The sequence below is a fragment of the Pseudomonas sp. TNT2022 ID642 genome, from assembly GCF_028656995.1.
Classification (GTDB): Bacteria; Pseudomonadota; Gammaproteobacteria; order Pseudomonadales; family Pseudomonadaceae; genus Aquipseudomonas.
This window is the reverse complement of the sequence record NZ_JAMDGW010000012.1, coordinates 1-55,775: the sequence shown is the minus strand read 5'-3', so window position 1 is coordinate 55,775 and position 55,775 is coordinate 1. Positions and strand designations below refer to the sequence as shown.

55 protein-coding genes (1 of these 55 running past the window's edge) are annotated in these 55,775 nt (G+C 60.1%); 32 read left to right on the top strand and 23 right to left on the bottom strand.

The annotated features are described in order from the left end of the window. The 6 genes in view from M5G26_RS12655 to fabI are tightly spaced (at most 19 nt apart) and all read left to right on the top strand, a layout consistent with a single transcriptional unit that may run on beyond the window. A protein-coding gene (locus tag M5G26_RS12655) for an extracellular solute-binding protein (protein ID WP_273915545.1) crosses the window boundary here: on the top strand, nt 1-968 show its 3' portion. 865 nt of this gene lie to the left of the window's left edge; only the last 968 of its 1,833 coding nucleotides appear in the window; its start codon lies off the left edge, out of view; it ends in the stop codon at nt 966-968. Further along, complete coding sequence (locus M5G26_RS12650) at nt 965-2,806, top strand: extracellular solute-binding protein (protein WP_273915544.1); 1,842 nt, start codon at nt 965-967, stop codon at nt 2,804-2,806. The genes M5G26_RS12655 and M5G26_RS12650 overlap by 4 nt, the downstream gene beginning before the upstream one ends. 4 nt (nt 2,807-2,810) lie before the next feature. Next, on the top strand, nt 2,811-3,884 hold the full coding sequence (locus tag M5G26_RS12645) for a microcin C ABC transporter permease YejB (protein ID WP_007910584.1): 1,074 nt from the start codon (nt 2,811-2,813) through the stop codon (nt 3,882-3,884). A 1-nt stretch (nt 3,885) separates the two neighbouring features. Next, entirely contained in the window at nt 3,886-4,905 is a 1,020-nt protein-coding gene (locus M5G26_RS12640; protein ID WP_095047909.1) for an ABC transporter permease, read from the top strand. A gap of 1 nt (nt 4,906) precedes the next feature. Then, a complete protein-coding gene (locus M5G26_RS12635) occupies nt 4,907-6,517 on the top strand; it encodes an ABC transporter ATP-binding protein (RefSeq protein ID WP_273915542.1) in 1,611 nt (536 codons plus the stop codon). A gap of 19 nt (nt 6,518-6,536) precedes the next feature. Continuing rightward, entirely contained in the window at nt 6,537-7,331 is a 795-nt protein-coding gene (gene fabI / locus M5G26_RS12630; RefSeq protein ID WP_007910591.1) for an enoyl-ACP reductase FabI, read from the top strand. Nucleotides 7,332-7,500: 169 nt separating this feature from the next. On the opposite strand, the gene M5G26_RS12625 is transcribed toward fabI, so the two are convergent. After that, complete coding sequence (locus tag M5G26_RS12625) at nt 7,501-8,355, bottom strand: LysR family transcriptional regulator (protein ID WP_134178512.1); 855 nt, start codon at nt 8,353-8,355, stop codon at nt 7,501-7,503. A gap of 109 nt (nt 8,356-8,464) precedes the next feature. On the opposite strand from M5G26_RS12625, the gene M5G26_RS12620 reads away from it, so the two are divergent. After that, nucleotides 8,465-8,890, top strand: a complete 426-nt coding sequence (locus tag M5G26_RS12620; protein ID WP_273915541.1) for a VOC family protein — start codon at nt 8,465-8,467, stop codon at nt 8,888-8,890. A gap of 273 nt (nt 8,891-9,163) precedes the next feature. Here M5G26_RS12620 and M5G26_RS12615 read toward each other — a convergent pair whose 3' ends face one another. From M5G26_RS12615 to M5G26_RS12600, 4 genes are all read right to left on the bottom strand, one after another. Beyond that, nucleotides 9,164-10,129, bottom strand: a complete 966-nt coding sequence (locus tag M5G26_RS12615; RefSeq protein WP_102899191.1) for a GGDEF domain-containing protein — start codon at nt 10,127-10,129, stop codon at nt 9,164-9,166. A 64-nt stretch (nt 10,130-10,193) separates the two neighbouring features. Then, a complete protein-coding gene (locus M5G26_RS12610) occupies nt 10,194-10,772 on the bottom strand; it encodes a hypothetical protein (protein WP_150694909.1) in 579 nt (192 codons plus the stop codon). Between the two features lies 1 nt (nt 10,773). Continuing rightward, nucleotides 10,774-12,936, bottom strand: coding sequence for a xanthine dehydrogenase family protein molybdopterin-binding subunit (locus tag M5G26_RS12605; RefSeq protein WP_273915540.1), 2,163 nt, complete (start codon nt 12,934-12,936; stop codon nt 10,774-10,776). Nucleotides 12,937-12,958: 22 nt separating this feature from the next. Further along, complete coding sequence (locus M5G26_RS12600; RefSeq protein ID WP_273915538.1) at nt 12,959-13,414, bottom strand: (2Fe-2S)-binding protein; 456 nt, start codon at nt 13,412-13,414, stop codon at nt 12,959-12,961. Nucleotides 13,415-13,681: 267 nt separating this feature from the next. Here M5G26_RS12600 and M5G26_RS12595 point away from each other — a divergent pair, with 267 nt between their 5' ends. Further along, nucleotides 13,682-14,512, top strand: coding sequence for an alpha/beta fold hydrolase (locus tag M5G26_RS12595; RefSeq protein ID WP_150694907.1), 831 nt, complete (start codon nt 13,682-13,684; stop codon nt 14,510-14,512). A 111-nt stretch (nt 14,513-14,623) separates the two neighbouring features. Here M5G26_RS12595 and M5G26_RS12590 read toward each other — a convergent pair whose 3' ends face one another. From M5G26_RS12590 to M5G26_RS12580, 3 genes are read right to left on the bottom strand one after another with little or no spacing between them, the layout of a single operon-like run. Continuing rightward, a complete protein-coding gene (locus M5G26_RS12590) occupies nt 14,624-15,016 on the bottom strand; it encodes a GFA family protein (RefSeq protein ID WP_273915537.1) in 393 nt (130 codons plus the stop codon). Between the two features lie 27 nt (nt 15,017-15,043). Further along, nucleotides 15,044-15,463: a type II toxin-antitoxin system YafO family toxin gene (locus M5G26_RS12585; RefSeq protein WP_150774711.1), complete on the bottom strand. Its 420-nt coding sequence runs from the start codon at nt 15,461-15,463 to the stop codon at nt 15,044-15,046. Between the two features lie 6 nt (nt 15,464-15,469). After that, nucleotides 15,470-15,616: a hypothetical protein gene (locus M5G26_RS12580; RefSeq protein WP_163004822.1), complete on the bottom strand. Its 147-nt coding sequence runs from the start codon at nt 15,614-15,616 to the stop codon at nt 15,470-15,472. A gap of 553 nt (nt 15,617-16,169) precedes the next feature. On the opposite strand from M5G26_RS12580, the gene M5G26_RS12575 reads away from it, so the two are divergent. The 3 genes from M5G26_RS12575 (at nt 16,170) to M5G26_RS12565 (ending at nt 18,406) form a co-directional block, all read left to right on the top strand. Continuing rightward, entirely contained in the window at nt 16,170-16,535 is a 366-nt protein-coding gene (locus M5G26_RS12575) for a DUF6124 family protein (protein WP_273915536.1), read from the top strand. Between the two features lie 159 nt (nt 16,536-16,694). After that, the gene (locus tag M5G26_RS12570; protein ID WP_273915535.1) at nt 16,695-17,606 is read left to right on the top strand and encodes a carboxymuconolactone decarboxylase family protein; all 912 of its coding nucleotides are present in this window, start codon (nt 16,695-16,697) and stop codon (nt 17,604-17,606) included. A gap of 131 nt (nt 17,607-17,737) precedes the next feature. Beyond that, nucleotides 17,738-18,406, top strand: coding sequence for a class I SAM-dependent methyltransferase (locus tag M5G26_RS12565; protein ID WP_273915534.1), 669 nt, complete (start codon nt 17,738-17,740; stop codon nt 18,404-18,406). 212 nt (nt 18,407-18,618) lie between these two features. Here M5G26_RS12565 and M5G26_RS12560 read toward each other — a convergent pair whose 3' ends face one another. Beyond that, nucleotides 18,619-18,888 (bottom strand): transmembrane sensor/regulator PpyR, encoded by a 270-nt coding sequence (locus tag M5G26_RS12560; RefSeq protein ID WP_273915533.1) that lies wholly within the window; start codon nt 18,886-18,888, stop codon nt 18,619-18,621. A gap of 288 nt (nt 18,889-19,176) precedes the next feature. On the opposite strand from M5G26_RS12560, the gene M5G26_RS12555 reads away from it, so the two are divergent. The 8 genes from M5G26_RS12555 (at nt 19,177) to M5G26_RS12520 (ending at nt 26,525) form a co-directional block, all read left to right on the top strand. Beyond that, nucleotides 19,177-19,701 (top strand): sigma-70 family RNA polymerase sigma factor, encoded by a 525-nt coding sequence (locus tag M5G26_RS12555; RefSeq protein ID WP_273915532.1) that lies wholly within the window; start codon nt 19,177-19,179, stop codon nt 19,699-19,701. 4 nt (nt 19,702-19,705) lie between these two features. Further along, complete coding sequence (locus M5G26_RS12550) at nt 19,706-20,671, top strand: FecR domain-containing protein (RefSeq protein WP_273915530.1); 966 nt, start codon at nt 19,706-19,708, stop codon at nt 20,669-20,671. An 88-nt stretch (nt 20,672-20,759) separates the two neighbouring features. Next, a complete protein-coding gene (locus M5G26_RS12545) occupies nt 20,760-23,189 on the top strand; it encodes a TonB-dependent siderophore receptor (RefSeq protein WP_273915528.1) in 2,430 nt (809 codons plus the stop codon). Between the two features lie 94 nt (nt 23,190-23,283). Then, nucleotides 23,284-23,787 (top strand): VOC family protein, encoded by a 504-nt coding sequence (locus M5G26_RS12540; protein ID WP_038366082.1) that lies wholly within the window; start codon nt 23,284-23,286, stop codon nt 23,785-23,787. Between the two features lie 35 nt (nt 23,788-23,822). Further along, nucleotides 23,823-24,656, top strand: coding sequence for an AraC family transcriptional regulator (locus M5G26_RS12535; RefSeq protein WP_186614845.1), 834 nt, complete (start codon nt 23,823-23,825; stop codon nt 24,654-24,656). 191 nt (nt 24,657-24,847) lie between these two features. Further along, nucleotides 24,848-25,150 carry an ArsR/SmtB family transcription factor gene (locus M5G26_RS12530; RefSeq protein ID WP_007910618.1) on the top strand — a complete coding sequence of 101 codons (303 nt, stop codon included), beginning with the start codon at nt 24,848-24,850 and terminating at the stop codon, nt 25,148-25,150. 61 nt (nt 25,151-25,211) lie between these two features. Beyond that, the gene (locus tag M5G26_RS12525) at nt 25,212-26,195 is read left to right on the top strand and encodes a zinc-dependent alcohol dehydrogenase family protein (RefSeq protein WP_273915527.1); all 984 of its coding nucleotides are present in this window, start codon (nt 25,212-25,214) and stop codon (nt 26,193-26,195) included. A 21-nt stretch (nt 26,196-26,216) separates the two neighbouring features. Continuing rightward, entirely contained in the window at nt 26,217-26,525 is a 309-nt protein-coding gene (locus M5G26_RS12520) for an antibiotic biosynthesis monooxygenase family protein (protein ID WP_273915526.1), read from the top strand. A 133-nt stretch (nt 26,526-26,658) separates the two neighbouring features. On the opposite strand, the gene M5G26_RS12515 is transcribed toward M5G26_RS12520, so the two are convergent. From M5G26_RS12515 to M5G26_RS12505, 3 genes are all read right to left on the bottom strand, one after another. Beyond that, entirely contained in the window at nt 26,659-27,246 is a 588-nt protein-coding gene (locus M5G26_RS12515) for a LysE family translocator (protein ID WP_273915524.1), read from the bottom strand. 247 nt (nt 27,247-27,493) lie between these two features. Then, the gene (locus M5G26_RS12510) at nt 27,494-29,731 is read right to left on the bottom strand and encodes an ATP-binding protein (protein ID WP_273915523.1); all 2,238 of its coding nucleotides are present in this window, start codon (nt 29,729-29,731) and stop codon (nt 27,494-27,496) included. Further along, nucleotides 29,728-30,342, bottom strand: coding sequence for a biliverdin-producing heme oxygenase (locus tag M5G26_RS12505; protein ID WP_273915521.1), 615 nt, complete (start codon nt 30,340-30,342; stop codon nt 29,728-29,730). Before M5G26_RS12505 ends, M5G26_RS12510 begins: the two co-directional genes overlap by 4 nt. A 275-nt stretch (nt 30,343-30,617) precedes the next feature. Here M5G26_RS12505 and M5G26_RS12500 point away from each other — a divergent pair, with 275 nt between their 5' ends. Further along, entirely contained in the window at nt 30,618-31,238 is a 621-nt protein-coding gene (locus M5G26_RS12500; RefSeq protein WP_134178495.1) for a LysE family translocator, read from the top strand. On the opposite strand, the gene M5G26_RS12495 is transcribed toward M5G26_RS12500, so the two are convergent. Further along, the gene (locus tag M5G26_RS12495; protein WP_273915519.1) at nt 31,235-31,648 is read right to left on the bottom strand and encodes a VOC family protein; all 414 of its coding nucleotides are present in this window, start codon (nt 31,646-31,648) and stop codon (nt 31,235-31,237) included. The two genes, M5G26_RS12500 and M5G26_RS12495, sit on opposite strands and share 4 nt — an antisense overlap. Nucleotides 31,649-31,858: 210 nt before the next feature. On the opposite strand from M5G26_RS12495, the gene M5G26_RS12490 reads away from it, so the two are divergent. The 3 genes from M5G26_RS12490 to M5G26_RS12480 are packed head-to-tail and all read left to right on the top strand — an operon-like array spanning nt 31,859 to nt 34,402. Then, the gene (locus tag M5G26_RS12490; RefSeq protein WP_273915518.1) at nt 31,859-32,941 is read left to right on the top strand and encodes a bifunctional transcriptional activator/DNA repair enzyme AdaA; all 1,083 of its coding nucleotides are present in this window, start codon (nt 31,859-31,861) and stop codon (nt 32,939-32,941) included. 32 nt (nt 32,942-32,973) lie between these two features. Next, on the top strand, nt 32,974-33,771 hold the full coding sequence (locus M5G26_RS12485; RefSeq protein WP_273915517.1) for an isocitrate lyase/PEP mutase family protein: 798 nt from the start codon (nt 32,974-32,976) through the stop codon (nt 33,769-33,771). Between the two features lies 1 nt (nt 33,772). After that, nucleotides 33,773-34,402: a DNA-3-methyladenine glycosylase family protein gene (locus tag M5G26_RS12480; RefSeq protein WP_273915516.1), complete on the top strand. Its 630-nt coding sequence runs from the start codon at nt 33,773-33,775 to the stop codon at nt 34,400-34,402. A 194-nt stretch (nt 34,403-34,596) separates the two neighbouring features. On the opposite strand, the gene M5G26_RS12475 is transcribed toward M5G26_RS12480, so the two are convergent. The 3 genes from M5G26_RS12475 to M5G26_RS12465 form a co-directional block, all read right to left on the bottom strand. Continuing rightward, complete coding sequence (locus M5G26_RS12475; RefSeq protein WP_273915515.1) at nt 34,597-35,694, bottom strand: extracellular solute-binding protein; 1,098 nt, start codon at nt 35,692-35,694, stop codon at nt 34,597-34,599. Nucleotides 35,695-35,696: 2 nt separating this feature from the next. After that, entirely contained in the window at nt 35,697-36,806 is a 1,110-nt protein-coding gene (aguA, locus tag M5G26_RS12470; RefSeq protein WP_038366106.1) for an agmatine deiminase, read from the bottom strand. A 104-nt stretch (nt 36,807-36,910) separates the two neighbouring features. After that, a complete protein-coding gene (locus tag M5G26_RS12465) occupies nt 36,911-37,795 on the bottom strand; it encodes a LysR substrate-binding domain-containing protein (protein WP_034155572.1) in 885 nt (294 codons plus the stop codon). Between the two features lie 392 nt (nt 37,796-38,187). Between M5G26_RS12465 and M5G26_RS12460 the strand changes: the two genes are divergently transcribed. After that, nucleotides 38,188-38,703, top strand: a complete 516-nt coding sequence (locus M5G26_RS12460; protein WP_273915513.1) for an HvfX family Cu-binding RiPP maturation protein — start codon at nt 38,188-38,190, stop codon at nt 38,701-38,703. A gap of 3 nt (nt 38,704-38,706) precedes the next feature. On the opposite strand, the gene M5G26_RS12455 is transcribed toward M5G26_RS12460, so the two are convergent. Continuing rightward, entirely contained in the window at nt 38,707-40,323 is a 1,617-nt protein-coding gene (locus tag M5G26_RS12455) for a L,D-transpeptidase family protein (protein WP_150694040.1), read from the bottom strand. 151 nt (nt 40,324-40,474) lie between these two features. Here M5G26_RS12455 and M5G26_RS12450 point away from each other — a divergent pair, with 151 nt between their 5' ends. From M5G26_RS12450 to M5G26_RS12435, 4 genes are all read left to right on the top strand, one after another. Continuing rightward, nucleotides 40,475-41,185: a murein L,D-transpeptidase catalytic domain family protein gene (locus tag M5G26_RS12450; RefSeq protein ID WP_150694039.1), complete on the top strand. Its 711-nt coding sequence runs from the start codon at nt 40,475-40,477 to the stop codon at nt 41,183-41,185. Between the two features lie 231 nt (nt 41,186-41,416). Continuing rightward, nucleotides 41,417-41,674, top strand: coding sequence for a DUF2790 domain-containing protein (locus M5G26_RS12445; RefSeq protein WP_122607625.1), 258 nt, complete (start codon nt 41,417-41,419; stop codon nt 41,672-41,674). Between the two features lie 9 nt (nt 41,675-41,683). Then, the gene (locus M5G26_RS12440) at nt 41,684-42,355 is read left to right on the top strand and encodes a heavy metal response regulator transcription factor (protein ID WP_016985270.1); all 672 of its coding nucleotides are present in this window, start codon (nt 41,684-41,686) and stop codon (nt 42,353-42,355) included. Beyond that, nucleotides 42,352-43,800 (top strand): heavy metal sensor histidine kinase, encoded by a 1,449-nt coding sequence (locus M5G26_RS12435; RefSeq protein ID WP_273915512.1) that lies wholly within the window; start codon nt 42,352-42,354, stop codon nt 43,798-43,800. Before M5G26_RS12440 ends, M5G26_RS12435 begins: the two co-directional genes overlap by 4 nt. A gap of 102 nt (nt 43,801-43,902) precedes the next feature. Here M5G26_RS12435 and M5G26_RS12430 read toward each other — a convergent pair whose 3' ends face one another. After that, a complete protein-coding gene (locus tag M5G26_RS12430; protein WP_273915511.1) occupies nt 43,903-45,300 on the bottom strand; it encodes an MFS transporter in 1,398 nt (465 codons plus the stop codon). 103 nt (nt 45,301-45,403) lie between these two features. Between M5G26_RS12430 and M5G26_RS12425 the strand changes: the two genes are divergently transcribed. Then, a complete protein-coding gene (locus tag M5G26_RS12425; RefSeq protein WP_273915509.1) occupies nt 45,404-46,291 on the top strand; it encodes a LysR family transcriptional regulator in 888 nt (295 codons plus the stop codon). Here the strand turns inward: M5G26_RS12425 and M5G26_RS12420 are convergent. Beyond that, nucleotides 46,288-46,908 carry a cell wall hydrolase gene (locus tag M5G26_RS12420; RefSeq protein ID WP_273915508.1) on the bottom strand — a complete coding sequence of 207 codons (621 nt, stop codon included), beginning with the start codon at nt 46,906-46,908 and terminating at the stop codon, nt 46,288-46,290. The two genes, M5G26_RS12425 and M5G26_RS12420, sit on opposite strands and share 4 nt — an antisense overlap. Before the next feature lie 199 nt (nt 46,909-47,107). Between M5G26_RS12420 and M5G26_RS12415 the strand changes: the two genes are divergently transcribed. Beyond that, on the top strand, nt 47,108-47,959 hold the full coding sequence (locus tag M5G26_RS12415) for a CAP domain-containing protein (protein ID WP_273915507.1): 852 nt from the start codon (nt 47,108-47,110) through the stop codon (nt 47,957-47,959). Nucleotides 47,960-48,318: 359 nt separating this feature from the next. Here the strand turns inward: M5G26_RS12415 and M5G26_RS12410 are convergent, their stop codons facing one another. The 4 genes from M5G26_RS12410 to M5G26_RS12395 form a co-directional block, all read right to left on the bottom strand. Then, a complete protein-coding gene (locus M5G26_RS12410) occupies nt 48,319-48,474 on the bottom strand; it encodes a DUF2474 domain-containing protein (RefSeq protein ID WP_081265204.1) in 156 nt (51 codons plus the stop codon). Continuing rightward, nucleotides 48,461-49,477 (bottom strand): cytochrome d ubiquinol oxidase subunit II, encoded by a 1,017-nt coding sequence (cydB, locus tag M5G26_RS12405; protein WP_273915506.1) that lies wholly within the window; start codon nt 49,475-49,477, stop codon nt 48,461-48,463. The genes M5G26_RS12410 and cydB overlap by 14 nt, the downstream gene beginning before the upstream one ends. A gap of 3 nt (nt 49,478-49,480) precedes the next feature. Next, nucleotides 49,481-50,884, bottom strand: coding sequence for a cytochrome ubiquinol oxidase subunit I (locus tag M5G26_RS12400; protein ID WP_273915505.1), 1,404 nt, complete (start codon nt 50,882-50,884; stop codon nt 49,481-49,483). Nucleotides 50,885-50,990: 106 nt separating this feature from the next. Beyond that, a complete protein-coding gene (locus M5G26_RS12395) occupies nt 50,991-53,315 on the bottom strand; it encodes an FdhF/YdeP family oxidoreductase (RefSeq protein WP_273915504.1) in 2,325 nt (774 codons plus the stop codon). Between the two features lie 354 nt (nt 53,316-53,669). On the opposite strand from M5G26_RS12395, the gene moaA reads away from it, so the two are divergent. Further along, complete coding sequence (gene moaA, locus M5G26_RS12390) at nt 53,670-54,668, top strand: GTP 3',8-cyclase MoaA (RefSeq protein WP_273915503.1); 999 nt, start codon at nt 53,670-53,672, stop codon at nt 54,666-54,668. Between the two features lie 36 nt (nt 54,669-54,704). Next, entirely contained in the window at nt 54,705-55,601 is an 897-nt protein-coding gene (locus M5G26_RS12385; protein ID WP_273915502.1) for a bestrophin family protein, read from the top strand. Nucleotides 55,602-55,775 lie beyond the last annotated feature (174 nt).

Sequence of the window (55,775 nt, the reverse complement as noted above, 5' to 3'; positions counted from 1 at the left end):
TCGAGCATCAGGCGAAGAACTGGGCCAACGGTTACAACTTCCCCGCGATACGCCGTGGCGACGTGATCAAGGCGCAGATCCCGCATCAGATCCCGACTCAGAGTCAGGGCCTGTTCATGAACACCCGCCGCGCCACCTTCGCCGATGTGAAGACCCGCGAAGCGCTGGGCCTGATGTTCGACTTCGAGTGGACCAACCGCGCGCTGTTCAGCGACGCCTACAAACGCACCACCAGTTACTACCCCAACAGTGAATTCACAACCTCCGGCCTGCCGGTCGGGCATGAATGGCTGATGCTCAAGCCGTACAAGGATCAACTGCCGGCCAAGCTGTTCACCGAGCCGTTCACCTTGCCAAAAACCGACGGTCGCGGCATTCCCCGGGAAACCATGCGCAAAGCTTTGGCATTGCTCGCCGAAGCCGGCTGGAAGCTCAACGGTCAGCGCCTGCAAAACGCTAACGGCCAACCGCTGCGATTCGAGCTGCTGCTGGTCAATCCGAATCTGGAGCGCCTCTACCAGCCCTACATCGAGAACCTCAACAGCATCGGCATCGACGCGCGCCTGCGCACCGTCGATCGGGCGCAGTACAAACAGCGCCTCGATCAATTTGATTTCGACATGATCTCGATGACGCTCAACCAGACCCTCAGCCCGGGCCTTGAGCAGTGGCAGTACTTCCACTCCAGCCAGGTCGGGGTCAAGGGCAGCAAGAACTACGCGGGCATCGCCAACCCGGTGGTCGATCACCTGCTCGAACAATTGCTCGCCGCGCGCACCCGCGACGAACAGGTCGCCGCCGGCAAGGCGCTCGACCGCGTGCTGCTCTGGCAGCATTACAGCATTCCCAACTGGTACCTCAATTATCACCGTCTGGCCTACCGCAACCGGTTGGCCTTCGTCACCACGCCGCCCTACACCCTGGGCCTGAGCGCATGGTGGCTGAAGTCTTCGGAGAAAGATCGATGAACCCCATCCGCGCCCTGCTCGTCCAGGCTAGCGGCTTGCTGTTCGCCGGGCTGGCCTTTGCCGCCCCGCAACACGCCGTGACCCTGTACAACGAGCCACCGAAATACCCGGCCGATTTCAAGCAATTCGATTACGTGAACCCCGACGCGCCCAAGGGCGGAATCTTCCGTCAGGCCGGTTTCGGCGGCTTCGACAGCCTCAACCCGTTTATCAGCAAAGGCGTGCCGGCCGATGACATCGGGCAGATCTACGACACCCTGACCAAACACAGCCTCGACGAGCCGTTCACCGAATACGGCCTGATCGCCGGCAAAATCGAAAAAGCCCCGGACAACAGTTGGGTGCGTTTCTATCTGCGCCCTGAAGCACGTTTCCATGACGGTCACCCGGTGCGCGCCGACGACGTGGTGTTCAGCTTCAACACGCTGACCAAAGAAGGCTCGCCGATGTTTCGCGGCTACTACAGCGACGTGTCCGAAGTGATCGCCGAAGACCCGCTGAAAGTGCTGTTCAAGTTCAAACACAGCAACAACCGCGAACTGCCACTGATCCTCGGCCAATTACCGGTGCTGCCAAAACACTGGTGGGCCGATCGCGATTTCAACAAAGGCAACCTGGAAATTCCCCTCGGTAGCGGCCCGTACAAGGTCGCCGAAGTAAAAGCCGGGCGTTCGGTGCGTTACGAGCGGGTCAAGGATTACTGGGGCAAGGACTTGCCGGTCAACCGTGGCTTCTACAATTTCGACACCATGACCACCGATTACTACCGCGACAACACCGTCGCCCTTGAAGCGCTAAAGGCCGGACAGTTCGATTACTGGCTGGAAATGACCGCGAAGAACTGGGCCAACGCCTATAACATCCCGGCGGTTACTGAAGGTCGCCTGATCAAGGAACAGATCGCCAACAGCAACCCGACCGGCATGCAGGGCTTCGTTTACAACTTGCGCCGTCCAGTGTTCCAGGACGCGCGCGTGCGTCAGGCGCTCGGCCTGTTGTTCGATTTCGAATGGACCAACAAGCAACTGTTCAACGGTGCCTACTTCCGCACCCGCAGCTATTTCGAGAACTCGGAAATGGCCGCCACCGGCCTGCCCGATGCCGATCAACGGGCGATCCTCGAGCCGTTCCGCAGCAAACTGCCGGCGCAAGTGTTCAGTGAAGCCTTCGAAAACCCCAAGACCGACGCCAGCGGCATGATCCGCACCCAACAGCGCGAGGCCTATCAACTGCTGCAGGAAGCTGGCTGGAAGATCGTCGACGACAAAATGGTCGACGCCACGGGCAAACCGGTGGTCATCGAATTCCTCCTCGCGCAGACCGAATTCGAACGGGTTCTGCTGCCGTTCAAGCGCAACCTCAGCGACCTCGGCATCGATCTGGTAATCCGCCGCGTGGACGTTTCGCAGTACATCAACCGCGTGCGTTCGCGGGATTTCGACATGATGGTCGGCAGCTTCCCGCAGTCCAACTCGCCGGGTAACGAGCAGCGCGAATACTGGATGAGCGCCGCCGCCGATAAACCGAGCAGCCGCAATTCCCTGGGTTTGAAAGACCCGATCGTCGATCAACTGGTCGAGAACCTGATCAACGCCGATTCGCGCAAAAGCCTGGTGGCCCACGCCCGAGCGCTGGATCGTGTGCTGCAATGGGGTTATTACGTGATCCCCAACTGGCACATCAAGACCTGGCGCGTGGCGTACTGGAACCACATCGGTCACCCGAAAGTCTCGCCAAAATACGACATCGGGATTAACACCTGGTGGGTCAAGCCGGACGCCAAACCGGCGATAGAAGTCGAAACCAAACTGCAAGCCGACCCTGCGGGCACGGAGTAATCAGATGCTGGCGTATATTTTTCGGCGACTGCTGCTGATCATCCCGACGCTGTTCGGCATTTTGCTGATCAACTTTGTGATCATCCAGGCTGCGCCCGGCGGCCCGGTGGAACAGATGATCGCCAAGCTCGAAGGCTTCGAAGGCGCCACCAGCCGGATTGCCGGCGGCGGTGCCGAGGTGTCGGTGGCCGGTTCGTCGTATCGCGGTGCGCAGGGTCTGGACCCGGCGCTGATCAAGGAAATCGAGCACATGTACGGGTTCGACAAATCGGCCCCGGAACGCCTGTGGATCATGGTCAAGAACTACGCGCAGCTGGATTTCGGCGACAGTTTTTTTCGCGACGCCAAGGTCATCGACCTGATCAAGGAAAAGATGCCGGTGTCGATCTCGCTGGGGCTGTGGAGCACGCTGATCATGTACCTGGTGTCGATCCCGCTGGGGATCGCCAAAGCCACGCGACACGGCAGCCACTTCGATGTGTGGACCAGTTCGGCAATCATCGTCGGCTACGCGATCCCGGCGTTCCTTTTTGCGATTCTGCTGATCGTGGTGTTTGCCGGCGGCAGTTATCTCGACTGGTTCCCGTTACGCGGGCTGACCTCGAACAACTTCGATGAACTGAGCTTCGGCGGCAAGATCCTCGATTACTTCTGGCATTTGGCATTGCCGGTGACTGCGCTGGTGATCGGCAACTTCGCGACCATGACCCTGCTGACCAAAAACAGCTTCCTCGACGAGATCAACAAGCAATACGTGGTCACCGCCAAGGCCAAAGGCCTGACCCGCCATCGCGTGCTCTACGGCCATGTGTTCCGCAACGCCATGCTGTTGGTGATCGCCGGGTTCCCGTCGGCGTTCATCGGCATCTTCTTCACAGGCTCCTTGCTGGTCGAAGTGATCTTCTCCCTCGACGGTTTGGGCCTGATGAGTTTCGAAGCGGCGATCAACCGCGATTACCCGGTGGTGTTCGGCACCCTGTTCATCTTCACCCTGCTCGGGCTGGTGGTGAAACTGATCGGCGACCTCACCTACACCCTGGTCGATCCGCGCATCGACTTCGAAAGCCGGGAGCATTGAGATGAACCTGTCCCCTCTCAACCGCCGCCGCTTCGAACTGTTCAAGGCCAACAAGCGCGGCTGGTGGTCGCTGTGGCTGTTTCTGGTGCTGTTCGGCCTGAGCCTCGGCGCCGAACTGATCGCCAACGACAAGCCGCTGGTGGTGCATTACGACAACAACTGGTATTTCCCGGCGATCAAGCGCTACCCGGAAACTGCGTTCGGCGGCGAATTCCCGCTGGAAGCCAACTACAAGAGCCCGTACATCCGCGAACTGCTCAAGGCCAAGGATGCGTGGGTGCTGTGGGCGCCGATTCCCTACAGCTACCAGAGCATCAACTACGACCTGAAAGTCCCGGCGCCCGCCCCGCCCTCGGCGGATAACCTGCTGGGCACTGACGATCAGGGCCGCGATGTGCTGGCGCGGGTGATTTACGGTTTCCGCATTTCCGTGCTGTTTGCGCTGACGCTAACCGTGTTGAGTTCGATCATCGGCGTGATTGCCGGTGCTTTGCAGGGCTTCTATGGCGGCTGGGTCGACCTGGCCGGGCAACGTTTTCTGGAGATCTGGTCGGGGCTGCCGGTGCTGTATCTGCTGATCATCCTCGCCAGTTTCGTCCAGCCGAACTTCTGGTGGCTGCTCGGGATCATGTTGCTGTTCTCGTGGATGAGTCTGGTCGACGTGGTGCGCGCCGAGTTCCTCCGTGGCCGTAACCTTGAATACGTGCGCGCAGCGCGGGCGCTGGGCATGCAGAACGGCGCGATCATGTTCCGCCACATACTGCCCAATGCGATGGTCTCGACCATGACCTTCATGCCGTTCATCCTCACCGGCGCCATCGGCACCCTCACCGCGTTGGACTTCCTCGGTTTCGGTTTGCCGGCCGGCAGTCCATCGCTGGGTGAACTGGTCGCCCAGGGCAAATCCAACCTGCAAGCGCCGTGGCTGGGCATGAGTGCCTTCGCCGTGCTCGCCTTGATGTTGAGTTTGCTGGTGTTTATCGGCGAGTCCGCTCGCGATGCCTTCGACCCGAGGAAGTGAAATGAATCAGGACAATCTGATCGAAGTGCGTGACCTCGCCGTCGAATTCGGTTTCGGCGAGCGCGTGCACCGGGTCGTTGAAGGCGTGAGTTTCGACATCAAGCGTGGCGAAACCCTGGCGCTGGTGGGCGAATCAGGCTCGGGCAAATCGGTGACCGCGCACTCGATCCTGCGCCTGCTGCCCTACCCGATGGCGCGCCATCCGGCCGGCAGCATCAACTATGCCGGGCAAAACCTGCTGGGCCTCAGTGAAAAAACCATTCGCCACATTCGTGGTAATCGCATCGCGATGATCTTTCAGGAGCCGATGACCTCGCTGAATCCGCTGCACTCGATCGAGAAGCAGATCAACGAAGTCCTCGGCATCCACAAAGGCCTGACCGGCAAAGTGGCGACCAAACGCACGCTGGAGCTGCTGGAAATGGTCGGCATCCCCGAGCCGCACAAGCGCCTCAAGGCCCTGCCTCACGAATTGTCCGGCGGCCAGCGCCAACGGGTGATGATCGCCATGGCCTTGGCCAACGAGCCGGAACTGTTGATTGCCGACGAACCGACCACGGCGCTGGACGTGACCGTTCAGCTGAAAATCCTCGATTTGCTCAAGGAATTACAGGCCAGATTGGGCATGTCGCTGTTACTGATCAGTCACGATTTGAACCTGGTGCGAAGAATTGCGCATCGCGTATGTGTCATGCAGCGCGGTTGCATCGTCGAACAGGCATCGTGCGCAGAGCTGTTCCGTTCGCCGCAGCATCCGTACACTCGGGAATTGCTCGGCGCGGAGCCCAGCGGAGGCCCGGCGAGCAATAAAATCGGCGCGCCGCTGCTTGAGGTCGAAGACCTGAAAGTCTGGTTCCCGATCAAGAAAGGCCTGCTCAAGCGCACGGTGGATCACGTCAAGGCAGTGGACGGCATCAATTTCAGCCTGCCCCAGGGTCAGACCTTGGGGATTGTCGGCGAAAGCGGTTCCGGCAAATCCACGCTGGGTCTGGCGATTTTGCGGCTGATTGGCAGCAAAGGCGCGATCCGCTTTGAAGGCAAGCAGCTAGACTGCCTGACGCAGAACGAGGTTCGCCCGTTGCGTCGGCAGATGCAGGTGGTGTTTCAGGACCCGTTTGGCAGCCTGAGCCCGCGCATGTGTGTCAGCGACATCGTTGGCGAAGGCCTGCGGATTCACAAGATGGGCACCGCCGAGGAACAGGAAGCGGCGATTATTGCGGCATTGAAGGAGGTAGGTCTGGATCCGGAAACCCGGCACCGCTACCCCCACGAATTTTCCGGTGGGCAACGGCAACGAATCGCCATTGCCCGGGCTTTGGTGCTGAAACCGGCGCTGATCCTGCTGGACGAGCCGACGTCGGCGCTCGACCGGACGGTGCAGCGGCAAGTGGTGGAGCTGTTGCGTTCACTGCAAGCCAAGTACAACCTGACGTATTTGTTTATCAGCCATGACCTGGCTGTCGTCAAAGCGCTGAGCCACCAGTTGATGGTGGTCAAGCATGGCCAAGTGGTCGAACAGGGAGACGCGCAAAGTATTTTTGCCGCCCCCCAACATCCGTATACACAGCAGTTGCTGGAAGCCGCTTTTTTGGCACCAGCCACTGCGCAATAACCTGAAAGAGGAGCAACACATGGGTTTTCTCGCCGGTAAGCGCGTACTGATCGTCGGTGTCGCCAGCAAGCTGTCCATCGCATCCGGCATCGCTGCCGCCATGCATCGCGAGGGCGCTGAGCTTGCCTTCACTTATCAGAACGACAAACTGAAAGGTCGTGTTGAAGAATTCGCCCAAGGCTGGGGTTCGAGCCCTGAGCTGTGCTTCCCGTGCGACGTGGCCAGCGATGAAGAAATCGCCAAGGTCTTCGAAGCACTGAGCAAGAAGTGGGATGGCTTGGACTGCATCGTCCACTCCGTTGGTTTCGCCCCGGGCGACCAACTGGACGGCGACTTCACCGAAGCCACCACCCGTGACGGTTTCCGCATCGCTCACGACATCAGCGCCTACAGCTTCGTGGCCCTGGCCAAGGCCGGCCGCGAAATGATGAAAGGCCGCAACGGCAGCCTGCTGACCCTGTCGTACCTGGGCGCCGAGCGCACCATGCCGAACTACAACGTGATGGGCATGGCCAAGGCTTCGCTGGAAGCTGGCGTACGTTACCTGGCCGGCTCCCTGGGCCCGGACGGCACCCGCGTCAACTGCGTATCGGCTGGCCCGATCCGTACTCTGGCAGCCTCGGGCATCAAGAACTTCCGCAAGATGCTGGCCGCCAACGAAGCGCAAACCCCGCTGCGTCGCAACGTCACCATCGACGAAGTCGGCAACGCCGGCGCCTTCCTGTGCTCCGACCTGGCGTCGGGCATCAGCGGCGAAATCATGTACGTAGACGGCGGCTTCAACACCACCGCCATGGGCAACATCGAAGAGTGATCTTCGCTTAGCCAATAAAAAACCCGCCTCTTCAGGCGGGTTTTTTTATGCCTGCAACACTGCCCCCCCTGTGGGAGCGAGCCTGCTCGCGAAGGCGTCCATTCAGTCACCTGTTCATTGCCTGACACAGCGCTTTCGCGAGCACGCTCGCTCCCACAGGGGATTGGGGTTATCCCAGACAATGTGCGAACAGCTTTTGAATCGGCTGATTGCGTTGGCTGTAACGCTGCAACAAAACCATCTCGCGATAGAACGTCAGTTCACCCAGTTCGATTACCCTGACCTTGAGCGGATGCTCCAGCCACAGTCCAGCCTTCGGCAGTAACGAAACACCCAGCCCCGACTCGACCATTTTCACGATCGCTTCCAGTTCATCCAGCTCCAGCGCTACGTTGACCTCTATGCGCTGCTCGCGCAGAAACCGCGTCACCAATCGCCCACCGAAAGAATTGCGGTCGTAGCGCACATGCGGCCGTTCGGCGAGTAACCGCAGCGGATCGTTGCCATCGACCTGCGGCGGCACGATCAACACAAACGGCTCACGCCGGATCACCTGCGCCGACAGCTCTTTGGGCAGTTCGAACGGCGGCTTGATCATGATTGCCAGATCAACTTCGCCGGCATCCACCTGACTGAGCAGGTTCAACGACACGCCCGGCACCAGTTTTGGCTCAAGCCCCGGTGCCTGTTGACGCAAGCGCAACAACGCCTGAGGCAACAACCCGGTTTGCGCAGTGGCCACGGCACCGATTTTCAGCTCGCCACGAAACTCACTGACGTCCTCGCTGATCGCCATCCGGCTGAAGATCGCCAGCATCTCCTGCGCCATCGGCACTGCCCGCTGCCCGGCGGGATTGAGCATCGCCTGGCGGCCAGTGCGGTCGAACAGGCGAATCCCCAACGCCTGTTCAAGATTGCGGATTTGCGCGCTGACTGCCGATTGCGTCAGGCCAATGTGCAGCCCCGCCGCAGCAAAAGTGCCATGCCGCGCCACGGCAAGAAAGGTCTTCAGTTCACGCAGCATGTGCACCTCGACTGATCGAAATAATTTGAGCTCGGCGCAAAAACTATCGTCTTTCAATCACATTTCACAGCACTAAACTCAGTCAACCGAACCTGATCGAGAATTCACTATGCAGCTCAGCCCTTTTCATCTGGCCATTCCGGTGTATGACCTCGCGGCCGCACGACACTTTTATCGCGAGGTGTTTGGTCTGGAGGAAGGTCGCTCCAGTGTTCACTGGGTCGATTTCAATTTCTTTGGTCATCAACTGGTGATTCACCTGGCACCGAAAAACGCCTCGCAGGAAGCCGCGCACACCAACGCCGTCGATGGGCATGACGTACCGGTGCCGCATTTTGGCGTGGTGTTGGGGATGCAGGAATGGGAGGCGCTGGCCGAGCGTTTGCAGTCACTGGAGACGAAGTTTGTGATTGAGCCGGGGATTCGGTTTCAGGGTTTGGTCGGGGAACAGGCGACGATGTTTTTGTTTGACCCGTGCGGCAATGCGCTGGAGTTCAAGGCGTTTAAAGACATTGGGCAATTGTTTGCCAAATAGATTTGTATTGTTCGGGTTGACGCATTCGCTAGCAGGCTAGCTCCCACCGGGATCTGCGGTGAATCGGGATTTTGCGAACACCCGACACCATTGTAGGAGTGAGCCTGCTCGCGATGGCGGTGGGTCAGCCGATGACGATGTTGAATGTGCGGACGCCATCGCTGGCAAGCCCGCTCCCACAGGTGTCTCGGGTGTTCACAAAATCCCGGTTCACTGCAGATCCCTGTGGGAGCTGCGGTGCGACGATTCGACTTGCCAGCGATGAGTCTCGAATCAACAACGCTTCAAGGCCTGCTTGTGCACGTACATCGCACTATCGGCATCCGCCAGCAGCCGGTCCACGGTCTCATGGCGCTCAGCGTCGTATTCGATCTGCCCGACACTGAAGCGAATCGCATAACCCCGGTGCAACGTGGCATTACGCTCTTCGAGAATATCCTTGAGCCGCGCCATGATCGCTGTGGTTTCGATATGGCTGGAGCCGGTCAGCAGCGCGACGAACTCATCCCCGCCCAAACGCCCGACCACATCACTCTCGCGAAAGGCGATGCGCAGCACGTCGGCAAAGGTCTTCAGCGCACTGTCACCCTCGGCATGCCCATACAGATCGTTGATCTGTTTGAAGTCATTAAGGTCGAAAAACAGCAAGGTCGCCGGCCGTTTTATTCGCGCGCAGGCGTCCAGCGCATGCTGCGCCAGTTGCTTGAAACCACGGCGATTGGACAGCAAGGTCAATTCATCCATGCTCGCGATCTGCACAGCGGCCAACTCTTGCTCGGCCATCTCGGCCAGATCCCGCAATAACGCGCGCTCTTCCTGGTCGAGGTCGCGGGGTTTGGTGTCGATCAGGCACAACGTGCCCATTTTATTGCCGTTGGGCACGGTCAAAGGGTAACCGGCGTAGAAGCGAATGTTCGGCGCGCCCGTCACCAGCGGGTTGTCATGAAAGCGCACATCTTCGCGGGCGTCCGGTACCAACAACAGGCCGTCGTTAAGAATCGCATGGCCGCAGAATGAAACATCCCTCGGCGTCTCGCTGACATCAAGCCCCACACACGATTTGAACCACTGCCGGTTGGTGTCGACCAGCGTCACCAGTGCAATCGGCACATTGAACAGGCGTTTCGCCAACCGCGTCAGTCGATCGAAACGCTCTTCAGGGGCGGAATCGAGCAGTTCAAGACCGTGCAACGCTTGAACGCGCGCCGTTTCATTCGCAGGTTTTCCTGGAACCAGCATCAGCACACTCCATTGGCAACAATGCTTTTAAGCGTAGCGCTAATTCGCCGAGGGGTTCACTTCATCAGATCCCCGCCACCGGACAAGGCCCGCCCGCATCGGCCCAGAGCTTGAATTGCGTGACAAAAATATCGTGCGGCACTGGCACGGGTGCGCGCCCTGCTCCGGGATTCCAGCCCCAGAGCACCAGTTTGTCTTCGCTGACGTGCTTGATCAGCGCGGCAAAATCGCGATCGCCGTTGCTCGAACGATCCTTGATCATTGCGCAGAGTTTGTCCGGCGGCAGGCCGATCCAGGCCATTTTGTGCGCCGCTGGCGGCAGGCTCCAGTGCGGCGCCCCCGGCGGCGCATGTGGGCCGTAACTGGCCGGCGGATTATTTTCTGCGTGACAGGTTGCACAGGGCAAACCGGCCGCACCCTTGCCGTCCATGCCGCGCACCACGCTCATCGCATGGGGGATACCGGCGTCGAACTGCAACGGCGAATCACCGGGAATATGGCAGTTCTGGCAGCGCGGACTTTGAAAGACTTTCTGCACCGTGCCGAACGCTTTCAGCGCTTCCTGATCATCGGCGAACAGGTCCGAGGCATAACCGCCCAGCCCCAGCAAAATCACCGTGCCCAACACAAGATGTCGTTTCATCTCACACCCCCGACAGTTGCAGCGGCAACTCGCGCAGGCGTTGCCCGGTCAGGGCGAACACCGCGTTGGCCACGGCTGGCGCGGTCGGCGGCACACCGGCCTCGCCGATGCCACCGGGTTTGTCGCTGCTGGGCACGATGTGCACCTCGACCACCGGCATCTCGTTGAGCCGCAGCACCTGATAATCGTGATAGTTCGACTGCACGACCGCGCCGTCCTTGAGCGTCAGTTTGCTGTGCAACGCCATGCCCAGACCGAAAGTGATGCACGATTCCATCTGCGCGGCAATGCTCTGCGGATTCACCGCAATCCCGCAGTCCACCGCACAAACCACGCGGTGCACGCGAATCGCCAGATTGTCCTGCGACACCTCGGCGACCTGCGCCACGTAACTACCGAACGACTCGTGCACCGCCACGCCCAGCGCATGGCCATCCGGCAACGGCGCTTTCCAGTTAGCCTTTTCCACCGCCAGATTGAGCACACCTAAATGCCGAGGATGATCCTTGAGCAAGGTGCGTCGGTACTCGACCGGATCCTTGCCCGCCGCCGTGGCCATTTCATCGATCAGCGATTCCATGACAAAACCGGTATGGCTATGGCCCACCGAGCGCAGCCACAGCACATTGATGCCGGTCTTCGGCGAATGCAGATCGACTTGATGATTGGCCAGGCCTTTGACGTAAGGACTGTCGGAAACGCCTTCGACCGAGGTCGGGTCGATGCCGTTTTTGACCATCGTCGCCTCCATCAGCGTGCCGGTCATGATCGACTGCCCGACCAGCACGTGCTGCCAACTCGACGGCAAACCATCAGCGCCCAGACCGATCTTGGCTTGATGCAGGAACATCGAACGGTAGTAACCGCCGCGAATATCGTCCTCGCGCGACCACACGGTTTTCACCGGCATCGCGGCGGCTTTAGCCACTTGCACCGCTTCGGCGACAAAATCTGATGTCGGATTGGCCCGGCGCCCGAACCCGCCGCCCAGGAATTCGGTGTGAATCTCGACCTGCTCCGGTTTCAGCCCGGTAATCTTGCCGGCGACCATTTGATCCAGCGTCTGAAACTGCGTGCCGGTCCAGATTTCGCATTTCTCGGCGCTGATCTTCACCGTGCAGTTGAGCGGCTCCATCGGCGCATGAGCCAGATAGGGCACGCTGTATTCGACGTCGATTTTCTTCGCCGCTTTACCAAAACTGCCCTTGGCATCACCGGCCTGACTGGCTGACGTGCCTTGCGTGGCGGCCAGTTTGCGGAAACTCGCCAGCAATTTCTCGCTGCTCAGATCCGCATGCGGGCCCAGATCCCAATCGATCTTCAGCGCATCGCGCCCCAGTTTCGCCGCCCAGTAATGATCAGCGATCACCGCAACGCCCGTCGGCACTTGCAGCACTTTGTGCACGCCTGGCACCGCCAGCGCTTCAGCCCCTTCGAAGGATTTGACGCTGGCGCCGAATACCGGAGCGCGAGCGACCATCGCCGTCATCAAGCCCTCAAACTGCACGTCCATGCCGAACTTGGCGCGGCCGGTGATTTTCTCCGGCGTGTCGAGGCGTTTGGTCGGTTTGCCGATGACTTTCCAGTCCTTGGCTTCCTTGAAAGTTATCGACTTCGGATCCGGCACCGGTAATTGCCCGGCAGCGTCCGCCAGCTCGCCGTAAGTTGCGCGTTTGTCGCCCGCGATCACCACACCCGATTCAGTGCGAATCGCCGACGGTGCAACCTCGAAGCGCTTTGCCGCCGCCTCCACCAGCATCTGTCGCGCCGTCGCGCCTGCCAGTCGATAACGGTCGAACTCCATCCACGTCGACGTCGAACCGCCGGTAATCTGCATGCCGCCAAACCCCGGCATGCCGTAATCCGCCGCTGACGCCGGCGAGTGCTCGACGCGGATCTTCGACCAATCGGCGTCCAGCTCCTCGGCAATCAACATGGTCAGGCCGGTCCAGATGCCCTGGCCCATCTCCGAATGCCCGAGCAGCACGGTGACGCTGTTGTCTGCGGCAATGCGCAAGAACGCATTCGGCGCGAAAACCTTGCCTTCATTCTCCGCCGCATAGGCAAACTTGTGGCCGCCGGGGACGACAAACGCCACCACCAGCCCGCCGCCCAACACGGCACTGCCCTTGAGAAAACCCCGACGCGATACAGGACTGTTCATCGTCTATCTCCCACAGATTGAATCAGCCGATTTCCGATGCACGCTTAACCGCTGCGCGAATGCGGGGATAGGTGCCGCAACGGCAGATATTGCCGGAGAGCGCCTGATCGATATCGCTGTCGGTGGGTTTGGGGATTTTCGCCAATAAGGCTGCGGCAGACATGATCTGCCCCGACTGGCAGTAACCACATTGCACCACGTCGAGTTCGGCCCAGGCTTGCTGCACCGGGTGCGAGCCGTCGGAGGACAGGCCTTCGATGGTGAGGATTTTCTGGCCGTGGGCCACGGCGGTTGCGGGCGTAATACAGGCGCGGAGCGGCGCGCCGTCAACGTGCACGGTGCAGGCCCCGCACTGGGCCATGCCGCAGCCGAATTTGGTACCGGTCAGGTGCGCGACATCGCGCAGGACCCAGAGCAACGGCATGTCCGCGGGGACATCGAGCTCCTGATCCTTGCCATTGATATTCAAGGTCAGCATCGGGGAAATTCCTCAGACTCACGGGTGTTCTGAAGGGGCGTCGCTGTGGCCATCAATGCCTACGCACGCCTCGGCTTATCCCTTTCAGCAAAGCCTAATTTGCGCACGAAGCCAGACGTTGCGACCACCGGTCATGCAGATGTCGACTTTAATCCTACAGTTGATAACGGCTCTCACCGAGCCTGCACAGTAGAAACCTCGTCATGAGCGAAACCGGTCCGCGATTACCGCGCGGGTTATCCATCAGATTGGTCTGGAGTAGCGAACATGGGATTTGTCACCAGCAAAGACGGCGTCGAGATTTTCTACAAGGACTGGGGCCCGAAAGACGCGCCAGTGATCCACTTCCACCACGGCTGGCCGCTCAGCTCAGACGATTGGGATGCGCAGATGCTGTTCTTCCTCGGCAAAGGCTTCCGGGTGGTTGCCCATGATCGCCGTGGGCACGGGCGTTCGAGCCAGGTCTGGGATGGGCACGATATGGATCATTACGCCGACGATACGCTGGCGGTGGTCAATCATTTGGGGCTGAAAAACGTTGTGCATGTCGGTCACTCGACCGGTGGCGGTGAGGTGATTCATTACATTGCCCGGCATGGTCAGGCCAACGTCGCCAAAGGTGTGCTGATCAGTGCGGTACCACCGTTGATGGTGCAGACCGAGAGCAATCCGGGTGGGCTGCCGAAATCGGTGTTCGATGATTTTCAGGCACAACTGGCGGCGAATCGCGCGCAGTTTTATCGGGATATTCCGACCGGGCCGTTTTATGGCTACAACCGGCCCGGGGCCACGCCATCGGAAGGGATTATTGCCAACTGGTGGCGGCAAGGGATGATTGGTGGGGCGAAGGCGCATTACGATGGGATCGTGGCGTTTTCGCAGACGGATTTCACCGAGGACTTGAAGAAGGTCACGGTGCCGGTGCTGGTGATGCATGGCGAGGATGATCAGATTGTGCCGTATGCGAACTCGGGGCCGTTGTCGGCGAAGTTGCTGCCCAATGGCACGTTAAAATCGTATCCGGGGTTCCCGCACGGGATGCCGACGACGGAGGCCGAGACGATCAACGCCGATCTTTTAGCCTTTATTCGCGGTTGAACAATGTAGGAGCTGCGGAACGCTGCGATCTTTTGATTTTGCGCCTTGAAAATCAACGTCAAAAGATCGCAGCGTTCCGCAGCTCCTACACAGGCAGATTGTGGGCTGCAATTAATCTTCGGTTCGGCCAGTGTTTTCGCGATCACGGTCATAGTGGTGAGCCAGTGGAAGCGCCGGCAACCATGATTCACGCCGAATGGTCCAGAGTTCGTAAGTAGGTTTGAACTGATTAGGCTCATCGAGCGATCCGACGTTGACCTCTACTTCATCTTCGGAACGCGCGAACACCGGAGAGCCGCAGCGCGGGCAGAAAAAGCGCCCGTTGAAGTCGCGGGTTTCGCCGGTGACCTTTAACGCATCCTCGGGAAATATGACAGAGGTGCCGAACAGCGCGCCGTGGCGTTTGCGGCAGTCGAGGCAGTGGCAGATGCCGACTCGGTAGGGCTGACCCGTCATTTCGAAACGGACATCGCCGCATAGGCAACCGCCAGTCAATCGATTCATGTCGCACCTCCTCTGCTCGACCTCAAATTACAGATCGTCCAAATCGGGAAAGGCAATCCTGCCCAGCGTCCAAGGCTCAACAATCTGGCAATGCACATTGCGCAGAAATGAGCCCCACTCGCTTCGGTTATGGGCATCCGGGCCGGTGACCGTCAGTAACAGATATTCATCCCGAAACGCGTCATAGGCATAGATCAGCCAAAAGTCATTATCAGCATCGTCAACCAATACAGTGCGGTAATACTGACGATTTATTTTTGCCCATCGAGCTTGCAGTGACGAAGTACTGGCAAGGTGGATATGGTGCATATCGGTCAAATCGAGTCGTTCGTCACGCCCGAAAATCCCGGGTAATTCACCGCACACCTTGTAGTTATAAAAATGTGCAGCGAAGTTTTGCCAGTCAGTGATTTGTTCAAAAAGCGCAGAAATCTTGATGGCTGGCATTCAGGCCTACTTTGTAATAGGTAGCCTGCCAGTGATCACAAATTTATCGAACACTTTCTGCCCATCACGCGCGGCTTGCCGAACATCAAGGAATGTCAGCTCATCACGAACTTCCTTTTTGTTAGGTTTGTCGGTCTTTCTGGTGGTGGCCATCGGAGCCTCCGAAGGATGTGTATTCATGCTGACCAGCTTAAGTGATTAAGTTTTGACCGGCAAACGATAGGATTTTGTTTCAAGGCAGACAAGTCGGCGGATTCTTGCAGATCTGTAGGTCATTACACCCAAAATTGTAGTCCGTGAAACTCCTGAATTTAGACCTCATTGCTCGGCAATGCCCATTGGTAAACGTCATCCGGTTATCGCGTTTAAAGCACACAACCCGTTACGCCATCCCCCCTACAACACCTTGCGTCGTTACCTACGCGTACGCCAGAATCCGCCGGCTTACACGGCTATGGGCCGGGCTATATCGTTGGCCTGTCACTGCAAAACAGTGATCGGGTTTGGTAGCCCGTCTGTAATAGCCGTGTGACAACACCCTGTGCTGTCTCTTTGTGGAGGCTCAGTTCAATGGTAGTCATGCGTGGGGCTCACTCGTGAGCGCCGGGTTCCTATTGCAGCCGGTCTACCAACCCGCGTATGGCCACCACCCACTCGTTTGGTAGCGAGAGTGATGGCTCCTTAAACTGCGATAGGAGTTTCATCCATGTTCAAAATCACGCCAAATCCACCGCCCACCGATCCAATCCCTCACGACCCCGCGCTTAACCCGCAAAAGGTCAAAGAAGCCACCGACCGCGCCCTCGACTACTACCTGCGACCCGAAGCACTGGGTGCTCCACCAAGCTCGCCCCCGTTTCGCCCGGTCTATCTGGTCGACCCCTCGCTGGATGAAGAAACCCTGCTGGTCGAAGCCTGTGAGTCGCTTTCATACGCCCACTCCATGGCCGGTAACATCGCCAACTCAATAGGCGGCCCGGAGCGCAAACCGCTGCTGGCGCTGCAACAGGTGATCATGCTGAACGAGCTGTTGGTCAATCGACTGCTGGACAAGCTGCGCGTACCGCAATAATCACCAGACCGAATAAGTGAGGGGTTACCCCCTCACTTTCGCGTTTGCCCCCCCTCTGTCGATTAATGAACAGAACTCATCAAGCCATCCCGATTTACCCGTCTAGTCCTCACCAGTCACCTCGCTTACTGTTCTCCCCACGCCCAACGGGAGATCGACATGCACAAACGCACACTCGGCATCCGTTCACTCGAAGCATCCGCCCTCGGCTTTGGCTGCATGGGCCTGAGCCATGGTTATAGCCCGACCACGGATACCCAGAGAATCGCAGAACCACAGTGGACGCAGCCTTCCACGATGGCCACTGATACACGCAGCAGCGCTGCCCTCCCCGCACTCATGGCGCTCTGCCTGAGCGTTGGAGCGATGTTCAGCCTTACCACCCAAGCAGCCGAGGCACCGAAATCCATGACCACCCCGCAAACCACCGCACAAGCCCTTTCGAGCAAACAACAGACGATTCCACTGATTGCTGCGTTCATGGCGACCAGCGACATGCCCAACCTCAACGCGGCCCTCAATCAAGGACTCGACGCCGGCCTGACGATCAGCGAAACCCGGGAAATTCTCGTGCAGCTCTACGCCTACGTCGGCTTCCCGCGCAGCCTCAATGCCTTGAATGAACTCATGACCGTGGTGCAGGCGCGCAAACAACGCGGCATTGAAGATGCGCCGGGGCGTGAGCCGGGCCGGTCGATTCCAGTCGGAGATGAACTGCTGGCCGCCGGCACCGCGAATCAAACGAAAATTTCGGGCGCCCCGGTCAAAGGCCCGGTGTTCGAATTCGCCCCGGTGATCAACCGGTACCTGCAAACCCACCTGTTCGGCGACATCTTCGAGCGCGACAACCTCGACTGGCAAAGCCGCGAACTGGCCACCGTCGGAGCGCTGGCAGCGACCCCGGGCGCGGAACCGCAACTGCGCGCGCATATGGCGGCAAGCTTGCGCGTCGGGCTCAGCGCGGAACAGTTGGGCGAGGTCACTGAGCAGTTGAAAAAACACGGGGATGCGCAGACTGCCGAACGTGCGAATGCCGCGCTCAAGGAGGTTTTGGCGGCTTCGAAAAAATGACCTGAAAATGGACCTGATATCGATGTCTTAAAAAAAATCGGCGTTCGGAGTTGTGGTGGATACGCACATCTACAAGCCCTTGCCTGCGTCCAGCGTCCATACTGTGGTTTTTCAAAAGTCGGGACACCGCCATGCCCTCCCCCGAATCCAGCCTTTTGCAGAGCTGGCACGACAACGCTGATGCCTGGATCGAAGTGATCCGTAGCGGCGCCATTGAAAGCCGCCAGCAGGTCACCGATCAGGCAATTCTGTTGGCGATCATGGGCCGGCAGCCGCAGCGCGTGCTTGATCTGGGGTGTGGCGAAGGCTGGTTGTTGCGGGCGCTGGCGGATCGCGGGATTGATGCGGTCGGTGTGGATGGCGATGCGCGGCTGGTTGAAGCGGCGCGCCTGGCGGGGGCGGCGCGGGTGCATGTTGCGAGCTATGAAGCGCTGGTCGATGGCAAGGTCGACATCGGGCGCGACTACAACCTGGTGTGCGCGAATTTCTCGCTACTGCATCAAGACATAATTCCGCTGCTTGCCGCGATGAATGCCTTGCTTGTTCCCGGAGGTGTTGTGGTCATTCAGACACTGCATCCATGGGCCGTCGCGGCAGGCGATTACCAGGATGGCTGGCGCGAAGAAACCTTCGCCGGGTTCAAAGGCCAGTGGCAGCCGATGCCATGGTATTTCCGCACACTGTCGAGTTGGCTGAATGCGCTCGATATGGCCGGGTTCCAACTGGCCAGCCTTCAAGAGCCACAACACCCGCAAAGTCCAGTGCCGCAGTCGTTGCTGATGGTTGCCGAGCGCCGCTGAGTTTCAAAAACACTACCAATCATTGTGGGAGCTGGCTTGCCAGCGATGGCGTCGGGTCAGTCAACATTGATGTTGAAGGTGCTGGCCTCATCGCTGGCAAGCCAGCTCCCACAGTGGTTTTGGGTGTGCCAGGAATTTGTGACCACCATACAAACCTGTGGGAGTGAGCCTGCTCGCGATGACGGTATTTCAGGCGACATCAATGTTGAATATCAGACCGCAATCGCTTGCAGGCAAGCTTCCACAGTGGTTTCGGGACCACGGATGCGGTATTGCGCGAGCAGGCGCATGACGTAGCCGATCTTGATCAGGGTCGGGCCGAGGATGGTCAGCGAATGCATCGCCACCAGCAACGCAATCGGCATGTGGCCGTTGTAGAGGTAGGCGCCGTAGATGCCGGCCAGCAGCATGATCAGGCCGGCGACGAGGATTTTGCTCGACAGGTGCAGAACGTTCAGCGGGCTTTCGAAGAAAGTGAGCATGGTGGCGTACTCCTGATCGGTTCGTTGTGTACTTTGAGTACTTCAAGTCCCGTGCCAGATCTTCAAGCCAGTAGAATCAGTCACTTGAAGGGAATCGAGTCAATTTGACACAAACGCAATAAAGTCATTTTGACTCTGAACCTTGTCATTAGGACTACACCCCATAAAAAACCAAAAACCCTCCACCTAAAAGCAAACCAATATCATTTGCGCACTCCCCATCCTTTTGCTTTAATCGCGACCCATTCTTATTTAGACCGTTAACGGTCGCCCTGGACGCTTGCGCTGATGACCGTCGCCGATGCCTCGCTCGTGCACAATCTCTACCTCAGCCACCATCGCTGGCTGCACGAGCTATTGCGTCGACGCCTGAGCAATGCGATGGATGCCGCCGACCTCGCCCACGACACCTTCATCCGCGTGCTCAAGCGCCCGCAAACCTTCAATGGCGAAGTTCACGAGCGCTCCCATCTGGCGACCATCGCCCGGGGGTTGTGCGTCGATCACTGGCGCCGTCGGCAACTCGAGCAGACCTGGCTCGACACCCTCGCCAGCCGCCCGCCAGCCTTGCAGCCCTCCCCCGAGCAGCAGGCGATCATCGTCGAAACCCTGCACGAAGTGGACGCCATGCTCCAGCGCTTGCCGCAACGGGTCAGCGAAGCATTCATCCTCGCGCAATTACACGGCATGCCTTACAAGCTGATCGCCGAGCAGATCGGCGTCAGCGAGCGGATGATCAAGAAATATCTGGCGCAGGCGATGATGCATTGCGCGATTCTCGAAGCTGAACTCGACGGCCTGTTGGTTGAGTAACCTCATGAGCAAACTCAGCCATGCCAGCCTTGAACAGGCCGCCAACTGGTACGTGCAGTTGCATGACGAACAGGTCGCCGAGCCTGAGCGTCTGCGTTGGCAGGCGTGGCTGGCGCAAAGCCCCGAGCATCAGGCGGCGTGGCGCTACATAGAACGAGTTGGGCAACGTTTCGCGCCATTGCAGAACGAAAACGAAGCCGTCAGCCACGCCCTGCGCAACAGTGCGCGCAGTTCGATCAGCCGCCGTCAATCGCTCAAAGGCCTGCTGATTCTCGCGGCCACCGGGCTCGCGGGTTGGGCGGTCGGGCGCAACACGCCGCTGCTGGACTCGGTCGAACGCTTGAGCGCCGATCTCTCCACCGGCACCGGGGAAACCCGCGAAGCCACGCTAAGCGACGGCAGTCGAATCTGGCTCAACGCCTTGAGCGCGTTGAACGTGCGCTTCGATGCCCGCCAGCGCTTGCTGCAATTGCGCTCTGGTGAAGTGCTGATCGACACCGCGAAAGACCTCGGCCGAACCTTTTGGGTCGAGACCGAACAGGGCCGGATGCGTGCACTGGGTACGCGTTTCAGCGTGCGTCAGACTGATCGCAACACCGTGCTGAATGTCTACGAGGGCGCCGTTGAGGCCACTAACCACCAAGGCGAAAGCCAAGTCGTGCAGGCCGGTCAGCAACTGGTATTCAGCGCCGGCCGGTTGTACACCGCGTCCTCAGCGGATCCAGCGCGCGAAGCCTGGCGCCGGGGCGTGCTGCTGGCTGATAACCTGCCGCTCGGCGAGCTGATCGAAGAACTTAGCCAGTATCGGCCGGGGCATCTGCATTGCGATCCGGCCGTGGCCGCGCTGCCGGTGATGGGTTCATTTCCACTCAAGGACACCGATCAAGCCTTGCGCCTACTGGAGGCGGCGTTGCCGATCCGCATCGATAAAACCTTCAACTGGTGGGTCAGCGTCGGGCCGAGAGTCTGAAGATTTTTTCTTCTCTCGGTTCCCTTTTCGCAAGTTCATCCGGTTAACCCTCAATAGCCCTCACGTCGTTGATCGCCCCGGGAACTCCATGTTGCGCTCCACCCTCGCCCGCACTCGTTTTGCCCTGGCCATGGCGTCTGCCGTGCCGGGGCTGTGTGCGTCGCTGGCACAGGCTGAACAAGGGCAGGCGCAGAAGCAGCATTACTCGGTGGCGCCCGGCTCCTTGGTCACCGTACTCAACCGCTTCGCCGAACAGAGCGGTGTGTTTATCGCCGGTCACAATGATCTGGCAGCGAACAAACACAGCGCCGGTCTAAGCGGCGATTACACCCCGCAACAGGCCCTGCAAATCCTCCTCAAGGGCAGCGGCCTGCAAGCGCAGCGCCTGAGCGGCGGCGGTTATGTCCTGCGCAGCAGCGCCACTGCGGATCCGCTGCAACTGGACGCCACCACCATCAGCGGCAAAACCCTCGGCGCCATCACCGAAGACACTCACGCCTACACCACCGGCCTCAGCGCCTCCGCCACCGGTCTGCCGCTGTCCCTGCGCGAAACCCCGCAATCGGTCACGGTGATCACCCGCCAGCAACTCGACGATCAGGGCGCCAACGGCATCGCCGACGTGCTGCGCCGCGCGCCGGGCATCAGCGTGCAGAACTACGACAGCGAGCGCTGGGAGTTTTCCAGCCGTGGTGCACCGATCACCAATTTCCAGTACGACGGCGTCAATACCGATTACGACGGCGTCTACGATTACGGCACCACCAGCACCGACATGGCGACCTTCGATCGCGTGGAAATCATCAAGGGTGCCACGGGACTGATGACCGGCTCGGGCGACCCGTCGGCCACGGTCAACCTGATCCGTAAACGCCCGGCGCCCGCGTTCAAAGCCTCACTCAGCGGCAGCGTCGGTTCGTGGGACAACTACCGCAGCGAGTTCGACATCGCAGGGCCGCTGAACGACAACCTGCGCGCCCGTTTCGTTGGCGTTCATCAGCAGCGCAGCGCATACGCCGATCACTACCAGAACAGCAAGGACATCGCCTACGCCATCGTCGATGCCGATCTGAACCCGGACACTCTGTTGACCATTGGTTTCGATCAACAGAACACCCGCTCACGCGGTGCCACCTGGACCGGTTTCCCGATGTTCTACAGCGACGGCTCGCGGACGAATTTCTCGCGCTCGTTCAACCCGGCCACGGACTGGAGCCGCCGCGACTTCACCAACCAGACCTTGTTCGCCGCCCTCACCCGGCAACTGCAAAACGACTGGGCGCTGAAAATCAGCTACGACCGCAAACACCGCGAGCACGACACCTTGCTCGGCTCGGCCAGCGGCGGCAATCCGGACCCGCTGAGCGGCGACGGCATGTTCCTCTACATGGGCAAATTCAAGGGCGACGAGGTGCAAGACAATGTCGATCTCAACCTCGGCGGACCGTTCAGCCTGTTCGGTCGCGAGCATCAGGTGCTCGTCGGTTTCATGTCGATGAGCACGCGCCAGGACAACCCGGTCTACGGCTCAGTCTATCCGCCGTTGAGCAGCAGCATTTTCGACTGGCATGGCGAGTTCGCCAAACCGGATATCCCGCAAATCGGCACGAACGCGATCCGCCAGCGCCAGACCGGCGCTTACGTCTCGACACGCTTCATGGCCAGCGACAATCTGGCGCTGATTCTGGGTGGACGCATCAGCGATTTCAGCGCCAGCGATCACCTCGACTACAGCGACCCGAACACGGCCAATGTCCGCGACGGCTACCGCCAGACCGGGGTGGTCACACCTTATGCGGGTGTGGTCTACGACCTCGATGACACGTACTCGCTCTACACCAGTTACACGCGCATCTATCAACCGCAATTGAGCAAAGACGCCACGGGCCAGATACTCGACCCGGTGCAGGGCGACGGCTACGAAGCGGGGATCAAAGCCGAATACTTCGACGGCCGGCTCAACGCCAGTTTTGCCGTGTTCCGCATCGAGCAGGACAACATCGCCGAACAGGTCAGCGGCTTCGACAATCAGGCGGTGTACCGGGCCGTGCAAGGCGCGACGACCAAAGGCTTCGAGTTCGAACTGGCCGGAGAAATCGCCGACGGCTGGAACCTCTCCGCCGGCTACGCCTACAACCACACGCGCGACGCCAAAGGGGACCCGGTTTATGCCTCGATCCTGCAAACCACGGCGCCGGAGCAATTGGTGCGGGTGTTCAGCAGCTATCGCCTGCCCGGCGCCTGGCAAAACCTCACCCTGGGCGGCGGTGTCAGTTGGCAGAGCGAATTCTTCGGCGAGGTGTTCCAGCCCGGCACCGAGCAGAACGTGCGCATCACGCAGGACAGTTACTTCCTGGTCGACGCGATGGCGCGCTATCGCTTCAACGAACACCTGAGCACTTCGTTCAACATCAAGAACCTGTTCGATAAGACCTATTACACCGGTCTGGGCAACTTCGGCACCGGTTTCTACGGCGAACCGCGCAACCTGCAACTGTCCGCGCGCTGGGATTTCTGACGCACGGCAACTTGTCGATCTACGGCACCGGCAATCGACCAAGGACTGACTACGCTGTTAATCCAGCGTGTCTAACCTGCCGAGGATGACTGCCATGCAACGCTTTCAGAAACTCACGCCCTGCCTGTGGTTCGACGATCAGGCCGAAGCTGCGGCGAAGTTCTATTGCTCGATCTTCGATCACTCGAAAATCACCGGCCTGACCCACTACAGCAAGGTCGGCCAGGAATTTCATGGCAAGCCGGAAGGCGCGGTGATGACCGTCAGTTTCGAGCTCGATGGCCAGACCTTCACCGGACTCAACGGTGGGCCGATGTTCAAATTCAGCGAGGCGATCTCGTTTCAGGTCAACTGCCAGAATCAGGAAGAAGTCGACCATTTCTGGGGCAACCTGTCCGAGGGTGGCCCCGTCGAAGCCCAGCAATGCGGCTGGCTCAAAGACAAGTTCGGCGTGTCGTGGCAGATCGTGCCGGTGGCGTTCATGCACATGATGCTGGATGCCGACACCAGCAAATCGCAGCGCGCCATGCAGGCCATGTTCACGATGAAAAAACTCGACATTGCCGAACTCGAACGGGCCTTTGCCGGCCAGAGCTAATACACTGGCGCCCTGGCCTGTCGGGAATAACAACGATGAAACACGCTGCCGCCAAACACCCTGAAAAAGCCCCGCGTTTCTGGCGTGACGCGGCGCTGCCGTTCATTGAAGCGCGGGCCATCGCCGATGGCCGCGAGGTCTGCTACGCCCGGCATTCCCACGCGCATTTTTCCATCGGCGCAATCACCGCCGGGCGCAGCACCTATGTGCATGAGCAAGCTCAGTTCGAAGTCGCGGCAGGCACCGTGGTGCTGATGAATCCCGGCGATGTGCATGCGTGCAATCCGATCGATGATCAACCTTGGTCGTACGTGATGCTGTACGTCGAGACGCCTTGGCTGACGGATTTGCAGCATCAGTTGGGGTTCGCCAGTGATCTTGAGTTTCGGCGCTTTTCCACCACTCACCTCGACGATGCTGCACTGTTCAATGAGCTGAATGGACTTTATGAAACGCTGGTCGACCCGCAACAGGATGTACTGCGCAAACAGAGCGCAGCAGTGGAGTTTTTCAGCGACCTGCAACTGCGTTTGAACCCCGCCGGCCCCTCTCTGCGCGAACCCAATTTCAAACTGGAACGCGCTGCGGATTTCATCCGCGAACACTGCACCGAAGTGCTGAACCTCGACGACATCTGCGCCGCGGCACAGCTGTCACCGTCGTACCTGATCCGCGCCTTCAAACAGCATTACGGCATGACGCCCCACGCGTTTCTGGTCAACCAGCGCATCCAGTTTGCCCGCGAGCGTTTGCGCAGTGGCCAGTTGATTGCGGATGTGGCGCTTGAGGCAGGGTTTGCCGATCAGGCGCATTTTCAGCGGGCGTTCAAGCAACATCTGGCGGCCACGCCCGGCCAATATCGCGGCTGACACCTCATCTGAAACTCAACACGTCCCCCTGTGGGAGCGAGCCTGCTCGCGAAAGCGGTGTATCAGTCACGGGGATATTGACTGTGCCAGCGCCTTCGCGAGCAGGCTCGCTCCCACAGGGTCAGAGTGATTGCCTGATTGGTTTCACATTCAGATATTGACATATCGGTAAATTCCGATATCTTCGCGGCATGGACCTACTCGAAATCTTCAAAGCCCTCTCGAACCGCACACGCCTGGAAATCCTCAAAGGCTTGAAGGATCCCGAGAAACACTTTCCACCTCAGGATGAAGGTGACGTGCACACGGTGGGCGTTTGCGTCAGCAGTATTCAGGAGGGCGTCGGGCTGTCGCAGTCGACGGTGTCCGATTATCTGGCGACGCTGCAACGTGCCGGCCTGGTCGAAGTCAGGCGCATTGGGCAGTGGACCTATTACAAACGTAACGAAGCAGCGATCAGTGCGCTGGCCGAGATCATCGGCAGCGAGCTGTAATTTTTTGCCCCAAGATATCGAGAATTCCCGATATCCCTTTTTACCGAAACGAGGAAATGCAATGAAAGCGATGATCCTTACTTCATTTGGCGGCGCGCAATCGTTCGAACTTTGTGAGGTGCCCAAGCCATTGCCACAAGCGGGCGAAGTGCTGGTTCGGGTGCACGCCACCTCCATCAATCCGCTGGATTATCAGGTTCGCCGTGGCGACTATGCCGATCTGGTGCCCCTCCCCGCCATCACCGGTCATGACGTCTCCGGCGTTGTCGAAGCCGTCGGGCCGGGGGTGACGGCGTTCGTGCCGGGTGACGAAGTCTGGTACACCCCGCAGATTTTCGACGGCCCAGGCAGTTATGCCGAATACCACGTGGCGGCCGAAAGCATTATCGGCAAGAAGCCGCCCGCACTGAGCCACCTTGAAGCGGCAAGCCTGAGTCTGGTTGGCGGCACGGCGTGGGAAGCGCTGGTCGTGCGGGCGGCGCTCAGAGTCGGCGAGAGCATTCTGATCCACGGCGGCGCGGGCGGCGTCGGCCATGTTGCGATCCAGCTGGCCAAAGCCATCGGCGCGAAGGTTTTTACTACCGTGCGTGAAGGCAATTTCGAGTTCGCCCAGCGTATGGGCGCCGATGTGCTGATCGACTACGAAAAGGAAGATTACGTCGAGGCGATCCTGCGCGAAACCGAGGGTCGCGGCGTCGATGTGGTGTTCGACACCATTGGCGGCAACACCTTGGCGCGCAGCCCCGACGCCCTCGCACAGCTTGGCCGCGTGGTGTCGATCGTCGACCTTGCCCAGCCGCAAAACCTGATTCAGGCCTGGGGCAAGAACGCCAGCTACCACTTCGTTTTCACCCGACAGAATCGCGGCAAACTCGATGAGTTGAGCGCATTGATCGCGAACGGTCAGTTGCGCCCGCACGTTGGCGCGGTCTATTCGCTGGCCGACATCGGCCTGGCCCATGCCCGGCTGGAGACGCCCAACAACGGCCTCCAAGGGAAGATCGCGATTGCTGTCGTGCCGTCGTCCGAACTCGCCAATCGCTGAACTCAGTGCAAGGAGAACACCATGATTTATGAGATCGCTTTACTGCCCGTTCACACAGAACAAACTGCGGCGTTTCGGCATGCGTTTACCGAGGTCGAGCCGTTGCTCAAACGCGCCAAGGGTTACGACGGCCACCTGCTCGCGCAAGGCATCGAAACGCCTGAGGTATTCAATCTGATCGTGCGCTGGCAGTCCCTTGAGGATCACACGCCGGGGTTTGAAGCGAGTGAAGACCATCGGCTGTTCATGCTGGGGCTGGAGGATTATTTTTCGGACGAGCCGAAGGTCTGGCACATTGAGGGGGGCGCGTTTCAGCAGCCGTTCAGCTAGCCCCTGACGAAGACACCGGGGCTGTATGCATCTGGTTTGGTGTTTGAACATCAAAAGATCGCAGCCTTCGGCAGCTCCTACAGGAGAATGCATTCCAAATGTAGGAGCTGCCGAAGGCTGCGATCTTTGCTTTTCAAGGCAATAACAAATACCCGGCACATAGCGCCAACAACCCCGCCATGCTCCGATTGAACCAGCGCATCCCCGCCGCATTGCTCAGGTACCCACGCAAAAACGTCCCGGCATACGCCCAGCAGCCGACCGACAGATAACAGATCACCAGATACACCGCCGCAAACTGCCAGACCAACCGCGCCTCGCCATCGGCGACAAACGCGCCCATGCCAGCGACACACGCCAGCCAGGCTTTCGGGTTGAGCCATTGCATCACCGCGCCATAGAGCATCGATGGCGCTCGTCCGGAATCCTTGGCGTTCAGCCGTCCATCATCCACAGCCAGTTTCCAAGCCATGAACAGCAGAAACGCCACACCGGCCAGTTGCACCACGCGGGTCATGAATGGCCAGAGTTTCAGCACCTCGTGCAAACCCAGGCCCATCAACACCAACAGCAACACAAACCCTAACGTGGCCCCGGCGACATGCCGCTGACTGGCGCGAAACCCGAACTGCGCCCCGGAACTCAACGCCACAATGTTCACCGGCCCCGGCGTGATGGACGCCGCCAGCGCAAACGCCGCCATGGAAACAATCAGACTCATCGCACACCTGCTTCAAATCGAGGAACAAGGTGCTCACCCTAGCCACCGCCCTGCTCCCGGTATTGAAGAAAATGCCCCTTACCGCACATCCTGATCGTTCCCACGCTCTGCGTGGGAATGTAGCCCGGGACGCTCCGCGTCCCTTCGAGAGCCGAACGCAGAGCGTCCGTTGAGGCATTCCCACGCAGAGCGTGGGAACGATCAAATCCCATTCGCGAGCAGGCTCGCTCCCACAAAAAATCGATGCTCAGTCCAGACGCGGCACGGTGAAGCGGAACTCGCTGCCCTGCCCCGGTTCGCTCTCGGCGAAAATCCGCCCGCCGTGGGCTTCGACGATGCCTTGAGTGATATACAAGCCCAGACCCGTGCCGGTCGGATTGCCCTCTTTCACCGTCCAGTAACGATCGAACACGTGCGGCAGGTGCTCCTTGGGAATGCCCTCGCCGCTGTCGCGCACGGTGAAGACAATGTCATCGCCGACCGACGTCGCATGCACGCCCACCCTGCCCAGTCGCGGAGTGAATTTGATCGCGTTGCCGACCAGATTGGACAGCACCTGGAACAGCCGCTCAGGGTCGGCGTGGATGCGCAGATCAGGATCGGCGTCAAAGGAAATGCTGATGTCCTTGTCCAGCGCCAGCGGCGCAAGCAGTGCCTGCGCTTCTTCGAACATCTGCCCGACGTCGAGTTTTTGCGGGGTGATGGAGTAGCGCCCGGCATCGATTTTCGAGGTATCGAGCAAGTCCTCCAGCAGCGTATTCATGCGGCCGGCGGCCTGTTGCATGGTGTCGATGGCCGTGGAAATGCGTCGCGAAGTGTGCGGACCGTCCGAGCTGAAAGCCTTCTGCATCATGCCGCAGAGCATCGAGATCACGGTCATCGGGTTACGCAGATCGTGCGACACCACCGCCACCAATTCATCGCGAGCGCGCACCGCTTCCTGCTCACGGCGGACCTGTCGGGCCAGATCGTTTTCCAGCGCCGAACGCCGCAGATCATTGGCAGCGAACAGGTCACCGTGGCTCCACTTGGTGGAGATCCCGGCCATCTCGACTTTCCAGATTTCGAACGAGGTGCGCGGGCGCAAGCGCAGGCCGGCGTCGGAGTTTTCCAGGTCCAGCGGCTTGCGCGGATCGCCGCTCCAATTGATGTTTTCCTTGACCTCGGGACGGAACCAGAACACGCCGTTGTCCACCGGTTTTGGCAGGCTCATGGCGAGCACGCCGCTGGCCACCTGCTGGAACTGTGCCGCTGGAGGATAGACGCTGGCCAGGTGATGACTGGCAAATACGGGCTCGCCGCTGTCCTGCAACCACTTGTGCAAGGCGCGGATTTCTTCCGGCTCCGGGCAGTTGCCGTAACGGTGCAGTTGTTTGTCTTCGATGATCGCGATACCGCCGGCATTGGTCAGCGCCATCAGGGTTTGCGGCTGATTGGCCAGACCGTCGAAGACATTCTGCGGCGAGTCGATCATCGCCTGATTGAGCAGCGCCAAGGCCTCGACTTTCTCTTCACGCTGGCGGCTGATCTCCAGTGCTTCCATGGCGCTGATCTGCAGCGACAGCACCTGGCCGATGGTCTGACACGCGGCGCGCAATTCGTGCGGCACGTGCAGTGGCTGGCGATTGCCGCAGCTGATCAGGCCCCAGAGCTTGTCACCCTTGAGCAGGGAAATGCTCATCGACGACAGCACGCCCATGTTCTTCATGTACTGGCAGTGGATCGGCGACACGCTGCGCAGCGTGGCGAAACTCAGGTCCAGCGGCGTATCGGTGTCCGGGCGCAGCTTCGGCAACAGCGGCACCGGTTGGTAGTCGGCATTGGGGATGATTCGCAGCCAGTTGGTGCGATACAGCTCGCGCGCCTGTTCGGGAATGTCCGACGCGGGGAAGAACAGGCCATTGAACACTTCCATCGATGGGTCGGAGGCTTCGGCGATGACCTGACCGTGGCCCTCCTCTTCGAAACGATAGATCAACACCCGGTCGTAACCGGTCATGGCCTGGATTTCCTTGACGCTGATGTCGTACAGCGCCTGCAACGTGGTCGCCGCTTGCAGACGCTGAAGCATGCGCCCCAGATGGGTCTGGTTGCCGGCAACATTACGTGGCTGGAAGTTCTCGACGTGGATTTCCAGCTCCAGGATCAGCACGCCCTGATGGCGATGCAGCAAGCCCTCGAACGCGGTGCCGTTGAGCCGGAAGCGCAGCGGCTGCAGGTCGGACAGCGACGGATGCAGCAAGGCTTCGCGCACTTGTGCGGCCTCGGAGTCGCCGATCAGGCTTTCCAGCGGCTGGCCGATCAGGCTTTGCGGCTCTCGGGCCAGCAACGTTTCGACATTGGCGCTGACCTGAATGATCGCCAGTTCAGGCTCGCTCAGGGTCAGCAGCAAACCGTGGGGCTGGATCGCCCCGGGGAAACGAATCGGCTCGTCGGCACAGTTGGCCAGCAGTTCTTCAAAGTCTTGTTTGTCTTGCGGAGTCATGCCAGTACCTCCCGGCTTTCGAGCCAGTGCTCGAAACAGCTGAATGTGGTTTGTGCTGCCGTGACGACAGCGGCGCGCTCGGCGGCGCTCATTGGCCGACTGCCGAGGTATTCGATGAAGTCACGCCAGCGCCGCCCCGTCGCGGCGCCGTAGATATCGAGAAAGGCCGCGCCGTTGTCGGCTTCCAGGCCTAACCGAGTGGCGATTTCCCGGCGCAGAATCTGCCCGCCAAGCGTCGCGCCCTCGAGGACGTAGAGCACGCCCAGGCAGGCAGCGCTTGAGTCGATGATCGGCAACTGCTGGCAGTGCGGCAGGCTTTGCAGCGCTGCGGCGGATAAGCCCAAGGCTAGCAGGTCATCGCGCAGGGTCGGCGTTTTGAGACGCGGCGTCAGATCAAAATCGGCGGGTATCGAATGGCTGTTCTGCAGGGCGTTTTCCAGCGGCAGATAGAAGCCGTAATAAGCCTGCATCAACCGCACAAAAGCCTGGGTATCGAGGGTATCGGAGAAAAATGGAAGGCGTTTTTCCAGCGCGATGTGCAGCTCGGCAGTGCCGGCCCGCAGATCTTGCAGCACCGGTGGCACATAAACTTCACGGGCCTTTGCTTGCATGTAGATCGCTCTTGGTGGGGCCGCCTGGGGCCAAACGGGGTGGGTACAACGCCTGCGAAATTTTACACGGCTATCGCCGTTTCTGACCGGATGGATAGTTTTTTCTGACGAAACCATCACCCTATGACTGATACAGAGTGAAGGCATCTGCAAAAAGTTCGACCGCGTTGCCCAACAGCGCCGGGCGCTGTACCGCGACAGCGCTGCGTGACTGTATGGGTCTGGGCGTGTGGGGGCTGTGATAAAAATATCGTTCTCGTTACTGGAGTGCCGTCATGGATCTCGCCACGCTCATCCTGTTTCTTCCGGCCTGTTTCGCCCTGAACATGGCCCCCGGGCCGAACAATCTGTTGTCGGTCAGCAACGCAACGCGCTATGGCTTTCGCCGCGCCTGCACGGCGGGTATCGGGCGGATTCTGGCGTTCGCCGGGATGATTGCGCTGGCCGGTGCGGGCCTGTCGGTGGTACTGCAGACCTCGGAATGGCTGTTCCATGCGATCAAAATCATTGGCGCGGCGTATCTGTTGTATCTGGCCTGGCAGTTGTGGCGTGCCAATCCCGAGGCCGAGCAGCAGGCGACCGCAGCAACAGTGGGGTTCTTGGCGTTGGCGCGGCAGGAGTTTCTGGTGGCGGCCGGGAACCCGAAAGCGATCCTTCTTTTCACCGCGTTTCTGCCGCAGTTCGTCGACCCGGCGCGGCCGGTGCCGGCGCAATTTGCGGTGCTGGGCGTGCTGTTTCTGCTGCTGGAGTGGATCGCCATCAGCGCCTACGCGTGGATGGGCCTGCACATGCGCCGCTGGTTCGCCGAGCCGCGTGGTAAACGAATGTTCAATCGTTGCTGCGCGGGCCTGCTGTCGGCGGCGGCTTCGGTGCTGTTGATGGCCAAACGTGCTTAAGCATCGGACGGGCCTTTGAGTTCGACCTGATTGCCGTCCGGGTCGAAGCAATACAGTGACAAGCCGTAGCCCTCGGCACCGAAGCGGCGGGCGGCTTTTTCGACGCTCAGTCCGTGTGATTGCAAGTGTGTAATGAGCGCCGCTTCATCAAACGGTTCGATGCGCAGGCAGAAGTGATCGACGTTACGCCGCTCGGCCCCGGCCGCCCCGCCGCCCTTGCGGCCGAGTTCGCCTTGCAGGTCGACGAGGTCGATCATCGACGTGCCGGCGCGCAGGTGGATCAGGCCCAGCGGTTCGTTGCGTTTGACCACCTCGGCGCCGAACACCTGGCCGTAGAAGTCGATGCTGCGTTGCAGATCCGCGACGCGCAGGACGATGTGATCAATGTGTTGGATGGAAAACGGATGCATCGGGCACACCTCAACAAACGGTAGGAGCTGCCGATAGCGGCGATCTGGGATTTTGGGACGCCGAGCGTCCCGGGCTGCATTCCCACGCAGAGCGTGGGAACGATCAAGATCGCAGCCTGCGGCAGCTCCTACACGGTAGTTCAGGGGATTTGAAAATTCACTGTCGATTTTTCGGTGGAGCCATCGAGAATCTGGTTTTACTCTCGAACCATGAACATACAAACCGCTGTCCTGCCGCCCCACGCCGAAATGGTTCGCGCCATGCTCGAACGAGACACTGCCTACGAAGGCGTGTTCTTCACGGCCGTGAAAACCACCGGGATCTTCTGCCGCCCGAGTTGCACGGCGCGCAAGCCGAAACCGGAGAACGTCGAGTTCTTCGCCCATGCCGACGAATGCATGTCGGCCGGCTATCGCGCCTGCCTGCGTTGCAAGCCGCTGGACGCCGCCGCCATCGCGCCGGACTGGGTGCAACACCTGCTCACCGCCGTGGAAGCCGACCCGGAGATGCGCTGGAGCGATGCGCAACTGCTCGCCGAAGGTATCGAACCGCTTAAACTGCGGCGCTGGTTCAAGCAGCATTTCGGCATGACCTTCCATGCCTGGTTGCGCACCCGGCGCTTGGGCATGGCGCTGGGCGGGATCAAGCAAGGCACCTCGATTGATCATGCTGCATTTGATTCTGGCTATGAATCGCTCAGCGGTTTTCGCGATGCTTTCCAGAAGTCCTTCCACATCACCCCGGGCCGCGCCAAACAGAGTGAACCGCTGCTGTTCACCCGGTTGACCACGCCGCTGGGGCCGATGATCGCCATGGCTGAGCGGCGCGGACTGGTGTTGCTGGAGTTTCTTGATCGACCGGCGCTGACCCGCGAAGTCGAGGAGCTGCAAAATCGCTATGGCTACGCAGTCGCGCCGGGGCACAACGCGCATTTGCAGCAGATCGAGCAGCAACTGGCGGCGTACTTCGCCGGCAAGCTCAGCGAATTCAGCGTGCCACTGCACCTGCCCGGCAGCGAGTTCGCCCGGCAGGTCTGGTCAGCGTTGCTGCAAATCCCCTACGGCCACACCAGTACATACGGCGCCATCGCCGCCGGTTTGGGCAAACCCGGCGCCAGTCGTGCGGTCGGCCTGGCCAACGGACACAATCGGCTGTCGATCGTGGTGCCCTGCCATCGGGTGATCGGCGCGGATGGCTCGCTGACCGGCTATGGTGGTGGACAACCGCGCAAAGCGTTTCTGCTGCGGCTGGAAAACGCCGCCGTGCAACTCACCCAACAACTGGCATTCTGAGCAACCGAATCGACTGACAAGAAGGATTTTTGATGAACGCGCTCGCTACGCAGTTTCACCAGTTGCACCAGCAAGGCCTGTTGATTCTAACCAATGTCGCCGATGCCACCGGGGCGCGACTGGTCGAGCATTTGGGCGGTAAAGCCGTGGCCACCAGCAGCGCGGCGGTGGCCTGGGCCCACGGATATCCGGACGGCAACGCCCTGCCCCTTGAACGGCTGGTGGCGACGGTGGCAGCCATCGCCCGGGTGATCAGCATTCCGTTGACCGTGGATGTCGAGGCCGGCTATTCCGATGACCTCGGGCGCGTGGCCGAAGTGCTGGATGCGGTGATCGCGGCGGGTGCCGTGGGCATCAATATCGAGGATGGTTCTGCGGATCCCGAGTTGCTCGCGCGCAAGATCGAAGTGGCGCGACAGGTTGCCAACAAGCGCAATGTGCAGCTGTTCATCAATGCGCGCACCGACGTATATCTGAAAAGCCTTGTGCCGGCCGAGGATCGCGTCGCCGAAACCCTGCATCGTGCCGCGCTGTATCAAACGGCGGGCGCCGATGGTCTGTTCGCGGCGGGCGTCACGTCGGCCTATGAAATCGAGGCCATCTGCAAAGGCTCGACGCTGCCGGTCAATGTGCTGGGCTTCGCTTGCTTGCCTTCACCGGAAGAACTGCAAGCACTGGGCGTGCGCCGCTTGAGCGCAGGTTCCGGCATCGCCGAATTCCTCTATGGCGCGATGGGCGGGCTGGTGAAAAGCTTTCTGGCCAGCGGCAAACTCGACACCCATGACCTCAAGGCTTTCACCTACGGCGAAGTCAACGGCTTGCTGAAATAACATGGCCGACGCCTATCAAGCGGCCCGCGAGTATCTGGCCGCGCTTGATCCGGACTGGCAGCGTCACATCGCTGAGGTCGGCCCGTGCCTGCATCAACCGCATCCGGCGCGTGATCCATACGAGTCGCTGGTGCGGGCGATTGCTTATCAGCAACTGCATGCCAAGGCCGGGGATGCGATTGTCGGGCGCTTGGTGGGGTTGTTCCCGGGGCAAACGTTTCCTCGGCCAGAGCAGATTCTTGCGACGGATTTCGAGCGCATGCGCAGTTGCGGGTTTTCCGCGGGCAAGATTGCGACGATCCAGGGGATTGCCCAGGCGACGCTGGATGGCGTGGTGCCGGATTACGCCACGGCGCTAGCGATGGACGATGAGGTGTTGATCGAACGTTTGGTCAGTTTGCGCGGGGTGGGTCGCTGGACGGTGGAGATGTTGTTGATCTACAGCCTGGAGCGCATGGATATTTTGCCGGCGGATGACTTTGGTGTGCGTGAGGGGTATCGGCGGTTGAAGGGGTTGGAGGTGCAGCCGACGCGCAGGCAGATGGTTGAGATCGGGTTGGCGTGGCGGCCGTATCGGACGGTGGCGGCGTGGTATTTGTGGCGGGTGCCTAAACCGCTGCCCTCACCCTAACCCTCTCCCAGTGGGAGAGGGAACTTATTGGGGGATATTGGAGATTTACGCCGACTTGAAATAGCGCCTTTGAATCCATGATCGCCAAAACTTAGATCCATAATCGACTCGGTTTTTCAGGTCGGTGTTTAACGCAAGACACCTCGGTCGGCCCCCTCTCCCGGAGGGAGAGGGCTGGGGTGAGGGTCGGCTTTTCACAGCCCGGACTTCAACCGGCTGAACGCCCGGATCAACGCCCGATTGAACACCTTGCCATTGTCATTCTTGCTATACAAAGAAGCCCTGACCTGCTCTGACGGATAAGTCCCCGGATCATTGCGAATCGCTGCATCGACCAAGCCATCCGCCGCCGTGATCGCATTGGCGTAGTGAATGGTGTCAGTAATCGGCGCAATCACCTCCGGCGTCATCAAATAATCCATCAACGCCAACCCCGCCTGGGGATGTGGCGCGTCCTTGGGCACGACCATGGCATCAAACCAGATCAACGTGCCCTCCTTCGGAATCCGGTAACTCAGCGTGAACGGTTTCTTCGCCGCCTCAGCCTGCCCCGCCGCGATCGCCACATTGCCATTCCACGACATCGCCACGCAGGTGTTGCCGTTAGCCAGGTCGCTGATGTTCAGGTCGTTGTCGAAATAGCGAATGTACGGCCGGATCTTCGCCAACTGCTGCTCGGCAAGTTTCAAGTCATCGAGATTCTGTCGGTTGATGTCCAGCCCCATGTACTTCATGACGGCGGCAAATACCTCGTTGGGATCGTTGAGCAAACTCACCCCGCAATCGGCGAATTTCGCCACCACCGCCGGATCGAACAACATCGCCCAACTGTCCGTCGGTGCATCGGGCAGACGCTGCTTGATCGCCTGTTCCTGATAGCCGACGCCAGTGGTGCCCCAGGCGTAAATCCCGGCGTAGCGATTGCCCGGATCGAACACCGCCATGTGCTGGCGAAACTCCTCGCCGACCCCGGCAAAATGCGGCACCCGGGCCTTGTCCAGCGGCTGGATCGCGCCGCTCTCGATGGCGCGCGACAGGTGCTGGCCAGCGGTTAACACCAGGTCGTAACCGCTGCGCCCGGTAAGCAGTTTGGTCTCGACGGTTTCCAGTGAATCAAAGTGATCGACGACCACATGAATGCCAGTCTTGGCCTCGAAATTCTTCAGCGTATCCGGCGCCAGATACTCGCCCCAGATGTACAGATTAACCACCGGCTTCTCGGTGTCGGCGGCCTGCACACACAGGGGTGCAAGCACCAGCAATAACGCTTGAGTCAGTTTGTGCAGGCGCATGATTACACTCCTTTGCCGGCGTATTGCGGCATGGTGATGCACGCGACGTTGCCGCCGCCAAGGAGGATTTCCCGGGAGTTTTCGATGCCGACGATCTTGTGCTGCGGGAACAGTTCGGCCAGCGTCGCCATGGCAACCTTGTCGTTACGATCACCGAACAGCGGCACCACGATCGAGCTGTTGCCGGCGTAGTAGTTGATGTACGACGCGCAGATTTTCGTGCCGGCCTGACGGGTGTGAGTGCTGTCCTGCTGATCGAGGCCTTCTGCTTCTTCGGCGGTCCACTCGAGCACATCCGGTTGCGGCAATTTGTGCACGATCAGCTCGCGCCCTCGGCTGTCGCGGGTGCTGCGCAGGATGTCGTAGGCCTCCTGGTAGATTTCCCACTGCGGATCGTCGCGGTTGTCGGTCCATTGCAACACCACTTCACCGGGACGCACGAAACAGGCGAGGTCATCGACATGGCCATCGGTTTCGTCGAACTTGCAGCCGCGTGGCAGCCAGATCACTTGCTCGGCACCGAGGTAATCAGTCAGGCGTCGGGTCACTTCGTCCTTGCCCAGATGCTGGTTGCGATTGCGGTTGAGCAGACACTGTTCGGTGGTGAGGATGCTGCCCTGGCCGTCGCTCTGGATGCCGCCCAACTCGGCAATCAACGGTGCGCGGTAGCGGTCGAAACGCTCGATCTCGAGGATCTTGCTGGCGATCTGATCGTCCTTGTCCCACGGGTAATACAGGCCGCCGTCAAGACCGCCATAGGCGTTGAATTCGAAGTCGACGCCGCGCACTTCACCGCTCTGATCGTTGACCACAAAGCATGGGCCGCTGTCGCGGAACCAGGTGTCGTTGCAGGTCATCTCGACCACGCGCACTTGCGGCGGCAACTGCCGACGCGCCGTGGCGAACTGCGCGGCCGATGCGCACACGGTGACCGGTTCGCTGTGGGAGATGGCGGTGACGATCTGCACCCAGACTTTCTGCGCCGGTTTCGCGCCGTTGCGCCAAACGTCGGTGCGCTCCGGCCAGCCGAGCCAGCAGCCGGACTTGGCTTCAAATTCGCCGGGCAGACGGAAGCCGTCGTGTTTGGGGGTGGAGTCGAGCAAACGTGCCATGGTCAAACCTCGTCTTCGCGATGGGAATGGAATGACCACAGGCTAACGGCGCAAGCAGTACGCCCGCCAACGATGATTATTGCGGAACAGTTGAATTCAACTCATCAATCGGCCAGTTGATCGTTGAACCATTCGAGCATCTGCGCGACCGCCGGACGCTCCAGTCGCAGCCGCTCGCAGACCAACGCGTATTGGCCGAGGGCGGTCATGCTGGAAGCGAATGGGCGCACCAGCCGGCCACTTTGCAGATCTTCCTGCGCGGTGAGGTTGTCGCCCATGGCCACGCCCTGCCCTTGCGCCGCGGCTTCCAGCGCCAGACCGGCGTGGGCGAAATACAACTGACGCTGTGGGCGTAGATCACCGGCGTGGCTGGTCAGCCAAGCGGTCCAGGTCTTGCCGTCCTGATCGTCGTGCAGCAGGCAGTGGCGGGCCAGATCCTTCGGGGTTTTCAAAGTGCCTTGGTTGAACAGGCCGGGGCTGCACACCGGGAAGAACTGCAAGGCTGGTAGCGGCCGAACGAAGTAAGCACTGCTGTCCACCGGGCCGGTGCCGTAGGTGATCGCCAGATCAATGTCTTCGCCGGGCGCCGTGGCGTCGATCGGTTGTTCGTAGAGGTGCAGGGTGATGTGCGGATAACGCGCGTAGAAATCGGTGAGGCGACTCATCAGCCACTTTTGCGCGAGTTCGGCGGTGACGGCCAGTCTGAGCACGGCCAGCGAAGATGGGTCGCGCAGTTCATCGCAGGCATCGCCGATCAGTTCGAAGGCTTGTTGCAGGCTTTGCATCAGGCGTCCGGCGGCGATGGTCGGGCGGATTTGTCGGCCTTCGCGGATGAACAGTGAGACGCCGAGTTGTTCTTCGAGCTGGCGGATCTGATGGCTGACGGCGCTGTCGGTGACGCACAGTTCGGCGGCGGCCCGGCCGAAATGCGCGTGGCGGGCGGCGCATTCGAAGGTGCGCAGGGCGGCCAGTGAGGGGAGTCGTCGCATGTGGGGGGATCCATTTTTTGGGTCATGCTGACTGGCTCGTCGATTTGAGTCCAGCCCGTTACCCTCACCCCAGCCCTCTCCCGGAGGGAGAGGGGGCCGATCGGGGGATATTGAGGATGTACGCCGACCTGAACGTGCTTCGGTGAATCCATAATCGACCGGATTTCACAGGTCGATGGATGACGCAAGACAACTCGGTCAGTCCCCTCTCCCTCTGGGCGGTCCGACGTTTCGGGAGGGTTAGGGTGAGGGGCTTTTGCCTGTATCGCACTGTATACCCGGAAGCCGCAGACACACCTAAAGCACAGTCCCCCACCCCGCCGACACATCCCCGATACACCCCAACGCTGAAATGCCCCGGTCGATTTCACTCAACTCACCGGAGACGCCTCATGACCACCACCCTTTCAACTGCGGTCAAATCCCTGCACCTGAACCTCGACCGCGCCGGTACCTGGCTCGCCCCACTGACCCTGCGCCTGTTCATCGCCTGGGAGTTTTTCGAATCCGGGCTAGAGAAATTCAACGGGCAGAACTGGTTCGAAGACATCCAGGACAAATTCCCCTTCCCGTTCGATCACCTGCCGGCAACCTTGAACTGGGAACTGTCGATGTGGGCCGAGCTGATCTGTGCGCTGGCGATTCTGGTGGGCTTCGGGACACGGATCTCAGCGATTTCGCTGATCGTGGTAACGGTCGTCGCCACCGCCGCCGTGCACTGGCCGGCCGACTGGTCGTCACTGAGCGAGCTGGCGCAGGGTTATGCGATCACTAACAAAGGCTTCGGCAACTTCAAGCTGCCGGCGATTTACCTGGCCGCGCTGCTACCGCTGGTGTTCGCCGGGGCTGGCAAGTTGAGTGTCGATGCGTGGCTGGCGCGGGTGTTCTGGAACAGAAGCACCCGCTGAGGCTCAATGCGCGCGATCAAGCCCGACGAGCAAGGCGCTGTCACGGCTGTAGATGTCCGGCGAGTAACGCACGCGCCCGCTGCTGTCGACCTGTGCCGTCCAGTAGGTCATCAGGATCGGCACCGGCGCCGACAAGCGAAATTCGTGGGTGGTGCCGGTGGCCAGCAGGGTTTCGGTGCGGGCCTTTTCCGCCGGGGTCAGCAGCAGATCGCGCAGTTGCATCGGGTGCTCGACGCGCACGCAACCGGAGCTGAAAGCGCGTGGGCCTTTTTCGAACAGTGCCTTGCTTGGCGTGTCGTGCAGGTACACCGAGAACGGGTTGGGGAAGCGGATAACCATTTGCCCCAGCGGATTACGCGGCCCGGCATCCTGACGCAGCATGATGTTGCCGGGGTTGTCCCAATCGATGTCCGCTGCCGCCAGCGGCTGACCGTTGGCGTCGAGCACTTGCAGGTTCTGCCGGCTGAGGAAGGTCTGGTCCTTGCGGATTGCCGGCAGCTTGTCTTCCTTCCAGATGGTTGGCGGCACGGTCCAGGTCGGGTTCAGGGTCAGGCGCGTGACTCGCGATTTGAGCAGCGGCGTCTGCCGTTCGGCACGGCCGACCTGAGTGCGCGTTTGCCACACCGGAACACCGCCCTGATACAGCGTCAGCTCGGCAGCGGCGACGTTGACCAGCAAGCCATTGGGCTCCATGTCCTGGGCCATCCAGCGGAAACGTTCAAGGTTGACCCGCAGTTGTTCACGGCGGGTCAGCGGACTGATGTTGAGTTCGGCAATCGTCCCCGGCCCGACCACGCCGTCGGCCTGTAACGAATGATTGGCCTGAAAACTCTTCACCGCATCGACCAGCACGCCGTCATAAGCGTTGCCGGGCGTGCCAATGACGTGGGTCAGGTAACCTTCGCTGTACAGACGCTGAGCCAGTTCCGGCACCCGTTGGTCTTCCATGTCCGGGCGCAGCAGCGGCCCGCTGCCCACCGACTGCCATTGCGGCAAGGCTTTGAGCCGTTGCGCCGCGTAGAGCTGACGCAGATCCTGATATTGCGCCAGACGCGGACGCGCCAGGTCGAACGCGGCGGGGATGTCATGCATGCCCGGTACGGCGATGGCCAACAATTCCGCCTGACGGTCGCGCGGGGTGGCGTCGGCATGCCACAGCGGTTCGAAGTGCGATTGCAGCAGGCGACCGTAGTGCAAATCCTGCAGGGCCTGAAGATAGTTGCGACTGATGTCGATGTCGGCACACAACTCGCCATCCTGGGGCGCCGTGGTCGGGATCGGATAGCGTTTTGGATTGAGGCCATCATCGGCCAACAACTGCAATTGCGCCTGCAACATCGGCAATCGCGCAGATTCACTCGCCCACACCGGCATCCAGTCCTGCTGCTGGTAGAAGGCTTGCAGTTGCGTCAGCGCCGGGCCGTTGAGCTGTGCGGCAATCGCCGGGCAAGACTGCGCCAAGCTGATCATTACGGCCTGCAACGGGCTTTGCGGCTCGACCGGCATTTCGGCCGGTGGCGTTGGCAGTGTCTCCAGCGGCGGCAACGGCTCATCGGCACAAGCGACAAACGGCGCAGCGAGCAAACAAATGCTCAAGTAGCATGCGTACTTTTTGAACAACTGCTTTACTCCAATCCATGGCCGTCCAGATGATGGCCAACCTTACATCAGGTGCGCTTGAGAGTCAGGCTCGATCGACGGGCTTGCGGGTATTGACTGGGAGTCAGGAGCCAAAGTGCCAAATAAGTAGCAAGTGAGGACACTTTATAAAATGTTGACGTTTTTGCGCCGACTTCTGTTGACTGCCACCGCTCTCGTCGTGACCAGTCCCGTTTTTGCCGCCGGCAAACCATCGCCGGTTCTCTTAACCAGCCTCGCGCACGCCGCGCCAGAACTCAATCCCCAGGCGCTGAAAGGTGCTTTGAACGCCATGCAATGCGCGGTCAACAACGGTGCGAAACCGTCGCGCCACCTGGCGATCATCGATTATTCGCAACCATCCACCGAACGCCGTCTGTGGATCTTCGACCTCAGCAAAAAGAAATTGGTGCTGCGCGATCTGGTTGCCCACGGCTCCAACTCCGGGGAAAACTTCGCCACGCAGTTTTCCAATGTCGAAGGCAGCTATCAGTCCAGCCTCGGCCTGTTCCGCACTCAGGAAAGCTACAGCGGCACCCACGGTTATTCGCTGCGCATGGACGGTCTGGAGCCGGGCTTCAATGACATGGCCCGCGATCGCGCCATCGTCATTCACGCGGCCAGTTATGTGAATCCGCTCTGGAGCAAGAAACAGGGGCGCATCGGCCGCAGCCAGGGTTGCCCGGCAGTAAGGCCACAGATTGCCAAGCAGGTGATCGACCGGTTGAAGAATGGCCAGTTCATGTTTTCGTGGTATCCGGATCAGCGCTGGTTGAAGTCGTCGCCGTATCTGAACTGCCAGCCGCAGCAGGTGGCGAGCATTCTCAATACCCACGCGAGCTGACCGACCACCACAAATTCCCTGTAGGAGCTGCCGAAGGCTGCGATCTTTTGACTTTGACTTTTAGAAGCAAGATCAAAAGATCGCAGCCTTCGGCAGCTCCTACAGGGAGATTCGCAGTCACTTTCATTACAACTTTGTCATTCAGCTGTCGGTTTGCCGTGCGGATCGCTCGGTAGCCTGAAGTTGTCCCGGCGCCAATGCCGATCAACTGTGACCACTGAGTGACTGACCATGAAAACCCTCCTGCTCGCCTTCACCGCCCTCCTCGCCACTGGCAGCGTGTTCGCCGCGAACATGCCCGACACCGCCGTGATTCATGACAAATCCGGCTTCTACGTCAATCTCGATGTCGACAAAGTCCTGTCCAGCACCGATATTTCACAAGCGTGTGGCGTGGTTCCGGCGCAATTGAATTACCTCGACCATCAGGGCCGCGAACATGTGCTGGACTATCAGGTACAAGGCAGCGGCTGCATCAATGACCATTGAGACTGATCGATGAATATTCTGGTTGTCGAAGACGAACCCAAGGCGGGCAACTACCTGCTCAACGGTTTGCAGGAACTGGGTTACAGCGTCAGCCTCGCCCGCGACGGTGCCGACGGGCTGCACCTGGCGCTGGAACACAGTTTCGATGTGATCGTGCTCGATGTGATGATGCCGAAAATGGATGGCTGGGAAGTCCTGCGCCGGTTGCGCAAGGAGGCCGACACGCCGGTACTGTTCCTCACCGCCCGCGACGATATCGCTGACCGCGTCAAAGGCCTGGAACTGGGCGCCGACGATTACCTGATCAAGCCGTTTTCCTTCGCCGAACTGGTGGCGCGTCTGCGCACCCTGACCCGGCGCGGGCCGATCCATGAAGACGAACAACTGCAAGTGGCCGACCTGCAGATCGACGTGCTCAAGCGCCGCGTGACGCGCGCCGGGGTGCGCATCACCCTGACCAACAAGGAGTTTGCGTTGTTGCAATTGTTCGCCACGCATACCGGGCAGGTGTTGGCGCGTTCGCTGATCGCCTCACGGGTGTGGGACATGAATTTCGACAGCGACACCAACGTCGTCGATGTCGCCGTGCGCCGCTTGCGGGCGAAGATCGATGACCCGTTCCAGCTCAAGCTGATCCACAGCGTGCGTGGCATCGGCTATCGCTTCGATACGCAGCCATGAGCAGCCGACGCGCGTATTCGCTGACCCTGCGCCTGGCGCTGGTGTTCGCCCTGCTCGCCTTCGCTTCGCTGGCGGGCCTCGGTGCCGCGCTGTACAACGAACTGGAGCAACAGTTGATCCGCCGTGATGACACCGCGCTGGTCAGTCGCGTCGACCAGTTGCGCACCTTCCTAAACGACAGCAACACCCTGGAGTTGATCAAGAACAAACCGGCGCTGTTCCAGAACATGCTCGGCAACCGCGAAGCGCTGCTGACCATCGGCGCACCAGGACAACCGCCGTTGCTGGTGGTCAACCCGGGCAATCTGAAGCCGCCGACGCTGCCGGCGGTGCCCATCGACCAGGCGATGACGCTAAAGGACGTGCAGCATCTGCCAAGTGTCGACGGCGTACCGTTTTCGGCGGTGGCGGCGAGTATCGATTCCGGTGAGCTGGGCAGTTTGCAAGTCACCACCGGGCGCCTGATGAGCGAGCGCACGGCGATGCTCGCCAATTACCGTTTGAGTGTTTATGGCCTGGCCTCGCTGGCGGCGCTGTTACTGGCGGTGGTGGGTTGTCTGCTGGTGTATCGCGGGTTGCTGCCGTTGCGGCGACTGGCAAAACACGCCCACGGTATTGGCGTCGGCAACCTCGGCGAACGCCTCGACAGTCACGGCGCCCCACGGGAGTTGCTGCCGATGATCGAGGCGTTCAATGCCATGCTCGATCGGCTCGCCAAGGGCTTTGCGCAGTTGAGTCAGGTGTCCACCGACATGGCCCATGAGTTACGCACGCCGATCAACAATCTGCTCGGCGAAACTCAGGTCGCGCTGCAGCAGCACCGCAGCATCGAGGCCTACCAGCAGTTGCTCGCCTCCAACGTCGAAGAACTGGAACGCCTGACGCGGATGCTCGACAACATGCTGTTTCTGGCGCGCACCGATCCGGCCAGTGCCTTGAGTCAGCGCCAGGAACTGGATGCGGCGGATGAGATGCAGCGTATTGCCGATTATTTTGAAGGCCTCGCGGCGGATGTCGGCGTGTGCATCAAGGCGCGCGGCAGCGGTGTGATCTGGGCCGAGCCGATGCTGTTGCGCCGCGCGTTGGCCAACCTGTGCGCGAATGCGATCAAGTACGGCGCGGCGGATTCGACGGTGCAGGTGGAAGCGATTGCCGAGGCGGATGGCAGCTATCTGCGGGTACGCAACCACGGCACAACCATTGCGCCGGAACATCTGGCACGACTGTTCGAACGTTTTTACCGCGTCGATCAGTCACGCGAGCGCTCGGCGCAATCCAACGGTTTGGGCCTGTCGATCGTGGCAACCATCATGCAGTTGCATCAGGGCCGCTATAGCGTCAGCAGTGTCGATGGCATCACCTGTTTTGAACTGTTCTTCCCCGCCCGGCGATCACCTTCATCGACTTTTCCGCCGTCATCGCTGGCAAGCCAGCTCCCACAATGATTGGCGCTGAATCCAGATCTCCGGCCAACCCAAAACCCTGTGGGAGCTGGCTTGCCAGCGATGAGGTCAGCTTGATCAACATCAACTTTCCCTGACCCGCAGCTACCGTGAGCAGGTCGAATCGGCGCGCTGTCGCTCCCACAGCTTGATCTCGGCTCGGCTGATGATCAGGGCTGTCAGCATCAGTGCTGAGGCGACGCCGAAAGTGATATGCAATCCACTGGCAATCGCCGTTGCCGGCGCCTGCGTTGGATCCCCCGCCGCCAGCGCAAACACCGCGCCCATCACCGCAGCCCCGGTGATCAAGCCGAGGTTGCGCGCCAGACCGAGCATCGCCGAGACCACGCCACGCTGCTCCTGACGAACACCCGCCATCAATCCGGTGTTGTTGGCTGCCTGAAACAACGCATAACCAACAGCGACTACGGCAACCGGCAGTAAGTACGCGGGCAACCCCAGACTCATCGGCAACAGCGCCAGCAAGCCACAACCGCAGGCCATGCCAAGCAACGCGCCCGGCACGATCCGGCGCGCGCCGAAACGATCCACCAGACGCCCGGCCGGCACACCGCCAAACGCAGACAACAACGGTCCGATCGATAACGCCACTCCGACCATTGTGCTGCTGAGACCCAAACCCCGGTGCAGGTAAAACGGACCGACCACCAGCGTGGTCATCATCACCGTCGTCACCAGCAACGTCAGCGTCAGGCTGCTGCTCAGTCGTTTGTCGCTGAACAGCGACAAACGAATCAGCGGCGACTTCGCCTTCATCTCGACCACGATGAACAATCCTGCGCCACACAGGCTGGCCAACAGCAACGGCACGGTGAAACCTTCAAGGGTCATTGCCAGCGCATACGCCGCCAGCGTCAACACCAGCACTACGCTGCCAGAATAATCGAACGTCACTCGCGGCCCTGCTGCGCGATCCGCCGGCAGAAAGCGATACACCAGCCAGACATTGAGCAAGCCCAGCGGCACGTTGAGCAGGAAAATCGCCTGCCAGCCGACATGCGTCATCAACAACCCACCCAGCGACGGCCCAAGACTGGTGCCCGTCGCCGACATCGTCGCCAACAAACCCATCGCACTGCCCGCCCGCGTCTTGGGCACCGCATCGGCCACCAGCGCCACGGTCAAGGCGAACATCATCGCCGCGCCAACACCTTGCACCGCCCGTGCGCCAATCAGCCAACCGAGTCCCGGTGCCAGCGCACAGGCCAGCGAAGCGCTGGTGAAAATGCCGATCCCGATCAACAGCAATCGACGCCGACCAAAGCCATCGCCCAACCGCCCGACACTGACAATCAATGTAGTGATCGCGAGCAGATAAGCCAGCACGATCCATTGCACTTGTTGAAACGTCGCATCAAACGCCGTCGCCAGAATCGGCAGCCCAGCATTGGCGATGCTGGTGTCCAGCGACGGCATCAACATCGACAGGGCCAGACTGGTCAGTGCCCATCGGGCGGGAGTGCTCAGGGGTTCTCGGGGCATGCTCGGCTCGCAACGCAAAGGTGATGCGTCATAGCCTGAGCCTCGACAACACCCGGCGCAAGACGCATGCTTTGCACTCAATACCTGCATGGAACGCCATGTCATGACTGCGCCGGATCTGAACCTGCTGATCACCCTCGACGTTTTACTGCGCGAAGGCAGCGTCGCCCGCGCTGCCAAATGCCTGCAGTTGAGTCCATCGGCCATGAGCCGCGCCCTCGCCCGTCTGCGCCAAACCACGGGCGATCCGCTGTTGGTTCGTGCGGGTCGAGGCCTGGTGCCAACGCCGCGCGCACTCGAATTGCGCGAGCGGGTCAGTCATCTGGTGCAAGACGCCGAAGCGGTTTTACGCCCTGCCGAGGTGCTCGACCCGCGCCGATTGCAACGCACCTTCACCCTGCGCAACACCGACGGCTTTGTTGAAACCTTCGCCGCCGCCCTGCTCGCGCGTATCGCTGAAGAAGCGCCCGATGTACGCCTGCGCTTTGTGCAGAAAGCCGACAAGGACAGCACGCCGCTGCGCGAAGGTCGCGTCGATCTGGAAACCGGCGTGGTCGATGACAGCACCGACCCGACGCTGCACAGCCGCATCCTGTTTCAGGATCAATGGATTGGTGTGGTGCGTGAGGGGCATCCTTTGAGCACGGGGAAAATCACCAGCAGGCGCTTTGCCGGCGGCGAGCACATTCTGATCTCCCGACGCGGGCGCAGCAGTGGCCCGGTCGACGAAGCGTTACTCGCGCTAGGGCTGACACGAGACATCGTCACCTCATTCGGTGGATTCTCGGCGGCGCTGACGCTGGTGCGTGAGTCAGACCTGATCGCCACAGTCCCGCAGCGTCATACCAGCAAACTACGCACGGGCCTGCACAGTTTCGCCCTGCCCTTCGCGATGCCGGACATCAGTGTGTCGATGCTCTGGCATCCGCGCATGGACGCTGACCCAGCGCATCGCTGGCTGCGCGATTGTGTGCGGCAAGTCTGCGCTTAACGCGCGTCGCCGCCGGCAGGTTTGTAGAAGAGAAACTTTTTCGTTTCGGCGGTCTTGCGATATTCCTTGGCCCAGCTCGGATGCACATTGCGGTCGTGGAAATACAGCGCGCCGTTGGTGCGATCATTGAGCTGGCGGTTCAGCGCTTTGCGGGCGATATCCTTGGCCAGCGAGTATTCGGCATCTTCCTTGACCTGATCCGGACGCCCGTCGCACCACCAGGAAAACTGGCAGCTCTTGGTTTCCGAACCTTGTTTGACGACAGCGCAAATGTTGTCGGGAAAGCCCTCGTGGCCGAGGCGATTCATCACCACGCTGGCCACGGCTTCCATTTCCGGGGTGTCCCGGCCTTTGGCTTCCCAATAGATACTGCGCGCCAGGCAAGTGATCGGATCATCCAGCGGCGCCGCGCCGGCCGGGTCGACCGCCTGCACTTCGGTCGGGGTGATGGCTTCGGCTTTCGGTGCCGGTGCGGCGCTGACTTTGTCCGCCGCTTTCTCTTCCAGCACTTGGGCTTTTTCTTCAGCCTTCGCTTTGATCGGGGCCTGATCGGTGGCCCATGCAGAGCCTGCCAACAGGGTGAATACGAGACAACCCGCCCAGCCTTTCAATCCCATGTCTGTTCTTCCGGCAGCGCCCGAGTCGGGCAAGGTGTTACGTCGGGGAGACACCCGGTTTCCGGGCTCTTCGGTGAGTGTAGACGGCAAAACCAGAGGCAAAGTTGCGCAGAAAACCGGGTGAATGAAGAAAAAAGACATTGCACTCCCCGGGGGCCTTTCGCGCATCATGGGCGCATTCAGCTCCAGGGAGATTTCCATGCGCTTCATGCCATCCGTTTTGCGTTTTGCCGCGTTGTCCGTGGGCATTGTGTTTGCCATCCCGGCGCTGGCCGGCGATGAATCGCAATTGATCGAGTCGATCAACGGCTACCGCAGCCAGCCGCAGCGTTGCGGCAGTCAGGCGTCGAATGAACTGCCACCGCTGTCAGCTGATCCACGGCTGAGATTACGCGCCACCGGTGCTGTCGATCTGCAGCAAGCCATGGCCAGCGCCAGTTACCCGATGGTCAATGTGCAAGCGATCACGCTCAACGGCCCGCGTGATGCGGCGTCGGCGATGAAGGCGATTCAGGAAAGTTTCTGTCAGGTGGTGCTCGATCCGCAGTTTGTCGATGTCGGAGTCAGCCGCGACGACCGTGACTGGCGCATCGTGCTGGCGCGGCCGCTGCTGTCGGCCAAGCTCGGTGATGCACAAAGTGAAGGGCAGAAATTGCTGAGTGAACTCAACGGTGCCCGCAGTCAGGCCCGTCAGTGTGGCGGTCAGGCGTTCGCCGCTGCCGCACCTCTGGCCTGGAACGCAACACTGGGCACGATCGCCCAGGATCACAGCCGCGACATGGCCAACAACAATTACCTCGACCACAAGGACCGCGACGGCCGCACCCCGGGCGACCGCGCGGAACTCGCTGGTTACAGCGGGCAACTGGTCGGCGAAAACATCGCCGCCGGACAAGACACCGTGCACAAAGTCGTCGAAGGCTGGCTCGCCAGCCCCGGCCACTGCGCCAACCTGATGAACCCGCAATACCAGGAACTCGGCGCCGCTTACGCGACCGACCCGAAAAGCAGCGCCGGCATTTACTGGACCGCGATGTTCGGCGCTCAGTAAGCCAATCTCAAACACACCGCTCCCACAGGGGCTTGAGTTGATCAGTCGATCTTCGGCCGAACCGAGATCAAATGTGGGAGCGAGCCTGCTCGCGAAGAGGCCCTTACATTCAACATCAACATTGTCTGACCTGACGCCTTCGCGAGCAGGCTCGCTCCCACAGTGTTCGGTGGTGTTCTCATATTCGCTGACTAGCACAGAAACCTGTGGGAGCTGGCTTGCCAGCGATGAGGCCCGCCCCTTCAACATTGATGTCGACTGACCCACCGCTATCGCTGGCAAGCCAGCTCCCACAGGGTGAGCAATTGCACGAAAGATCGGGGCAATAAAAAACCGGAGCCAGGCTCCGGTTTTTTGGGTCAATGGGTCCGCATGCCCGCGGCATACATCGCCAGTTTCAGCAGGCTTGCCACCACCGCCAGCGACACCACGCTGCCCAGCCAGATCAACAACAGCCAGCCCAGACGCTTGTACCAGCGGCTGGATTTCACTTCTCGCGAATCAATGGTAGCCATCGCCAATCCTCACTTTGCCGCGGAACACGTAGTAGCTCCAGAAGGTGTACATCAGAATCACCGGCAGGATGAACAGTGCACCGATCAGCGCAAACAACTGGCTCGACGGCGGTGACGCGGCGGCCCAGATGCTTACCGACGGCGGGATGATGTTCGGCCAGATGCTCAGCGCCAGGCCGATGTAACCGAGCAACATCAGCACCAGGGTGAACACAAACGGCCAGTGCGTATGCCGCTGACGCAACGTGCGCAGCAGCCCGAACAGCGCCAGCAACGCCAACATCACCAACCCGGCAAACACCTGCAGATGCCCGTGCGTCGACCAACGCACTGCCAGCTCGGGATGCAGTTGCAGGGTCCACACGCCAATCACCAGCACCATCACCATCAACAGCAAGGCCAGCGGCCGGGTGAACAGACGCATCCGCGACTCCAGCATGCCTTCGGTCTTGACCAGCAACCACGTGCTGCCAAGCAACGCGTACGCAATCACCAGCCCCACGCCACACACCAGCGGAAACGGCGCCAACCAGTCCAGACCGCCGCCGGCAAACTGCCGATCGACCACCGGAATCCCGGACACGTACGCACCAATCACCACACCCTGGGAGAACGTCGCCAGCAGCGAACCACCGATAAACGCCTTGTCCCACCAATGACGTTTTTGCGGCGATGACTTGAAGCGAAACTCGAACGCCACGCCGCGGAAAATCAGCCCGCAGAGCATCAGGATCAGCGGCAGATACAGCGCCTCGAGAATCACCCCGTACGCCAGCGGAAACGCCCCGTACAACGCCGCCCCGCCAAGCACCAGCCACGTCTCATTGCCGTCCCAGACAGGCGCGACTGTGTTCATCATCACATCGCGTTCCTGCTCGTCCGGGATCAGCGGAAACAGGATCCCGAGGCCCAGATCGAAGCCGTCCATGATCACGTACATCATCACCCCGAAGGCGATGATCACTCCCCAGATCAACGAGAGATCGATACCTTGAATACCCATGACTCAGTGCTCCTTCATAGGGGCGGTAGCCGCCGAAATCGGTCGACGCGGCGTCTGCAATTCATCGCCCGCAGGCGGATGTTCGTGGTGCGGCTGCGGGCCTTTGTTCACCAGTTTCATCATGTAGCCGATGCCCACGCTGAACACGGTGAAATAGATCACCACGAACAGCGCCAGCGACGTGCTCATCTGCGCCACCGAGTGATGCGACGCGGCGTCGTGGGTGCGCAGCAAGCCGTACACCACCCACGGCTGACGCCCGACTTCCGTGGTGATCCAACCGGCCAGCAGCGCAATCAAGCCGCTCGGCCCCATCAACAACACCAGACGCTGGAAGCCGCGATGCTGATAAAGCTTGCCGCCCCGGCGCAACGCCAGCCCCAGCAAACCGACGAGGATCATCAACATCCCCAACCCGGCCATGACGCGAAAGCTCCAGAAGATCACGGTCGAATTCGGCCGGTCTTCTTTCGGGAAGCTCTTCAGCGCCGGGATCTGCTTATCGAGGCTGTGGGTGAGGATCAGGCTTCCGAGATAGGGAATCTCCAACGCATATCTGGTTTTCTCCGCTTGCATATCAGGAATGCCGAACAGCACCAGCGGCGTCGGGCCGTTGTCGGCGTTCTCCCAGTGGCCTTCGATGGCGGCGATTTTCGCCGGTTGATGTTCCAGCGTGTTCAAGCCATGGGCGTCACCGACCACCGCTTGAATCGGCGCAACGATCAGGGCCATCCACAACGCCATGGAAAACATCTTGCGCACCGGTGCCGTGTTATTGCCGCGCAGCAAATGCCAGGCAGCCGAGGCACCGACGAAGAACGACGTCGCCACAAACGCGGCAATCGCCATGTGCGCCAGCCGGAACGGGAACGACGGGTTGAACACGATCGCCAGCCAGTCCAGCGGCATCACCCGACCGTCGACGATTTCAAAGCCTTGCGGCGTCTGCATCCAGCTGTTGGACGCAAGAATCCAGAACGTCGAAATCAACGTGCCGATGGCGACCATTACCGTGGCAAAGAAGTGCAAGCCACGGCCGACACGGTTCCAGCCGAACAGCATCACCCCGAGGAAACCGGCCTCAAGGAAGAACGCGGTCAGCACTTCATAGGTCAAAAGCGGCCCGGTGATGCTCCCGGCAAAATCCGAGAAGCCGCTCCAGTTGGTGCCGAACTGGTACGCCATGACCAGCCCCGAAACCACGCCCATGCCAAAGTTGACCGCAAAGATCTTCGACCAGAAATGGTAGAGATCGCGGTACGTGTCGTTATGGGTTTTCAGCCACAGACCTTCGAGTACCGCGAGGAAACTCGCCAGGCCAATGGTGATTGCCGGGAAAATAATGTGGAACGAAACCGTGAACGCGAATTGAATTCGCGCCAGGTCCAGTGCCTCCAGATTGAACATGATGATGTCCTCATCCAGGCTGAAAAGCGGCAGCACGAACCCGGGCCACCGCCAGACGCGAACGCCTGCAGCCAGTCAAATTGCCAATGTTTTTATGAGTGGCGGGTTACGCCACCGACGACGGGATCAGGTTGCTGACCTTCGCGGCTTCGAGGCGGATCGCCACGAATTTGGAGGTCGGCGTGTACGTCCGATCGCCGTAGCTTTCCAGCGGTACCAAAGGGTTAGTCTCCGGGTAATACGCCGCTGCCTGCCCTGCGGGAATGTCGTAGGCAATCAGGGTGAAACCGCTGACCCGACGTTCACGTTCGTCATCCCACAGCGCCACCAGATCAACCTTCTGCCCCGGCTCGAACCCCAAGCGCTGGATATCCTGCTCGTTGGCGAAGATCACATCACGCATGCCGTAAACCCCGCGATAACGATCATCAAGGCCATACAGCGTGGTGTTGTACTGATCGTGGGAACGCATGGTTTGCAGGATCAGATGCGGCTTGACCGGCAGGTTGCGCACGCCTTCGCTGATCAGATGTTCCGGCAGCACGCACGGGGTGAATTGAGCCTTGCCGCTGGCGGTGTTCCAGACCCGATCCGAGGCGTCGTTGCCGAGGTGGAAGCCCCCCGGAATCAACAGCTTCTCATTGAAGTTTTCGAAGCCCGGAATCACGTCGGCAATCAGGTTGCGGATGCGTCCGTAGTCGCCCACCACCCACTCCCAATCGATCGGGTGCTTGCCCAACGTCGCGGCGGCGATCCCGGCAATGATCGCCGGCTCGGATTTCAACTGCGCCGACTTCGGCTTCAACTGACCGAACGACAAATGCACCATGCTGAAGGTGTCTTCGACGGTCACGCCTTGCGGGCCTTCGGCCTGGATATCGATGTCGGTACGCCCGAGGCACGGCAGGATCAGCGCGTCGCGACCGGTGACCAAGTGGCTGCGGTTGAGCTTGGTCGCGATGTGCACGGTCAGGTCGAGTTTGCGCATGGCGGCGTGGGTGCGCGGGGTGTCCGGCGTGGCTTGGGCAAAGTTTCCGCCCAGACCAATGAACACTTTGGCTTCGCCACGTTCCATGGCGCCGATCGCCATCACCGTGTTGTGCCCGTGCATGCGCGGCACGTCGAAGTTGAAGCGTTTTTCCAACGCGTCCATCAGGTCTTTCGGCGCCAGTTCGTTGATGCCCATCGTGCGGTCGCCCTGCACGTTACTGTGGCCGCGAACCGGCGACAGACCTGCGCCCGGACGGCCGACGTTGCCGCGCAGCAGTTGCAGGTTGATGACTTCCTGCAAGGTCGCCACCGAGTGCACGTGTTGGGTCAGGCCCATGGCCCAGCACATGATCACGCTCTTGGCGCGGCCATACATGCGCGCGGCCAGTTCGATGTCATGCAACGGCACGCCGGACTGCTCGAGAATATGCTCCCAACTGGTTGCCTCGACTTCAGCCAGATAGCTGTCCAGACCCGTAGTGTGCTCGGCGATGAACGCGTGATCGAACAACGGTTCGCCGCCAGTCGCCTGCGCCTCACGCTCCCACTGCAACAGGAATTTGACCATGCCGCGAATCATCGCCATGTCGCCACCCAGCGCCGGGCGGAAGTACGCGGTGTTGGTCGCTTCCCAGCCGTTGCTGAGCATTTCCAGCGGGTTCTGCGGGTTCTGGAAACGCTCCAGGCCACGCTCTTTCAATGGGTTGATGCAGACCACTTGTGCGCCGCGCTTTACCGCTTCACGCAGCGGTTCGAGCATGCGCGGGTGGTTGGTGCCGGGGTTCTGGCCGATGACGAAAATCGCGTCAGCGTGATGCAGATCCTCGTAGACCACGGTCCCTTTGCCAACGCCGAGGGTCTCGATCATGCTCACCGCACTCGCTTCGTGGCACATGTTCGAGCAGTCGGGGAAGTTGTTGGTGCCGAAGGCGCGGACGAACAACTGATAGAGAAACGCCGCTTCGTTGCTCGCACGACCGGAGGTGTAGAACTCGGCCTCGTGCGGCGACTTGAGGTTTTTCAGATGATCAGCGATCAGTGCGAACGCATCTTCCCAACTGATTTCCACATAGCGGTCGACCCGCGCGTCGTAGCGCATCGGGTGGGTCAGACGACCCTGATATTCCAGCCAGTAGTCGCTCTGTTCGGCCAGGCTCGACACTGTGTACTTGTTGAAGAACGCCGGGTCGACCAAACGCCCGGTCGCTTCCCAGTTCACCGCTTTCGCGCCGTTTTCGCAGAACTTCAACATGCTCGCGCCCGGCGCTTCGCCCCAGGCACAACCCGGGCAGTCGAAGCCGCCGTTCTGGTTGGTCTTGAGCATGGCGCGGATGTTTTTCAGGGCGTTTTCACTGCCCAGCCAGCTTTTGGTCAGGCTGATAACAGCGCCCCAACCGGCTGCGGCGCCTTTGTAGGGTTTGTAACGGTCGACTTGTGACATGGGACTCTCCATGACGATGCACACAGGCATGAACCTGATTCGGTTAAACAGCGACGGCCGACTTTCAAGGTTGAAAAGGGGTCGTTGGGTTTGCCGGGGCAAGGATATGAACCGTTACAAAACATTGTCTAATCGCTATTAATGACCGACTTATCGAAAGCATCTATCACGGATTAAAACCCTTTATTTACGGGGCTTTGCGAAACTAACGAAGCAACTTTTGGCGCAAAATAATTCATCATCGACGGGATCAATCAGCTGTTCATTAACAGTGATTGGACGGCACTTAAAGTTAGCCATAACCTGCGCTGACCAAACCCCTTCTACAGTGGTTTTCATTCCTGCGAGGCTGTCATGTCAGAGCGTGTCTTGATCGATGGTTACAACCGCCGCGTCGACTATCTGCGCATGTCGGTGACCGACCGCTGCGACTTCCGCTGCGTCTATTGCATGGCAGAAGACATGCAGTTTCTGCCACGGCAAAAAATCCTCACGCTGGAAGAGATCTATCAACTGGCGCAGAGCTTTGTGGCGCTCGGCACGCGCAAGATTCGCCTTACGGGTGGCGAGCCGCTGATCCGTCCGGGCGTGGTCAAGTTGTGTGAGCAGATCGCCGCCCTGCCCGGCCTGCGCGAGTTGTGCATGACCACCAACGGCTCGCAACTGGGCAAACTCGCGGCGCCGCTGTTCGACGCCGGGGTCAAGCGCCTGAACATCAGCCTCGACAGCCTCGACCCGGCGCGCTTCAAACAGATGACCCGCACCGGCGATCTGGCGCAGGTGATCAACGGCATCGATGCCGCGCGCAAGGCCGGTTTTACCCGCACTAAACTCAATGTCGTGGTGATGCAGGGTCGCAACGATGAGGAGATCAACGATCTGGTGAGCTTCGCGATCGACCGTCAGCTCGACGTCTCTTTCATCGAAGAGATGCCGCTGGGGATCATCAGCGAACACAGCCGTGCCGAGTCGTTTTTCTCCAGCGCGCAGGTGCGGGAAAAGATTGCCGAGCGCTATACCCTGATCGACTCGGCGGAGTCGACCCAAGGCCCTTCGCGCTACTGGCGGCTGGCGGAAGCGCCGGAGATTCGCCTGGGCTTTATCTCACCGCATAGCCACAATTTTTGCGGCACCTGCAACCGCGTGCGCCTCACCGTCGAAGGGCGCCTGCTACTGTGTCTGGGTAACGAGCATTCGGTGGATCTTAAAGCGGTGCTGCGCGCCCACCCGGGGCAACCGCAGCGGCTGGAGAAAGCTATCGTCGAGGCGATGAAACTCAAGCCGTATCGACATAATTTCGAAGTGAACGATGATGTTCAGGTCGTGCGCTTCATGAACATGACCGGCGGCTGATCCCGCCAGTTTCATCGGTTATCGGAACCGCACAGCATGATCATCAGACCCAAGGTCAACCAGTTCGCCATTCTCTTCACCCTCAAGGGTTCGATCGCCAAGCGCATCGCCATGCGCACGTTGATGGTCACCCTGCTCGCTTCGGCCATCGTGCTGGTGGAAATCCTCCATCCAAGCAACTTCACCAAGGTCAACGCCACGCCGTTTACCTTGCTGGGTTTGTCGCTGTCGATCTTCATGAATTTTCGCAACAACGCTTGCTATGACCGTTGGTATGAAGCGCGCAAGTCCTGGGGCGAAGTGATCGTGCACATTCGCTCGGTGATTCGCGAAACCCATGTGATTCGTGAGTCCGCCGAGCGTAAACCGTTGCTGCTCAATCTTTGTGGTTTTGCTCATGCGTTGAACGCGCGGTTGCGTAAAGAAAGCGAAGCGGACGCCAGTAGCCAATGGATCATGCCGAAACCCGATCCGCAGACACCGGATTACAGCGGGCGCATTTTGCAGACGGTTGGCCAGCAGTGTTCCGATCTGCATCAGAACGGTGAGCTGACTGAGTGGCGCTACATGTTGCTGGCCAATCACCTGACCAGCCTGACCCAGGCGCAAGCCGTGTGCGAACGGATCAAGACCACGCCGCTGCCGTTTCCTTACACGCTGTTGCTGCACCGGACGATTTATCTGTTCTGCATCCTGCTGCCGTTTGCCATGGCGGAGCCGCTGGGCTGGCTGACGCCGCTGTTCACGGCGATTGTCAGCTACACGTTCTTTGGCCTGGATGCGATTGCCGATGAATTGGAAGACCCGTTCGGCCGCGACGAAAACGACTTGCCCACCGATGCACTGGTGCGCACCATCGAACGCGATATCCTCGCTGAGCTTGGCGCAGAAGTCCCCCCGGCGCTGAAGCCTGTGGACTATGTGCTGAGCTGACCCTTAGCTCTGCAGACACCTCAAAACCCTGTGGGAGCGAGCCTGCTCGCGAAGAGGCCGTGTCAGCCAACATCAATGCCAACTGACCTGCCGCCATCGCTGGCAAGCCAGCTCCCACAGGTTCTGTGTACATCCTCAACATCAAGCATCACCACAAATCATTGTGGGAGCTGG

What these genes read in the sequence shown, in the direction of transcription:
- M5G26_RS12650 (WP_273915544.1), top strand. Translation starts at nt 965, where the DNA reads ATGAACCCCATCCGCGCCCTGCTCGTCCAGGCTAGCGGCTTGCTGTTC.
- M5G26_RS12645 (WP_007910584.1), top strand. Translation starts at nt 2,811, where the DNA reads ATGCTGGCGTATATTTTTCGGCGACTGCTGCTGATCATCCCGACGCTG.
- M5G26_RS12640 (WP_095047909.1), top strand. Translation starts at nt 3,886, where the DNA reads ATGAACCTGTCCCCTCTCAACCGCCGCCGCTTCGAACTGTTCAAGGCC.
- M5G26_RS12635 (WP_273915542.1), top strand. Translation starts at nt 4,907, where the DNA reads ATGAATCAGGACAATCTGATCGAAGTGCGTGACCTCGCCGTCGAATTC.
- fabI (WP_007910591.1), top strand. Translation starts at nt 6,537, where the DNA reads ATGGGTTTTCTCGCCGGTAAGCGCGTACTGATCGTCGGTGTCGCCAGC.
- M5G26_RS12625 (WP_134178512.1), bottom strand. Translation starts at nt 8,355, where the DNA reads ATGCTGCGTGAACTGAAGACCTTTCTTGCCGTGGCGCGGCATGGCACT.
- M5G26_RS12620 (WP_273915541.1), top strand. Translation starts at nt 8,465, where the DNA reads ATGCAGCTCAGCCCTTTTCATCTGGCCATTCCGGTGTATGACCTCGCG.
- M5G26_RS12615 (WP_102899191.1), bottom strand. Translation starts at nt 10,129, where the DNA reads ATGCTGGTTCCAGGAAAACCTGCGAATGAAACGGCGCGCGTTCAAGCG.
- M5G26_RS12610 (WP_150694909.1), bottom strand. Translation starts at nt 10,772, where the DNA reads ATGAAACGACATCTTGTGTTGGGCACGGTGATTTTGCTGGGGCTGGGC.
- M5G26_RS12605 (WP_273915540.1), bottom strand. Translation starts at nt 12,936, where the DNA reads ATGAACAGTCCTGTATCGCGTCGGGGTTTTCTCAAGGGCAGTGCCGTG.
- M5G26_RS12600 (WP_273915538.1), bottom strand. Translation starts at nt 13,414, where the DNA reads ATGCTGACCTTGAATATCAATGGCAAGGATCAGGAGCTCGATGTCCCC.
- M5G26_RS12595 (WP_150694907.1), top strand. Translation starts at nt 13,682, where the DNA reads ATGGGATTTGTCACCAGCAAAGACGGCGTCGAGATTTTCTACAAGGAC.
- M5G26_RS12590 (WP_273915537.1), bottom strand. Translation starts at nt 15,016, where the DNA reads ATGAATCGATTGACTGGCGGTTGCCTATGCGGCGATGTCCGTTTCGAA.
- M5G26_RS12585 (WP_150774711.1), bottom strand. Translation starts at nt 15,463, where the DNA reads ATGCCAGCCATCAAGATTTCTGCGCTTTTTGAACAAATCACTGACTGG.
- M5G26_RS12580 (WP_163004822.1), bottom strand. Translation starts at nt 15,616, where the DNA reads ATGGCCACCACCAGAAAGACCGACAAACCTAACAAAAAGGAAGTTCGT.
- M5G26_RS12575 (WP_273915536.1), top strand. Translation starts at nt 16,170, where the DNA reads ATGTTCAAAATCACGCCAAATCCACCGCCCACCGATCCAATCCCTCAC.
- M5G26_RS12570 (WP_273915535.1), top strand. Translation starts at nt 16,695, where the DNA reads ATGCACAAACGCACACTCGGCATCCGTTCACTCGAAGCATCCGCCCTC.
- M5G26_RS12565 (WP_273915534.1), top strand. Translation starts at nt 17,738, where the DNA reads ATGCCCTCCCCCGAATCCAGCCTTTTGCAGAGCTGGCACGACAACGCT.
- M5G26_RS12560 (WP_273915533.1), bottom strand. Translation starts at nt 18,888, where the DNA reads ATGCTCACTTTCTTCGAAAGCCCGCTGAACGTTCTGCACCTGTCGAGC.
- M5G26_RS12555 (WP_273915532.1), top strand. Translation starts at nt 19,177, where the DNA reads ATGACCGTCGCCGATGCCTCGCTCGTGCACAATCTCTACCTCAGCCAC.
- M5G26_RS12550 (WP_273915530.1), top strand. Translation starts at nt 19,706, where the DNA reads ATGAGCAAACTCAGCCATGCCAGCCTTGAACAGGCCGCCAACTGGTAC.
- M5G26_RS12545 (WP_273915528.1), top strand. Translation starts at nt 20,760, where the DNA reads ATGTTGCGCTCCACCCTCGCCCGCACTCGTTTTGCCCTGGCCATGGCG.
- M5G26_RS12540 (WP_038366082.1), top strand. Translation starts at nt 23,284, where the DNA reads ATGCAACGCTTTCAGAAACTCACGCCCTGCCTGTGGTTCGACGATCAG.
- M5G26_RS12535 (WP_186614845.1), top strand. Translation starts at nt 23,823, where the DNA reads ATGAAACACGCTGCCGCCAAACACCCTGAAAAAGCCCCGCGTTTCTGG.
- M5G26_RS12530 (WP_007910618.1), top strand. Translation starts at nt 24,848, where the DNA reads ATGGACCTACTCGAAATCTTCAAAGCCCTCTCGAACCGCACACGCCTG.
- M5G26_RS12525 (WP_273915527.1), top strand. Translation starts at nt 25,212, where the DNA reads ATGAAAGCGATGATCCTTACTTCATTTGGCGGCGCGCAATCGTTCGAA.
- M5G26_RS12520 (WP_273915526.1), top strand. Translation starts at nt 26,217, where the DNA reads ATGATTTATGAGATCGCTTTACTGCCCGTTCACACAGAACAAACTGCG.
- M5G26_RS12515 (WP_273915524.1), bottom strand. Translation starts at nt 27,246, where the DNA reads ATGAGTCTGATTGTTTCCATGGCGGCGTTTGCGCTGGCGGCGTCCATC.
- M5G26_RS12510 (WP_273915523.1), bottom strand. Translation starts at nt 29,731, where the DNA reads ATGACTCCGCAAGACAAACAAGACTTTGAAGAACTGCTGGCCAACTGT.
- M5G26_RS12505 (WP_273915521.1), bottom strand. Translation starts at nt 30,342, where the DNA reads ATGCAAGCAAAGGCCCGTGAAGTTTATGTGCCACCGGTGCTGCAAGAT.
- M5G26_RS12500 (WP_134178495.1), top strand. Translation starts at nt 30,618, where the DNA reads ATGGATCTCGCCACGCTCATCCTGTTTCTTCCGGCCTGTTTCGCCCTG.
- M5G26_RS12495 (WP_273915519.1), bottom strand. Translation starts at nt 31,648, where the DNA reads ATGCATCCGTTTTCCATCCAACACATTGATCACATCGTCCTGCGCGTC.
- M5G26_RS12490 (WP_273915518.1), top strand. Translation starts at nt 31,859, where the DNA reads ATGAACATACAAACCGCTGTCCTGCCGCCCCACGCCGAAATGGTTCGC.
- M5G26_RS12485 (WP_273915517.1), top strand. Translation starts at nt 32,974, where the DNA reads ATGAACGCGCTCGCTACGCAGTTTCACCAGTTGCACCAGCAAGGCCTG.
- M5G26_RS12480 (WP_273915516.1), top strand. Translation starts at nt 33,773, where the DNA reads ATGGCCGACGCCTATCAAGCGGCCCGCGAGTATCTGGCCGCGCTTGAT.
- M5G26_RS12475 (WP_273915515.1), bottom strand. Translation starts at nt 35,694, where the DNA reads ATGCGCCTGCACAAACTGACTCAAGCGTTATTGCTGGTGCTTGCACCC.
- aguA (WP_038366106.1), bottom strand. Translation starts at nt 36,806, where the DNA reads ATGGCACGTTTGCTCGACTCCACCCCCAAACACGACGGCTTCCGTCTG.
- M5G26_RS12465 (WP_034155572.1), bottom strand. Translation starts at nt 37,795, where the DNA reads ATGCGACGACTCCCCTCACTGGCCGCCCTGCGCACCTTCGAATGCGCC.
- M5G26_RS12460 (WP_273915513.1), top strand. Translation starts at nt 38,188, where the DNA reads ATGACCACCACCCTTTCAACTGCGGTCAAATCCCTGCACCTGAACCTC.
- M5G26_RS12450 (WP_150694039.1), top strand. Translation starts at nt 40,475, where the DNA reads ATGTTGACGTTTTTGCGCCGACTTCTGTTGACTGCCACCGCTCTCGTC.
- M5G26_RS12445 (WP_122607625.1), top strand. Translation starts at nt 41,417, where the DNA reads ATGAAAACCCTCCTGCTCGCCTTCACCGCCCTCCTCGCCACTGGCAGC.
- M5G26_RS12440 (WP_016985270.1), top strand. Translation starts at nt 41,684, where the DNA reads ATGAATATTCTGGTTGTCGAAGACGAACCCAAGGCGGGCAACTACCTG.
- M5G26_RS12435 (WP_273915512.1), top strand. Translation starts at nt 42,352, where the DNA reads ATGAGCAGCCGACGCGCGTATTCGCTGACCCTGCGCCTGGCGCTGGTG.
- M5G26_RS12430 (WP_273915511.1), bottom strand. Translation starts at nt 45,300, where the DNA reads ATGCCCCGAGAACCCCTGAGCACTCCCGCCCGATGGGCACTGACCAGT.
- M5G26_RS12425 (WP_273915509.1), top strand. Translation starts at nt 45,404, where the DNA reads ATGACTGCGCCGGATCTGAACCTGCTGATCACCCTCGACGTTTTACTG.
- M5G26_RS12420 (WP_273915508.1), bottom strand. Translation starts at nt 46,908, where the DNA reads ATGGGATTGAAAGGCTGGGCGGGTTGTCTCGTATTCACCCTGTTGGCA.
- M5G26_RS12415 (WP_273915507.1), top strand. Translation starts at nt 47,108, where the DNA reads ATGCGCTTCATGCCATCCGTTTTGCGTTTTGCCGCGTTGTCCGTGGGC.
- M5G26_RS12410 (WP_081265204.1), bottom strand. Translation starts at nt 48,474, where the DNA reads ATGGCTACCATTGATTCGCGAGAAGTGAAATCCAGCCGCTGGTACAAG.
- cydB (WP_273915506.1), bottom strand. Translation starts at nt 49,477, where the DNA reads ATGGGTATTCAAGGTATCGATCTCTCGTTGATCTGGGGAGTGATCATC.
- M5G26_RS12400 (WP_273915505.1), bottom strand. Translation starts at nt 50,884, where the DNA reads ATGTTCAATCTGGAGGCACTGGACCTGGCGCGAATTCAATTCGCGTTC.
- M5G26_RS12395 (WP_273915504.1), bottom strand. Translation starts at nt 53,315, where the DNA reads ATGTCACAAGTCGACCGTTACAAACCCTACAAAGGCGCCGCAGCCGGT.
- moaA (WP_273915503.1), top strand. Translation starts at nt 53,670, where the DNA reads ATGTCAGAGCGTGTCTTGATCGATGGTTACAACCGCCGCGTCGACTAT.
- M5G26_RS12385 (WP_273915502.1), top strand. Translation starts at nt 54,705, where the DNA reads ATGATCATCAGACCCAAGGTCAACCAGTTCGCCATTCTCTTCACCCTC.